Origin of the sequence: Paenibacillus lupini (assembly GCF_011761355.1) — a bacterium.
GTDB lineage: Bacteria > Bacillota > Bacilli > Paenibacillales > Paenibacillaceae > Pristimantibacillus > Pristimantibacillus lupini.
In genome coordinates this window covers 288189-345859 of the sequence record NZ_JAASRW010000008.1, presented here as the reverse complement: position 1 = coordinate 345859, position 57671 = coordinate 288189, and the positions used below count along the sequence as shown (strand labels likewise).

Below are 57671 nucleotides of genomic sequence, written 5' to 3'. Positions count from 1 at the left end.
GATGAGCTGCCACTCTTAAATGAAAGTGAGCAGTACGAGATTGGTCTGCAAGCAGGAGCGGAGCTTCGCAAAATCCATCAGATTCATGCACCGGATGTAATCGAGCCATGGTATGACCGTACGGTTGCGAAATATAAGCGATATCGGGATCGTTATGAACAAATTGGAGTCAAGCTGGCTTATGAGGACAAGCTGTTTTCTTTTATAGAAGCTAATCTGTTTCTTATGAAGAACCGCCCAAACATCCTGCAGCATGATGATTTCCACGTGGGTAATTTGATTGTGAAGGACGGAAGTCTATCCGGTGTTATTGATGTGAATCGGTTTGATTGGGGAGATCCCGTACATGAATTTTTGAAAGCAGGCTTCTTCAGCGTGGAGGTATGTATTCCGTTTACAGTTGGTCAAATCGATGGCTATTTCGAGAACGGAAAGCCTGATGATTCATTCTGGGCGTTGTATTCGCTTTATACCGCGATGACCATCCTGTCATCTATTGTATGGATTCTTCGCGTCAAGCCGGAGGAGCTGGATGACATGCTTAGCAGAACAAATAAGGTATGGGATGACCATGACGGCTTTGACCTGCTAGTGCCAAAGTGGTACAGCTCGTATCAACAATAAGAAGAAGAGCCTTCACTCGAGTGAGGGCTCTTTGCTTATAGCCTGGATTGAGGCATTTCCTTCAATCCAAATGTGACGAACGGTCCATAATTGGCAACATTCATCATAATCGAGGCCATTTGGGCAGGCGTTTGATCAAGATCACATTCAAGCCAATGCATAAGCATACCGAAATGTGCCGAGGTCATATACGCGACAACGTAGTCTCGCCGTACGTTCAAGTTGGTAGCATCAGGAATGCTGACCTTCTCATAAATATGATTAGCCATGAGCTTACGGAATTGTATCGCATACGAAAGGTCGCCGTTTGGCCCAAACATCACCTTCAGGAAGTCCGCGTGCTTGGCAAATTCCTCAAAGACTTGGATACCTAGTGGATATGGTTCCCTGCGGTCGGCATATTCTATTGCCTCACGAAAGTTCATCTTAATCACATACTTTTCGATGCTTTTGAACACATGATCCTTTAGCTGCTGCAGCATATCAGGAACATCCCGGTAGTGCAGGTAAAAGGTTCCTCGATTCAGGTTCGCGTGATTTGTAATATCTGTGACTGTAACATGATCGATGCCTTTTTCCCTGATTAGCACCATGAGCGATTCATAGATCTGCTGCTTCGTCTTTGCTTTTCTCCTGTCGATTTTCTCTGACATGGCTTTGACTCCTCTGCAATTTTGCTACATTTATGAACACTTGCTTGCTTATGTGATGATTAATGAACATGACGGTGAGTAATGATTATTGTGTATTCCCTCTATGTCTCATTATAATTAACAACGTGATCACTAATCAACACAATGTTCATTTATAGAGATAGGGAGATGGGGATGAAATGGCAATCTTTAAACAAAAAATGTTATGGATCGGAATTCTGATCGTTATTGTTGTACTTGGGGTATTTGGACTCGCGATGATGGGATCTGTGCTTGGCACAAAACCTCAACATGTACCCGTTGCACTGGTCGTACTCGATCAGCCGGTAGATCTGCCAACTGGTGATAAACTTGCTGTTGGTGAAATGCTGAAAGAGCAGCTAACGTCAAATAAACAGCTGCCGATCAGCTGGAAAATCGTTAGTTCCGAGGAAGAAGCTCGCAAAGGGCTCGACTCCCGTGACTATTATGGAGCGCTGGTGCTTCCCGCAGATTTGAGTGCTGGAGTGGCTTCGCTGATGGGCCCGTCCCCAACACCGGCTACTGTGAGTATTATCAGCAATGACGGGATGAATACACAGGCAGCGACCGTTGTGAAGCAAGGCCTTGGTCAAGTCATGAAGATGGTTTCTCTTGAGATGTCGAAGTCCGCATTGGAGCAGATGTCCCAGCGTACGGGCCAAATATCAGTAAGTGCAGCAACAGCGCTGCTCACTCCGATCCAGGTAAACGAAGAAACCGTCCATCCTGTCGGTATAAATAATGCGAGCGGTAATGCTCCTGGCTTGTTGACGCAAATTATGTGGATGGGCAGCTTAGTTAGTGCAATGATGCTGTTCCTTGCAAGCGGCGGCGCTAAGAAGGCGACTGGTCGTAAGTGGCCCGCGCATTTGCTGCAACCGATTATCGGTATCGTATTGGTTGGCGCTGCTTGCGGTTTCCTCGTATGGATGGCAAGCGGATGGTATGGCATGGAGCTGACGTCTGCTGTAGATACATGGTTGTTCTTATGGCTCGGAGGCTCAGCATTCTACTTGATGCAGTCCATGCTGCTCAACTGGATTGGTTTCCCGGCTATGGCGATTCTCGTGCTGCTCATGTTCTTCTCGATGCCAATCCTGAACATGCCGCAAGAATTCCTGTCGGATACAACACAAAACCTGCTGTATTCGTGGACTCCGCTTCGCTTCGTCGCTGGTGGACTGCGCGAAATTATGTACTTCGGCGGTTTCAAGGCCGTCAGTACGAATGCTGTAGTGCTTTGGAGCATTGCCGGCGGCTGCTTGGTGCTCCTCTTAGCTGCAGGTGTGAAAAAAGGCAAAGCCGCAGCGCAACATTCTGCTGCAGTGTAAGTCAAAGGTTAGGCTGTCCCTACGGGACAATGTCATTAGTTAAGTTAACTTAATGACATTGCCCAGTGGGACAGCCTTTTTTCTTTGCCTGCTTCATTTTTTCGTGTAATGGCGGGGCTTAGAGGTTACAATAAAACTTGGAATAAATAAGAAATGAGAAGGACTGAGTATATGGGGATGCAGCGAACAACGATATTAATCGCGGAGGATGACCCGGATATTGCAGAACTGATCGCACTCCATTTGGGCAAAGAGGGGTATCAGCTTCTGAAGGCTGCCGATGGCAGGGAAGCGGTCCGCCTCGTTCAAGGGAACAGCATTGATCTGGTTATTCTCGACATTATGATGCCGCATATGGACGGCTACGAAGTCATTCGTGTCATTCGGGAGCAGCAGTACCGGATGCCGATTATTTTCCTAAGTGCTAAGACATCCGACTTCGATAAAATCACAGGCCTCGTTATGGGAGCCGACGACTATATGACCAAGCCGTTTAATCCGATGGAGCTTCTGGCGAGAGTAAATGCCCAGCTGCGACGGTTCAAGCAGCTTAATCAACCGGCTTCACCCACCAATCAAGGGACGATTGTCGCAGGAGGGCTGACCATCGATCTCGAACAGCGCACCGTTACTTTGTACGATGAACGTATTGAGCTCACGCCAAAAGAATTTGATATCCTGTACCTGCTGGCGAGTCATGCCAAAAAGGTGTTCAGTGCGGAGCATATTTTTCAACAGGTATGGGGCGAGGCATATTATGAGAGCGGTGGCAACACGGTGATGGTACATATTCGGACGCTGCGCAAAAAGCTTGGTGAGGACGACAAGCAGAAGCAGTGGATCAAAACCGTCTGGGGGGTCGGTTATGCTTTCCAAGGCTAACAAGAAGCGAAGCTTCCGGACCCGGATGATTGAGCTGTTCGTCATGAGTCTGCTGATCTCTGGCGCAATAACTTTCCTGTTATACAGGCTGTTGCAGTCGTACTATAACTCGAGAGTCCGCTATGCGGATGATCCAATCGCTCAAGCTCGTGGCTGGATTTACGACATTGGTGATTTGAATTTTTTCCTTATCGTCTTTCTGCCTTTATCGTTCTTGCTCTTCTATCTCTTCACCAAGCCTTACGTGGCCTACTTTCAAGAAATATTGAGCGGTATTCATCGGCTGGCGAACGGCGATTTCAAGGGAGGCGTATCGATCTCCTCAAACGATGAGTTTGGCATCATTGCCAATGACTTGAATACGGCGGGAGAGATGCTTCAGAAGGCCGTTGAGCGAGGAGATTTTGCAGAAAACAGTAAGCATCAGCTCGTCTTGAATCTAGCGCATGATCTTCGTACACCACTCACGTCGGTATTGGGCTATCTAGACTTTATCCTTCGGGATGAGCAGCTGACCCCCGAGCAGATGAAGCATTTTGCCACAATTGCGTTTAATAAGTCGCAGCGCCTTGAACGGCTCATTGATGAGTTATTCGAGGTGACCCGAATGAATTATGGTAAGCTGACGCTGGACAAGCAGGCGATTGACTTATCTGGGCTGCTGCTGCAGCTAAACGAAGAGCTCTACCCACTATTCAATAAGAACCGATTAACGGCGAGGCTGGAGCTCCCTCCTCAACTGATGATGCAAGCAGACGGCGAGCTGATCGCACGGGTATTCGAGAATTTGCTGACGAACGCTGCCCGTTACGGTCAGGATGGCCAATTTGTTGATGTAAAAGGGCGGATCGAGAACAGTGAGGCTGTCGTTGAAGTGATCAATTACGGCGAGTTGATCAAGCCAGAGGATCTGCCGCATCTATTCGATATGTTCTACACCGGCGATCGCGCCAGATCTCCGGAAGGAAGCACGGGGCTTGGCTTATTTATTGTTAAAAATATCGTCGAGCAGCATCAAGGCAGGATCACCGTGGAGAGCAGTGCTATTCGTACCATTTTTACGGTTCGATTACCAATTTAAGAAAAACTTTAACTTTTTCCCCACTTCTTCTTAAAAAGTGAACGCTATTCTTAATTGCATGAACAAGCAAAGGGGAATGGAACATGAGGAAGTGGGTTTTTGCGTTTTTACTTGTTATTCTGCTCAGCTATGGCGTCTCACACTATGTTACAAAAGATGCCGATGACAGCAAGGTTGAAATAGATGATGCGTCCGAGCCGCCGCAGGACGGCCAAATGATTAGCGTCAGTAAAGAACAGGTTTATCAGGGAGATCTGCTTCTCGTTAATACCGACTATGCCCTGCATCCCGAAGGGATCCGCTCAGATATTGTCTCGCTCTCGAAGCGTCAAGATCTGGTGAAGGGTTATGGCTTGCTGGATCAATCCGTCCAGCTGTCAGAATCGGTAGTTAAGTCGTTTAGCAAGATGGTGGAAGGGGCAAAAGAAGACGGTGTCGAGCATTTTCTGATCAACAGCGGTTATCGAGATGCCGATAAGCAGGATCAGCTTTATCGCGATATGGGCCATGACTATGCCCTGCCGGCTTATCACAGCGAGCATAATCTTGGGGTGTCGCTTGATATTGGCTCAACGGAAGCAAAGATGGATGAAGCAGAAGAAGGCAAATGGCTGAAGAAGCATTCGGCCGAATATGGGTTCATTTTGCGCTATCCGAAAGGAAAAGAAGAGATAACAGGCATCCAGTATGAGCCGTGGCATTTCCGTTATGTTGGTGTGGCGCATAGTGCGATTATGCAGGAGCAGGATCTTACGCTGGAGCAATATTTGGACAAGCTTAAGCAGACAAAGGCGATATCCATCACCATCGACGGGCAAAAATATACGGTCACTTATTATCCGATTGTAGGCGACAGTGCGACAGTCAATGTGCCGCAAGGCAAGCGGTATGATATTTCCGGCAACAATTATGACGGTGTGATTGTGACGGTGTATGAATAAAGGGAAAAGCGCACAGTGGTGCGCTTTTTTTGTTGATCAACGTTAAATACACAAGCGAAGCAAGCCGGTCATCGTCTAAGACGGGCTGGCTTTATTTGTTCCAGTGAGCGGGATAGACGAAGGACGGTGGAAGCTTGGTACTGGAATTGCCTTTTGCAGACTGAAGCTGGACCTGAGTAAGGAATAAAGTGTCGCGTAAGTCCGCTCCACTTAGATCGGTATCGCGCATATCCACACCGATGAGATCCGCGTGGCGGAGGTCAGCATTCCGTAGATCGGCCGCGATGAGATAAGCCCCCCGTAAGTTAGCCCCTCGGAGGTCCGCATCTTGAAGCTTGGCACCAATCAGATCTGCGCCACGTCCGATCGTTTTTTTGTGTCGAATGTTGGTCTTAATCTGCGGCGCTTGTGCCCGAACAAGCTCGCTTGCCTGCAGCAGCAACGTATTCACCTTGGCGCGGTGAGCGGCGACATCCAGCTCCAGCAATGCTTCAACGCTTAAGTGGGTGAGACGTTCTGTCTCCTCGATTGCCTCTCGAAGCTCTGTATGAATGGACTCAGCCGCTTGCTTCTCAAGTGCATCGGTCAAATACCAGAGCAGCTCGTGAAGTTGCCATATGGCAGGGAAAATGCTAAACATCTGCTTTGCGGTTTGTGGATCACGCTGCCAGTTGCGCCCGCCGAAAGTAACCTGTGAAACCTTTTGCCCGGCACCAAAGCAGTCATATACGGTGCAACCACGAAAGCCATGTTGTCGCAGCTTATTGTGAATGCCGCATCGGAAATCCTCCAGCAGATTACGGCAAGGTTGCCCGCTGTGTTTATCGATCGCAAAATCCCCGGATGCGGCAAAAGGAAGTGCAACGCAGCATAAGCCAAAGCAGCGTTCACAATCCCCTTTTAGATCCTTACGGTCAAGGAGCATTGGACTCCCTCCTTTTACTCTCTTATTCTCTTTATTTTATAAGATGCAAAGTGAGGGGGATAGGGAAAAAACAATTATATTACTTTATATGGATGAATTGGTTTGGAGAATGAATAAAGCACTTTCGAAGCATATTTAGTAGAATAATGATGATCACATATAAGGGGCAGCAAGATGAACAGCATGAAGGCATTAGTATTTGAACAGTTTGGCGGGCCGGAGGTATTGGCCTATAAGGAAATTGCAGCACCATCGCTTGAGCCCGGAACGGTATTGGTAAGAATGAAGGCGATTGGGCTGAACTATGCGGATATTTATCGCAGACGGGGTAACTATCATTTGGCGGGTGAACCACCTTATCTATTGGGCTACGAGGGTGCTGGCGTTGTTGAAGAGGTTAGCCCGGAGGTTGAAGGGCTGAAGCCAGGTGACCGAATTGCTTTCTGCGATGTGCCTTTTGCAAATGCAGAGCTGGTGCAGGTGCCGATCGCGAAGGCCATTCCGCTTCCTGAGGATATCAGCTTTGAGATAGCCGCGGCAGTATTGCTTCAAGGAATGACGGCGCATTATTTGACACATGACAGCTACAAGGTGCAGAAGGGTGACGAGGTGCTCGTCCATGCTGCAGCCGGTGGCGTTGGACAGCTATTGCTGCAGCTCGCGAAGCGGCAAGGAGCACGTGTGCTTGGGCTTGTCTCATCAGAGGCGAAGCAGGGAGCTGCGCTGGCAGCTGGTGCAGATGAAGCATTCCTCTACAATAGCAATTGGGTAGAGGAGGCCAAGAGCTGGTCATCTGATGGTGACGGAGTAACGGTTGCTTATGATTCGGTAGGTTCTACCCTGATGGACAGCTTCTCAGCTGTGCGGACCAAGGGAACGGTCGTCTTTTATGGCATGGCGGGAGGAGATCCAGCTTTTGTAGATCCTCGGATGTTGATGGACTCGTCGAAGACGTTAACAGGCGGCGATCTGTGGAATCATGTAACAACTCGGGAGGATCGAATCCGCCGTGCTACGGATTTGTTTGACTGGCTGCTTGAGGGGAGTCTGAGGCTAGAAACGCCTAGAACGTTCTCCCTTCAGGATGGCGCGGAAGCACACCGTCTGCTGGAGAGCCGGCAAAGCACCGGTAAAATTATTCTTATTCCATAAGTATCGGCTAAGCCGGGACATTCTCAGTACGGGAGTGATCCTGGCTTTTTTATCGAATGTAGCTGCTGCAAGTAGGACATCTTATCGATAGAGGAAAATGAAGGAGCTACTGTCAATTTACTAAAGTTAACGTTGACGTTAACATTAATCTGGTGGTATCGTAAAAGTACAGAAAGTAAGGAAAGAGGCGATGAACATCTTTTATAAAATCGAGGACGTTGCAAAGATGGTTGGCTTAACGAAGCGAACACTTCGTTATTATGAGGAGATTGGGCTGATGACTCCTCCAGATAGAAGTGAGGGTGGATTTCGTCTGTATACCGAAGCTCACGTAGAGCGGCTTAAGAAGCTTATTAATGCACGGGACGTGCTTGGTTTCTCACTGCAGGAGCTGCAGCAGTACGTTTCGATGAGCGAGGAGTTCATTAATCAGCGTGACGAGATCAAACAAACAGAAGACCGGGAATTACGGCTGCAGAAAATCAATGAACTTGAGCAAACGGTTGATAGACAGCTGGAGCTGATTGATCTGAAGCTTGAGAAAATGAAAAATATGCGTTCGGAAATTCACCTCTTGAAAGGTAAAATTACCGAAGCCAAATCGAAATATAAACAGGAGTGATGATGAGCGTGGCAAATTCATCTCAATCAGATTCGTTAACAGAAGAGAAAGGCGGGTTTTTCAGCCAGCCCCACGCGGTATGGGCAGTTTTTTTCGCAGGTATCATCGCATTCATGGGGATTGGTCTTGTTGACCCGATCTTGAAAGCTATTGCCGAAGAGATGCATGCATCAGCTAGTGAAGTAAGCCTATTGTTCACCAGCTACAATGCGGTTATGGCGGTAGCCATGTTGATTACCGGTGTTGTGACCTCACGCATTGGCATCAAATGGACGCTTCTGCTTGGTGTCGTCATTATTGCGATTTTCTCGCTGCTAGGCGGGTTGTCGAATAACATATGGGCACTTGTTGGCTACCGTGCCGGCTGGGGTCTCGGTAATGCTTTCTTTGTTGCAACGGCCTTGACTGCTATCGTATCCTTGTCCAAAAGCGGCGTGACAAAAGCAATTATCCTTTATGAAGCCGCTATTGGTATTGGTATTTCAGTAGGTCCTCTGCTTGGCGGTGAGCTTGGTTCGATCTCATGGAGAGGCCCTTTTCTGGGGGTAGCCGGTCTGATGGTTATCGCATTCCTTGCGATTACCTTTATGATGCCCAAAGCAGCAGGTGCGCCAAGAGCAGCTGCAACTAATGCTAGAAAAACGTCTTTGCTTGATCCGTTTCGGGCATTAAGACATCGTCCACTTGTTGTCTTTGGTCTGACGGCTTGCTTCTATAACTTCGGCTTCTTTACGCTGATGGCTTATGCTCCGTTTGTAATGGGCTTAGGTATTCATGGGCTCGGCTATGTGTTCCTCGGCTGGGGGATTCTGCTTGCCGTTACTTCCGTATTTATGGCACCTTGGCTGCAGCGGAAATTCGGTACCGTAAGATCGATGGCGGTTATGTTGACGCTGTTTGGACTTACTTTGCTTGCGATGGCGATCTGGACCGATACGCAATGGGTTATTATCGCAAGTGTCATCTTTGCAGGCGCCTTGCTTGGGAACAACAACACGTTAATTACGACTGGTGTTATGAATGCCGCTCCGATTGAGCGTTCCACCGCTTCTGCTGCATACAGCTTCCTGCGCTTTATTGGCGGGGCGATCGCGCCTTACTTCGCCGGCAAGCTGGCAGAATGGTATAACCCTCATATTCCTTTCTATGTAGGTGCAGGCTTTGTTATCTTATCTGTGCTGTTCATCCTGGCGAATCATAAGCATGTGAAGCATGTCGATCAGGCAGGCGGCCATTAATTAATAAATCATAAGAGCTATTTCTGCTGGTCCAATCAGGTCAGTTAGGAATAGCTCTTTATTTATAGAAAAGAGAAGGGATTAACATGCTTTTGGCAAATAAATGATTCATGTTGATCAAGTTCATGGGAGGATGTGCAGCAACATGCGAAAACTGCCTGATCCGTTTACGTTCCAGGATGGCCGCCGTGTTCTAACGAAAGCTGACTGGGAAGAACGCTCGAAGGAACTGCAAGAGCTGTTTCATTATTATATGTATGGTGTTATGCCGGATACATCGGGTGAACAGGTATTCTATGTCAAAACAGAGCAGGGATTACAGGTTCATGTTAAGCAGGGAGATGCGCAGGCTGTCTTTACCGCTAGGCTTAGCTTGCCGCCTGAAGATTGTGCGTTGGAAGGACCCTATCCGGTCATCTTCTCGATTGGCTCATTAGAGGGCTGGCACCCGGAAGGTACTGCTTTGACGAATCACATCGAGCAGGCGAACAAACGCGGTTATGCAGTAGTTACATTGCTGCCAGCCGAGATCGCTTCTGACAACTCCGCAAGAACAGGAGCTTTCTTCACTCTGTATCCATACTCAGCGGAGAAGGCAGATCCAGGTATCTTTGTTGCTTTAGGCTGGGCGGCGGGAAAAGTTATGGATGCGCTTCAGCAGCATCTTTATCCTAATCTCGACGCGGAACGAACCATTATTACCGGCTTCTCCAGATGGGGCAAAGCCAGCCTTGTTATTGGGATGATGGACAAGCGATTCACGCTTGTGAATCCTCATGCTTCAGGAGCGGGAGGAATGGCCTCCTTCCGGCACTCGTTCGAAGGGAAAAACTACCCTTGGGGAACAGCCGGCAGAAGTGAGCCGCTTGAAGCGCTGCATAGTGAAGGAGAGGCACATTGGTTTAACACAGCCTTCCTTCAGTTCAAGGACCCAGCGGAACTGCCATTCGACCAGCATCAGCTGGCGGCTCTAATAGCGCCGAGGGCACTGCTTTTAACAGGCGGATACGAGGATGATTGGGTGAATCCCGAAGGGATGTATGTCTCTTACGCCGAGGCGGAGCGGGTATTTGATTTCCTTGGTGCAGCCGAGCAGATTGGTATCGCATACCGAGCTGGCGGACATAACCGAACGCAGGAGGATCTTGACCATCTGCTCGAGTTTTGTGACTGGCGCTTAAGAGGAGTTCAGCCGGTTAGCTGCGACTTCAAATCCAACCTGTACGAGCCCTGGCAGGGCTAATACAATGTTAAAAGAAGCCGTTCCAGAAGCTTAATGCTGTGGACGGCTTCTTTTTGAGCTTAACAACGTAACAATGTTATGTTATATTAAAGGCAAGGGAGGCGTTAATGTGGAAGAAGAATTAATATCCAAGAAGGAATTGCTGGAGCTTACTGGCATTTCTTATGGACAGCTTTACCGATGGAAACGTAAAAACCTGCTGCCTGAGGAGTGGTTTATCCGCAAATCAGCGTTCACTGGGCAAGAGACATTTTTCCCAAAGCAGAAAATATTAGACAGAATCGATAAAATTGTTCATATGAAGGATGATCTTTCCTTAGATGAGCTTGCAGATATGTTCTCACCCGCGTCAAAGGCGATTTCGATCCCAATGAAGCAATTAATAGAACGAAACATTGTTTCGACAAATGCAGCAAAAACAGCGGAAGTCTATATCGGACAATCGGAGCTGTATACGTTCGAGCAGACATTATGTGTCTACGTGCTTGATTACTGTCTACAGACAGGTGAGATCAGCCTCGAAGAGGGTAAGACGTTAATCCCGACCTTCCTCGAGCACTATAAGAAGTTCAAGGAACAGCAGTGTGATCTGATTCTGCTTCGGAAGATGGGAGTCTCGGTGTTCTTTCTTGTACCTGCCGGCGGTGAAATTCATTTCGAAAGCGGAGTAAAGATCATCCTCCGAGTGGATGTGCCGGGGCTGATCGAGCAATTAAAATTGAAGTTAATGGCGATATAACGGAGGTGTACAATTTAATGGAAAATAACAGGAAGCTGATCATTACAGGAATCGGCAAATCAAATGGCGGTGATGTTCATCTCGCAAAGATCGAAGGAATGGGCAAAATCGAAGGAGATGTCAACTGTACGGAGTTTCAAGTGGATGGCACAGGCGATCTGCAAGGCAGCTTGAAAGCCATGAAAGCTGCGATTAATGGAATCGTTACGGTACACGGCAGTCTGCATGCCAATAAGTTTAACCTTGAGGGTAAATTGAAGGTAGAAGGCAACATGATCAGTGAGAATATCCGGATGAACGGCATGGTAACCGTGAAGGGCAACTGTGAGTCAGAAACCTTTGAAGCCAATGGACGAATGCAAATGGAGATGCTGAACGCAGGGCAGATTAAGCTGAGCTTGCAAGGCGCAAGCCGAATAGAGGAGATTGGCGGCGAAGATATTCAGATCCGTGAGCAGTCTAGTAAGGGCTTCGGCAAGTGGCTGCAATCCGCTCTGGGTCCATTCAGCAACAAACTGAATGCAGGGGTTATTGAAGGCGATCAAATCTACCTTGAAAATACAATGGCTGACATGGTGCGCGGCGGGAAAGTGAAAATTGGTCCGGGCTGCACGATTGGCAATGTGGAATACAAGCAAAGTCTTGATGTGCATAGCAGCTCGAAGATCATTAAGCATGTTCAAGTCTAAGAGGATGGAGGCGATCTTATGAATCAGCTTATAAGTGAAAAGACAAGAAGAAATCTAACGATTACCGGGAGCTCAAGCGTCATGGGTGGTATCTATAACAATGTCAAGATTGTTGGAGAAGGTACGATCGAGGGCGATACAGACTGCAAGAAGTTGAAGTGTATGGGGACGATGGAGATTAACGGTACGTTAGCCGCTGCTGATCAGGTGAGTATTGTTGGAACATGTGACATCAAAGGCGGACTGAAAGGCGGCATGCTTAAGACATCTGGTACTGTTGCAGTCGGCGGGATTACACAGCTCAGGGAGCTGAACATTTCTGGCACGATAGAGTCAAAGAACGACATATATAGTGAGAAGATCCATTTAAGAGGAATGCTTCATACAGCAGGAGATTGTGAAGCGGAATCGTTCACGGCACGGGGAATTTTCGAAATCGGAGGCTTGCTTAATGCCGGAAAGCTTGATATTAAACTGTACCGCGATTGCAAAGCACATGAGATTGGCGGTGGACAGATTACCATTCGTAAAGCGAGCTTAATGCATCCGCTCAGTTTATTTTTCAAACCTTCTTCCAGCGCAAGGCTTTCAGTGTCAGTTTTGGAAGGAGATCATATCTATTTGGAAAACACAATTGCTGATATAGTAAGAGGGAACAAAGTTGTGATCGGACCTGGCTGCGAAATTGGATTTGTCGAATATAAGGAACACTTCGAACAAAAAAAAGACGCCGTCGTAAAAGATAAACGAAAAGTTTAGGCGATTTTGTGATGTTTTGGCAGATCGATTGACATAACATCGGCCTTGCGCTAAAATTTCGCTGTGCGATCGTTCAGTGAAACTAGAGTAGTTGCTAAGAGCAGCAATGCAACTAATTCATGCTTACGAAGTAAGAATTGTCGTCAAGCGTATGCTTACGAAGTAAGCAACAATTCTTTTAAGGAGGTGGCGACGATGTCTCGCAACATCCGAAAAGAGCAAGCGGCTGAAACGCGTGAGAAAATACTAGAAGCTGCAAAATCATTATTTGCAGAAAAAGGATACCATGGAACCCCAGTACGAGAAATCACGAGGAAGATCGGGATGGGAGACGGTATCCTTTATCATTATTTTCCGGGCGGCAAGCGTGAAATTATGTCGGTGTTGCTACGTGAAAGCTTCGAGCACCGTAGAAAAGAAATACAGCAGATTAACCGCGTCATCGAGGAGATGGATCTTAGAGACGCGATGATGACTATTAAGCGCCGGATTTATGAGCTGTTTACGGCGGATATGGATTTGACACGGATTTTGTTCCGTGAGAATGAACTGCTTGGCTTTGAAGAAGCTGAGCAATTGACGACGCTGCTCCGCGAGCAGAGCGCCATCTTCGAAGAATTTCTGAAAGACCGGCATGAGAGAGGCGAGATTCGTGATCTTGATTTCCGGATAGCATCCAGACAATTCTTGTCCACAAGCTTACATGCGATTATGAGCAAATCGGTTGGGATTCAGCTACTTAACGAACCGGATGTTTATAAATACATGGAAGAGAATGTGGATTTTACAATAGATCTATGGAAAAATCCTTAAGCCACACATAGACAGCTAAGGATTATTTTTCGCGATTTGAAATGAAAGGTGATGACAAGGGTGTCTCTAATAACTAGATTCTTAAATAGACGTTTCTACTATTTCCTTATTATTTTGCTGATTAAGAGTATCGTTGCTCGTGATGTTGTTTTCGATAATGGCTTCTCGTGGCTTACGCTTCTGACTGAGGTTCCATTCTTTATTGCTGTGTTCTGTTTGATCGAATTCTTTGCAGGTAAACGCAAGATGCTGTACTACATGATTGTTAACCTGTTATTTACGGCCTTATACTTCGCGATTCTGATGTATTACAAATATTATGGCATTATTGTTAATACGGATGCACTTAGCCAAGCCGGTAAAATGAAAGAAGTAGGGGAAAGCACCTACTCGCTCATGGATCCTTATTATTTGCTGATCTTCCTTGATATTATCGTCATTGCGGTGGTATTAATTCTGCCGAAATTCAAGAAAGCCCGCCAATCGGCTGATCTGCGTCCTGTGCGCAGCAAAGCATGGATGGCAGCATTCGCATTATCTATTGTTGTATGTCTTGTTAACGTTTGGCCTAACCGCGCAAGTATGAACGAGAACAAGCAAGCTGAAGAAATGGGTCTGCTTGATTACGAAGTGTACAACATCATTGATAAAATGCTGGAAAACGAACCGGTTACGCCGATGGATCAAATTACGCAGGCGAAGATTGATGAGCTCAAAGGCATTACAGCGCCTGCATCGCCGAATAACTTTGGTGCTGCCAAAGGCAAGAACGTCATTATTCTTCAAATGGAATCGTATCAAGATTTCCTAGTTGGCCTTAAAGTAGGCGGCGTGGAAATTACGCCAAACATGAACAAGCTGGTTCAAGAGGCAACACATTTCACGCACTTCTATGCAATGGCTGGGCAAGGTACAACTTCCGATGCCGAGTATGTGGTAAATACGTCCCTTTATGTTCCTAAGCATAAAGCAGCAACAGACGTGAACGTAGATAAAGTATTGCCAAGCTTACCTAAGCTGATGCAAGAGAACGGCTACTCGACAGCGACATTCCATACGAACGCCGTTGAGTTCTGGAACCGTACAGAACTGTACTCGTCGCTTGGCTGGGAAAAGTATTATGATCAACAGTTCTACGGTGATGAAGACCATGTAGCCTTCGGCGCTTCTGACGAAGTGCTGTATGCGAAGACGCTGCCTGAACTTGCGAAAATGGATCAGGCGGATAAGCCGTTCTATGCACAAGTCATTTCGATGAGCGCGCATCATCCGTACAACATTCCGACTTCGAAATACCGGATTGAGCTTCCTGCAGAGTTCAAGGATGACAGCTTGGTTACTCGTTATCTTAAAGCACAAAATTATGCTGACTTTGCACTTGGCCAATTCATTGACGGCTTGAAATCAAGCGGTCTGTGGGATGACAGCATCGTCCTCATGTACGGTGACCACCAAGGTCTGCCATTGTACTCGCTGGATGATGATGAAAAAGCATTGATGAAAGAAATGCTTGGTACAGACTACGGTCATACCGAAATGTTTAACATCCCACTTATTATGCACGTTCCAGGCGTAACTCAACCGTTGGTAAACGATAAAGTTGGCGGTCAAATTGACATCCTGCCAACCGTTGCGAATCTGGTTGGTGCATCGATGAAGAATCAGATCCACTTTGGTGAAGACCTTCTGAACCAAAGCTCGGAGCTCATTCCAATGCGTCACTTCCTGCCTAGCGGATCAGTGATTGATAACGAAAACCTTTATGTACCGGGTCTTGAATATGAAGACGGTACGAACCATAAAGTAGTTGATGGTACAGAGACAACAGAAGGCGGCGTAACCGAAGACGAGTACAACAGAGCACTTGAACTGTTGCATCTGTCCGACAGCTACGTACAGCAGCTTCCTCTTAAAAAATAAATAAATGGCATTAGATCTAGGGCTCCCTTTCCAGGAAGGGGAGCCCTTTTCTTGTCTTGACATCGATTGGAAGTGATTAATAATAAAATTATGAATATCTGCTGGTTCATAGCGGCTGGGGGAGTATAGCTGATGAAGTATGATGCAATTGTAGTAGGCGCAGGTCTTGCTGGACTAGTGGCAGCGGGAGAGATCGCGGATGCGGGGAAACAAGTGCTATTGCTTGACCAAGAACCAGAAGCATCGATCGGTGGACAGGCTTGGTGGTCCTTCGGAGGATTATTCCTAGTGAACTCGCCTGAGCAACGAAGGCTTGGTATTAAAGATTCGAGGGAGCTCGCTTGGCAGGATTGGCTTGGAGCAGCAGGCTTTGATCGAGATGAGGATGAGGATTACTGGGGCAGGCAATGGGCGGAGGCTTATGTCTCTTTTGCAGCAGGAGAGAAAAGAGAATGGCTGCGCGGGATGGGCATACGGTTCTTTCCGGTTGTTGGATGGGCGGAGCGTGGCGGATATTTGGCCGAAGGACATGGCAATTCGGTACCGCGGTTCCACATTGTATGGGGGACAGGCCCTGCTATTGTTGCACCGTTCGAGAAGCGTATTCGTGAGCATATGGCAAGCGGCAGGCTGATCTATAAGCCCCGGCATAGAGTAGACCGGCTGCTGAGCAGCGGCGATGCGATTATAGGCGTGGCTGGTATTGTCTTGGAACCAAGCACAGCTGCACGAGGTGAGGCCAGTTCAAGAGTGGCAATTGGAGATTTCGAATATGAAGCGAATGCTGTAGTCGTAACGAGCGGTGGCATCGGGGGCAACCATGAGCTTGTCCGTCAAAGCTGGCCAAGCCGTCTTGGAACACCTCCTGCCCGTATGCTGTCAGGTGTACCAGCGCATGTCGACGGAAGAATGCTTGGTATTACGGAGGAAGCGGGCGGACAGATCGTGAACCGGGACCGGATGTGGCATTATACCGAAGGGATTAAGAACTGGAATTCCGTATGGGACAACCATGGCATCCGGATATTACCGGGACCGTCTTCGATCTGGCTGGATGCACGTGGTCAGCGGTTCCCGGCTCCCAACTTCCCGGGCTTTGATACATTAGGTACGCTGGAGACTATACAGAAAACGGGCTATGACTACTCCTGGTTTATATTGACGCAGAAGATTATAGAGAAGGAGTTCGCGCTCTCCGGCTCGGAGCAGAATCCCGATTTGACGGGAAAGAGCGTCCGGCAGGTTCTCTCCCGGGCGCTGCCTGGTGCGTCCGGTCCCGTGCAGGCCTTCATGGATAAAGGCGAAGACTTCATTGTGGCTAATCATTTGGCGGAGCTTGTGGCGGGTATGAATCGGCTGACCGGCGAGAACTTGCTTGATTATGCTTCAATTGAGCGCCAGTTAATCGCTAGAGACCGGGAGATCGACAACAAATTTACGAAAGACCTGCAAATCACCGCTCTTCGCGGAGCCCGCAGCTACATTGGCGATAAACTGATTCGGGTAGCGCCTCCTCATAAGCTGCTTGATCCGAAGAACGGCCCGCTGATTGCAGTTCGGCTTAACATCGTCAGCCGCAAGACGCTTGGCGGATTGCAGACGGATCTGTCTGCTCGCGTCTTGAACGCGGCGGGCGACGCCATCCCGGGCCTTTATGCCGCAGGCGAGGCATCCGGTTTTGGCGGCGGCGGTATGCATGGTTACCGCGCGCTGGAAGGTACCTTCCTCGGCGGCTGCCTCTACAGCGGCCGAGTTGCCGGCCGCGCCATTGCACGCGAGCTGGGTTGAGTGACTGGAGCTCAGCTCAGCTCGAGGAGCGTTTGTTGGTTTACCAATTCCCTCGTAATTCGTTGGATTTCATCCAGCAAAATTGATTTTGAGATTGCCAGCTGCGGGTTATGTTGGATTCCATCCAATCCATTCCGCGCATCATGAGCATTCTCGGCCATTTGTGCTGAAATCTGCTGGATAGAATCCAATGCAGCAATGGTTACTTGGCTAGGATGCACCATTCTGTTGGATAAAGTACAGTCTAGCGTATGTGAATTTACGTGCATGAACACACCAAATAAGCTCCCAAGCAGATCCACTGCTTGAGGGCTTATTTCTTTTATTTCTTCTATTTCTTTAGCAGCAAAATTAAGAAGTATGGTGCGCCGATCAGGGACACGACGATCCCGGCTGGTAAGCCGCCGGCAATATCGACCTGACGGCCAATTGTATCAGCGAGTACGAGCAGCCATCCACCAAACAGGATGGAGATCGGGATGAACAATTGATTACGCGGGCCAACTAAGGCTTTCGCTATATGCGGCGCGAGCAGCCCGATGAAGGCGATACCGCCTGTCACGGACACGGCAGATGCCGCCAGGGCAACAGCCGAGAAGAGCAGCACAACACGTTCCTTCGTCAGTGAGATACCGACGCCAACCGCTATATGCTCATTCAAAGAGAGAATGTTGAGGCGGTTCGCCTTGTACAGCGTAAATGGAATAAAGATGATGAGCCATGGAAGCATGGCCCAAATAAACGGCCAATCTGTTCCCCAGATGCCGCCGGCAATCCATTTGGCGATGAAATCCACTTTCTCGCGGTCTGCTGAGGATATAAGGACGATCATAACGCCGCTAAGCGCCAATTGGAAGCCGATGCCCGTCAGCACCATACTAACCGGCTGGATGCCCACATGTCTTTTCCAGGAGAACAGAGTAATTAGGCATGCGGTTGCCAAGGCGCCGATAAAGGCGACAACCGGCAGGGCATAGACGAAAGGACCAGCCTCCGTCGGAAAGAACAGGAAGAAGACTGTAATTGCCACGCCTGCCCCCGAGTTAATACCGATAATACCGGGATCAGCCAGATCATTGCGTGATACGCCTTGCAGAATCGAGCCGGATAGAGCAAGCGCCATACCAGCCAGTAGAGTAATGATGACACGCGGCATCCGTATGTCAAACAGAATGAAGTTTTCCTTTTTCGAACCGTCCCCAAACAGAACAGGTAATAACCTTTTAAAGGTCAAGGTTGAATAACCAAGGCTAAGACTAGTAATGATGGTCGCGATAATAAGCAGCAGCAGGATGCCAAGGATAATACGTTGTTTTCGAACCAAATAAGATAACATCATTTGAGTGCTTTGCCTCCTCTTCTAACGATAATGAGGAAGAAAGGCAGACCTACAACCGCAATAATCGCTGCAACCGGCGTTTCATACGGCGCATTGATCGTCCGGCCGATCAAATCCGCGAGCAGCATGAAGGAAGCACCTACAATAGCGGACATCGGAACGGAATAACGATAGTCTTGACCGACAATAGCGCGGACCATATGCGGAATCATGAGGCCTAGGAAGGCCAGATTGCCGACAAGTGCAACAGATGCGCCAGCAAGCAGAATTGTAACAGTGAATAGGATTCCTTTAATTAGACCGGTTTTTTGCCCAAGGCTGGTTGCCACATCTTCACTCAGGCTAAGTACGGTCAGCTGCTTCGACATCGCGATTGCAATAAGAATACCAACCACGATAACTGGAACAATCATTTGAAGCTGTCCCCAGGAGGTTCCGATCAACCCCCCGGATGTCCACATGTTAACATCTTTGGATACTTTAAAGGTAAGGCCGACGCCTTCTGCAACGGCGTATAGAAATGTAGAAACAGCTGCTCCCGCCAAAACGATACGAATAGGGGAGAAGCCGCCTCGTTTTGCTGCACCAATTCCGATAACGAGAATCGAACCAAGGGCAGCTCCGATAAAGCATGCGATCATAATGCCGAAGTAATTAATGCTAGGGAATAACGCAACCGTTACTGCAAGGGCGGCATTTGCTCCGGCAGATAAACCGAGAAGCCCCGGATCTGCCAGCGCATTCCGAGTCACACCTTGCATAATGGCGCCGGATACGGCCAGTGCCGCACCAACAAAGATTGCCGCGATTTCACGTGGCAGCCTGATTTCGCGCAAAAGCGTCACTTTCTCACTTGTATCGTGAGGTGACGTCAGCGCGAGCCATGTTTCATGGACCGTGGTGTCGGCAGCACCGAACACCATGGCCAGGAAGAAGATTGCGATAAAGAGTACGATCCCTACTAGCAGCTTGATAACAAAAGGGATAGGTCGTCTCGTTTCTTGTATCATGAGATTATTGACCCAGGAACTGCTCTTTAAAGAAGTTCAGTTGATAATCAAGCGTATAGGCATCATTGAAGTAGAAGCCTCTAGCATCTGCTGTGATGACATGATTATTTTTTACAGCCGGGATGTTCTTGTAAGTTTCGGTTTCAGTAATGGAGCCAGCTGTATCTTTGCTTTGGCTGAAGACGATATAGTCGCCGGCGTATTCAGGAAGCACTTCTAGTGACAACGCATACCAGCCGTCTTTCAAGGTCATGTCTTTTACTTTCTGCGGCATCTTCAGGCCCATCGCCTGGTACAGAATTTCGGTGCCGCGGCCCCAAGCATCTCCGAACATATACAATTCCTTGTCGAAGTTCTCGATGACGGTAACCGTAGAGTCCTCACCGATTTTAGCTTTAATATCTTTGCCGATTTGGGCAGCACGTGCTTTGAAGTCTTCCACCCAAGCCGTCGCTTCTTTTTCCTTGTTAACGGCTTTGCCGACCTCAATATGCTGCTGCAGGTAATCAACCTTATTGTAAGTGAAAATAACAGTTGGAGCGATTTCCTTTAGTTTATCGATGTTCTTTGTTGTTTCTGTGCCAATAATCAGATCCGGCTCCAGCTCGAGAATTTTCTCGAGATCTTCTTCGGATACTTCGGTTACATCCTTCAACTGCTCAGTAAAGTTAGGATTGTCTTTCGCCCAGTTGGTGACGCCAATAGGAGTGATGCCAAGGGAGATCAAGCTGCCTGTATAAGAAGAAAGATCAACAATACGCTGCGGATTAGCAGGTACTTCCATTGGGCCGCTTTCCGATTGGAACGTGATGTTGCCTGTTGCTTCAGCAGCTGTGTCTGCGGATGGCGAAGCATTGGCTGCCCCGGCATTGTTTGTTGCGGCAGTGTTCTCAGTTCCTGCGTTATTGCTTGTGTTACTGTTGTTTCCGCATGCGCTCAGAATGATAACGAAGAGCATCATGAGAGAGATAAGTGCTTTTTTCATGGTGGTGTAAATCTCCTTTTCTATAAGTGAAATAATTGCATGCTGAGGATCATATAGCTAAGAGTGTGTGATAATGATTATCACTATTAGTGCCATTTACTAAATTATAGTGATTTAGTCGGATTGTCAATGCTTATTGAAAAATGTTCTCAAAAGCCGTATACTATTGATAATGATAATCAATGACAGTGCTTTTCCGAGGAGGAACGTTCATGCTGCAAGAGGAATTGTTTGATGTAACGGTAATTGGGGGCGGACCTGCGGGGCTGTATTCTACTTTCTATAGCGGGCTTAGAGAAATGAAGACGAAGCTTATCGAGTTCCAGCCTTTTCTAGGCGGAAAGGTCCATGTTTACCCTGAGAAAATGATCTGGGACATCGGCGGTTTAACTCCTACTCCAGGAGCACAGTTAATTGATCAGATTGTGAAGCAAGGGCTGACGTTTGATCCAGAGGTTGTATTGAATGAGAAGATCGAATCCATTACACGTAATGAAGATAATATTTTCGTGCTGCAAGGCTCCTCGGGACGTATTCATTATTCGAAGACGGTCATCATCGCAGTTGGCGGTGGTATTCTGAATCCGAAGAAGATCGCAATTGAGGGCGCAGAGAAATTTGAGGTAACAAACCTTCATTATACGGTGAAATCATTGAAGAGATTTAAAGATAAGAACGTGATCATTTCCGGTGGAGGCAACTCGGCTGTTGACTGGGCGATGGAGCTGCTTCCGTTCGCGAAGAAAATCTACATTACATATCGCAAAGAGGCCTTGTCCGGGCATGAAGCGAATGTAACAACCCTAATGAACAGTCCGAAAGTGGAATGCTTGTTCCATACTGAAATTACAAAACTGCTCGCGAGCGCAGGCGATGAGCTGGTGGAACGCGTCGAGCTGACCCATAGCGAGTCAGGTGAAGTATCACATCTGGATATTGATGATGTCGTTATTAATCACGGTTATGAACGGGATTCCTCCTTACTCGAGAACAGCAAGCTTAACATTGAGATGGTTGATGACTGGTATGTAAAAGGTACTCCGAGCGGCGAGTCCTCCGTACCGGGTCTATATGCTGCAGGCGATATTTTGATGCATGATGGCAAACTTCATTTGATCGCGGGAGCTTTCCAAGATGCAGCTAATGCGGTGAACAGAGCGAAATCTTATATTCAACCGGATGCTAATGCATACGGAATGGTCTCATCCCATAACGAAGTATTTAAAGAACGGAACCGCGAGCTTGTGAAGCAAATGATGGCTTAACATATAGAAGGAAGACGAGGCAGAGAGAATTTGCCTCGTCTTTTTTTGTTGCTAGGCCTATGCCATAATGATTGTAGTGCCTGTTAATAAGGGAGAGATGCGAGAATGGAAACAAAGCAGCCGAAAGAGAAAATAAGAGCGATTATTACGGGAGCTACAGGTATGGTCGGGGAAGGTGTTCTGATGGAATGCCTGCAGCATCCGGATGTTGAACAGGTACTTGCTATTACTCGTCGGCCAATTGGTGTTACGCACCCGAAGCTGAAGGAAATCATACATAAGGATTTTTATGACTTAACCCCGATTCAGAATGAGCTTAAAGGATACAATGCCTGCTATTTCTGCCTTGGCGTCTCGTCGGTTGGTATGTCGGAGGCAGACTACACTCGTGTGACCTATGATCTGACGATGCATGTTGCACGCTTGCTATCGAGCTTGAACGAGGACATGGTGTTCTGCTATGTAACCGGCGCCAGCACAGACAGCACAGAGCAGGGCAAAGTAATGTGGGCTAGGGTGAAAGGAAGAACGGAGAATCACCTTCTGCAGCTGCCGTTCCGCCGTGCTTTCATGTTCCGACCAAGCTATATGCACCCAACGAAGGGGCAAGTGAGGGTTCCGAAATGGGCCTATGCGCTGACGTGGCTGTATCCGATCTTAAGACCTTTGTTCCCTAATCATCTTATTACGCTTCGGCAGGTTGGTCTTGCCATGATCCAAACCTTTTACACAAGTTATGAACGCCATATTCTCGATCCAAAAGATATTATTGCTCTTGCGAAGGAAGGCAGCTAACGACCATCACATCCATGTTGCGGCCGTTCTGCAATATCTTCTTTACGATGGACGGTCGGAACATTCTCGCGAGCCAGCTCCTTTTCTCCTGACCAATAATGAACTGCGTACTATGTAGCGCATTGGCATGGGTGAGCAGAAAAGCCGAAAGATATTGTGTCTGTCTCATCTCTTTAACAACAAACATTCCGCCTAGCTGCTCCGTTAATTGAAGGAGCTCCTTCATACGACGGTCTATTGCGTGTCCGCCGCCATTATGAACGACCATGACATGCCATTCGGCCTTAAGCCGGTGGGCGATACGGAAGCCTCTGCGAATCAGCCGATCGGCTTGTGCAAGGTCTGTTATGGCTACAAATATGACCTCCTGCCTCCGCCACGGACCACGCAGCGATCCTGTCCGTTCCCAAGCCTCAAGCCTTTCATCCACATCATCCGCAATTTCGCGCAAGGCCAGTTCACGCAGAGCAATTAGATTGCCAAGCTGAAAAAAGGCACCAAGCGCCTGTTCGACCTTGCCCATGGCATAGATTCTGCCTTCCCGCATTCGTTCCTGCAACGCTCTAGGCGATACATCAATAAGCTCTACTTCATCGGCGATGCGCAGCATGCTGTCGGGTACCGTCTCTCTGACCCGAACCCCTGTTATTTGCTCGACAGCGTCATTTAAGCTTTCGAGATGCTGGACATTAACGGTGGAAATAACCGAGATGCCGGCATCCAGAATGAAACGGACATCTTCATATCTCTTCTTGTTTACACTGCCCGGCACATTCGTATGGGCAAGTTCATCGATAAGGACCACCTCAGGAAATCGCTTAAGAATAGCAGGGACGTCCATCTCCTCCAGCAGCATATCCTTATAGGCTATTTGTGCTCTTGGAATAGAGGGCAGCTCCGCCACCTGCTCCATTGTGTCCTTGCGGCCATGTGTCTCAAGAAGACCAATCACGACATCAATGCCTTTGCGGAGGAGGACATTACCCTCACGGAGCATGGTGTACGTTTTTCCCACTCCGGGTGCTGCACCAATATATACTTTGAAGGTACCGCGTTTCATACGCTCGGTCGTTTGCTTTTTCTCGGCAATGCTGAGTCTTTTATAAGTAGAGCGGGACTCCGTGCGATGCCTCGCAGGAAGAATACGTTCTCCTTCCTGATCTGTCCGATCAGCGACAAAGAAGAGATCGATTGGTTTGGCTTGCTGCAAGATCCCATTAGCGATGGAGCCATGAAGCAGCTCCTGCAGCCAGGTATGCTTGGAGTGGCCCAGTACAATGCGGGTTACACCATGGGCCATCGCATACTCGGTAATATGCTGGGACAGCAGGCGCCGATGAAGGCGGGGGACAACCAGCTCCTCGAAGGATGCCCCAATCTTTTGCGTGAGCTTCATGATCGAACGCTTAAATGCAGCAGCTTCTTTTGATAAAGAGGTATTATCCGATATGAACGATACGACGAGCAGTTCCCCGCTCAGCCGCTTCGCTACTTGCTGACCGCGCCGGATATGGATAGAGCCGTTCCAATGATACTGTACCGTCACAAGTATTCGCTCGGATGCGCCGGAGGGGCCAATAAGACCTTGATTCCTCCGATGATGCTCCAATGATCCGTTGACATCCTCGGCCATCAGGCGCAGAGCGAGTTCGCGCAGCTTATCAAGATTTCCCCTCCGAAGCAGGTGAGGAGACTGGGTGTTACGTAGATGACCTTCGTTTAATCGTGTCAAAATGGTCTCAGGCGAAACGTCGATAAGCCGCACTTCATCCGCAAACTCTAAAATATCATCCGGCACGGTACACTCGGCCTCAATCCCTGTTAACTGATAAGCAAGATCGCAAACGCCGTCCAGTTCATACACATTGATCGTCGTCATGACGCTTATTCCGCATTTGAGCAGATGCTTGATATCATCGAGCCGGGAAGGAAACTCTGCCTCTTGGCGGTTGCGATGGGCAAGCCCATCAACGAGCAAGACTTCGGGATTACGCGTCTTTATGGCTCTTAAGTCAAGATCCTTCCACTCGACTCCTTCCTTAAACCAGTGAATGCTGGGAATACGTTCGATTTCGCTGAGCTGCTCCATCGTCTCGGGCCTTTGCCTCGTCGAGACAGCACAGGCTACGACATCAATGCCTTGCTTCTGAAGCTGCTGGCCATCGCGCAGCATATGGTAGGTTTTACCGGTACCGCTAACCGCACCAATATAGATTTTAAGCCGTCCGTGATGGAGCTTGGCTATGGCTTGCAGAAGCTCTTCGGGTGTTTTTCGACGGTAGCCGTTGTCCATGACGGGTGTTCCTCCTTCCCCTTAGCGTGTGAATGCCCCGCCTGCCAAGTGCAAGCGGGGCGGTTTGCTTTATTTTTTAAGCTGGCTTAGTTCGATATTGAGCTCCAGTACATTGATACGCGGTTCACCAAATACACCAAGGTCACGTCCTTCAGTATGCTTTTGGACAAGCTGTTCCAACGTATCGGTCGATAAACCGGTCAGCTTGCTGATCCGCGGAATTTGAACCTCAGCTGAGCTTGGCGTGATATGCGGGTCGAGGCCGGAACCAGAGTTGGTAATCAGAGCTATCGGAAGCTTGCTGATTGGAACATCTGGATTGGCTGCCTTCCATGCGGCAATCGATTCCTGCGTCCGCTTCAGCATATCTGGATTAGAAGGCGCATAGTTGTTGGATCCGGAAGCTTCTGCTTTATAGTCAATGCTCGAAACACGCCCTTGGAAGTAGGCAGGGTCGGTGAAGCTTTGCCCGATTAGGGACGAGCCGATAATCTGGCCTTCTGCGTTCTTAATCAAGCTTCCGTTCGCCTGATGCGGGAAGAACAGCTGCGCTAAACCAGTAGATACGAGCGGATAAATAATACCGCACAATATAATAAACGCGATACTTGCCCTGATCGCAATCATCAGGATCGAGCCGCCGCCTGATGCGGATGATGAAGCAGATTGATTCATAAGATCCCTTCCTTTCGAATATTGCATTAGATCCAAATATGAACGATGAGGTCGAGCAGCTTAATCCCAATGAATGGTGCAATGACGCCGCCAAGCCCGTAGATAAGCAGGTTCTTGCTTAACAACTTGGATGCATTCATCGGTTTGTAAGCAACCCCTCGCATCGCAAGCGGGATGAGGAGCGGGATAATGACGGCGTTGAAGATAAGCGCCGAGAGGATCGCCGAGGAAGGCGAGCCAAGTTTCATAATGTTCAGGACATCCATCTGCGGGATCGCAATCATGAACATCGCAGGGATGATGGCAAAATATTTGGCGATATCATTCGCAATACTGAATGTGGTCAAAGCGCCGCGGGTCATTAGCAGCTGCTTGCCGATAGCCACAACCTCGATAATCTTCGACGGGTCGGAATCCAGATCGATCATATTCGCAGCTTCCTTCGCTGCGATTGTACCGCTGTTCATCGCAAGCCCAACATCGGCCTGTGCAAGAGCAGGGGCGTCATTCGTGCCGTCGCCCGTCATCGCAACAAGACTGCCTGCTGCCTGCTCTCTTTTAATCAGCGCGATTTTATCCTCTGGGCGGCTCTCCGCTACAAAGTCATCCACGCCTGCTTCACGGGCAATCGTTGCTGCCGTCAGCGGATTATCGCCAGTACACATGATGGTCTTGATGCCCATCCGGCGAAGCTCAGCAAATCTCTCCTGCATGCCTGGTTTAACGGTATCTTTCAAATAAATAATACCTAGAATCCGGTTATCGACGGAAACAGCAAGTGGTGTCCCGCCGAGGACGGCAACGGACTCACCGGTAGAATCGAGATCAGTTGGGATCGTACCCCCTTGAGATAATACCCATTTCTTAACGGCATCAACGGCGCCTTTTCGTACTTTTCTTCCATCTGGCAAATCGGTACCGCTCATACGAGTTTCTGCTGTAAAAGGAATGAAGGAAGCCTGCTCAATCTGCTCTGCTCCGTAGGAGAGCTGCTTGGTCTTCATCAGCTCTAATACGGAGCGTCCTTCCGGCGTCTCGTCTTTGGCTGAGCTGAGTGCTGCCCACTCGCCAAGCTCTTGGATGGTTGAGCCCTTAACAGGAAGGAAATCGCTGGCCATCCGGTTCCCGAATGTAATCGTACCGGTTTTATCCAGAATCATGGTGTTAATATCGCCGGCTGCTTCAACGGCTTTGCCTGACATCGCCAATACATTAAACTGCGTTACGCGGTCCATACCGGCGATCCCGATGGCTGACAGCAGACCGCCAATCGTGGTCGGAATAAGACAGACGAGCAGGGCGATCAGCACGGGCACATCCAGCTCTACACCAACATATTTGGCGATAGGAGCCAGGGTAACGACAACGATCAGGAAGATAAGCGTCAGGCTTGTAAGCAGGGTGTTCAGAGCCAGTTCGTTTGGCGTCTTTTGCCGCTTGGCGCCTTCAACAAGTGAGATCATACGGTCGATAAACGATTCGCCGGGATCACTCATAATACGGACCTTGATCTGGTCGCTGACGACACGTGTACCGCCGGTAACGGAGCTGAAGTCACCGCCAGCTTCCTTAATAACAGGGGCAGATTCACCGGTAATGGCGGATTCATCAACAGAAGCAAGGCCCTCAATAACTTCGCCATCGCCCGGAATCATCTCGCCTTGTGAGACGATAACCATATCGCCTTTCCGAAGCTCGGTAGATACGACTTGTTTTACACTATTGCCGACCATTTTGTTAGCCGTAATGTCCTGTTTGCTCTTCTTAAGCGAATCGGCCTGCGCTTTACCGCGCCCTTCGGCTAATGCTTCTGCGAAATTCGCGAAGAGTACCGTGAATAGCAGAATAAGAAACACCGTCAGATTAAAGCCTACCCGATCTTCTGTACCGAAATAGCCGGGCAGCAATGTCATAAGCAGTACGACAAGTGTACCGACCTCAACGACGAACATGACGGGGTTTTTCATCATTGTTAGTGGATTTAATTTAATAAAGCTGTCCCTGACCGCTCGGCTTAAAATAGCGGAGTCCAGCATAGATTTACGTTTCGTAGTCACCTTTTACTCACCTCATCCTTATCCGTTAGCGAAGCGTCAGATACTCTGCGATTGGTCCAAGAACAACGGCAGGCAGGAACGTCAGCGCTCCAATAATTAATACGGTTCCTACAAGAATCCCTGTAAACAGCACGTTATCTGTCCGGAATGTACCTGATGTCTCTGGCACAGGCTGCTTACGGACCAGCGAACCGGCTACGGCAAGCATGGCAATCATCGAGATATATCGTCCAAACAGCATGACCAGTCCGGTTGTAATATTCCAGAAAGGTGTATTATCGGCTAATCCCTCAAAGCCGGAGCCATTATTTGCTGCTGATGAGGTGTACTCATATAGCACCTGCGAGATGCCGTGGAAGCCTGCGTTGCTAATCGAACCTTGGCCTAGATCGGTAAGGAAGGCGATAGCGGTCGGCACCAGGATAATAAAGGGATGGGCGAGAATGGCGATCGCGATGAGCTTCATCTCACGCGGCTCGATTTTCCGTCCAAGAAACTCCGGCGTACGTCCAACCATAAGTCCGGCGATAAATACTCCGAGTATGGCGTACATCAGCATGTTAATGAGACCAACACCCTTACCGCCAAATACTACGTTAAGCATCATCTCGGCAAGCGGTACGAGTCCGCCAATTGGTGTCAGCGTATCGTGCATGTTGTTTACCGTACCGGTGGTCGCTGCTGTTGTGACGGCTGTAAACAGAGCGGATTGTGCGATACCAAAGCGTACCTCTTTGCCTTCCATACTGCCTTGTGAGGCATCCACACCAAGATTGTTCAATGCTGGATTGCCATGCAGCTCAGCGGTATAGACCGTTGCCAGAAAGACAAGGAACAGGGTCATCATCGCGGAAAATATAACCCAGCCCTGCTTACGGTTTTTCGCAAATCGTCCAAATACATAAGGCAACGATGCAGGAAGCGCCCACATCGATAAAATTTCGATGACATTCGTCAGTGGGTTTGGATTCTCGAATGGATGAGCCGAGTTGACTCCGAAGAAACCGCCGCCGTTGGTACCTAAATGCTTGATTGATTCTAGGGATGCCACAGGTCCGATCGCGATATTTTGCGTGGCTCCTTCTAGTGTTGTTGCGGTTATGTTCGGATCAAACGTCTGTGGCACATGCAAAGCCACCAGTACCAGCGTGACAAGCACAGCCAGCGGCAGGAAGATCCGGGTATGTGACTTCACGAAGTCTTCGAAGAAGTTACCGATTGTTGTGCCTTTGCTCGTCAGGCCACGGATAAATGCAATCGCAACCGAGAAGCCTGTAGCCGCTGATGTGAACATCATCATCATAATGACGGCCATCTGCGAGAAGTAAGAAAGCCCGGTCTCCCCGCTGTAATGCTGCAAGTTCGTATTCGTGATGAAGCTGATGACGGTATTAAAGGACAAGGTCTGTTCCATACCGCCGATGTTATTCGGATTGCCAGGGAGCCCGCCTTGAAAGCGCAGGATCAAATAGCTGATGGCAACCAGTACGATATTAGTTAGAAGAAAGCTAAGAGCGTATTTTTTCCAGGTCATGCCTGCCCGGGATTTCAAACCGATCACACTGTAAATGATTCGTTCAGACCACCCGAATACTCGGTCGGTTCGGTTCGGCTCATTCGAGTAGACGTGATAAACGTACGAGCCAAGTGGCTTGACGAGCAGAACAAGCACGCCAATCACAATAAGAAGCTGTAAAATATCCATATTGACCTCCCGCGATCGTTTAAGGGATTAAAATTTTTCTGGATTAATGAGGGCGTACACTAAATAGAGAAAGATAAGTACGGCCAGACAGAGTGTGAATATCATCGTTTCTCCTCCTCCTGAATGGAGCGGTCACACCATTGCATAAATCCGGCGAAGAGTACGAATACAGCTGCCAGAAGCAGCACCATATAGATATCCTGCATAGATCTATTCTCCTTAAAAGAATTGGCACACAAATGGCCTATCTTAGCCAATTGAGCAATTCTTGCTTCGTAAGCATGGATTTTTTACCCGTTTTGGCTGTCTGTCATGAAATCATTTGATATGAGAAAAGAAGTCTCGCCACTGCTGGAATGAACCACATAATTCGCACCCATTCCTTTATAGATCAGTCTGGGGTTTGTGCTGTCGGTAACGACACAGATCGATTTCGACGTCCAGCTTCGGCAGATCTGAATGTAGCGGCAGCAAAGGTTCAAGCTTCTCTCGAATAAGAAAATCCGACCAATCGGAAGCTCTGGTACCCGCCAGGTGGCTTCATCATTCGTGCTTATGACAATGATCGTACTAACATGCAGCTCGAGCATTCGCTCGTATTCGGCTTTATTGTTTACCATTGTTGCAAATGGAATTCTCCGATGTTGCAACTGCTTAATAAAGTCCTCGCCCTGTACATTTGGTGCAGATACGAGAATATAATCGTTCATCCTATTTCTCTCCTCTTTTGTTAGAGGAATCAACGACAAAAAAGCCACGGAAGAGGGACTCTTCACGTGGCTTATAAGCGCAGCAAAAAATAAACCGCACCTATGTTCACGATCATCGTTGCCTCTCTTGTTACGCTTACGAGGTTAGCTGACGGATTCGGGCGTAAGAGTCGCCCTACGCCATACGACTCGCTTGAGTCGTTTTGGCGATTCACCCCGTGGATGCTAGCTGCTTGAGCATGCCATCCGAATGGTTCCCCCGTTCCCCTGTGAAGGGGATTAAGCGATAAAGACATTTTCGAATACAATAGAAAAAGACCGCAGAGGAAAGTCCCCCGCGGCCCCATAAGGTCACAAGAACACATCATCCTCTCTACCTGGAAAAAGCCTCCGCAGCTTTAAGCTTGCTGTGCTGTGGCTGACATTTTCTTCGCTTACGAGGTTAGCTGACGGATTCGGACGGTGAGAGTCGCCCTACCAGGTCCAGCTGCAAGCAGCCTTTCCCGGATTCACCCCTGATAAGCAAGACACACCAGCTCTCACACCGATGCAATAGCGCTTATCGTTTGGTTCCCCCGTTTCCCTTGACGGAAACTCAGCGAATAAAGCATACATTTCATTTGCTGAATCGTATATTACGCCTGACTAAGGCTAATGTAAACGAACCCTGAGGGCGGCATATTGTCTAATTCTCACAATGAGATTGGTTAGAGCGTTTACATCGTAGACGAACTCTAGAATGCTCTTTATCGGTCTCTGTATCTCTCGATTGCGATAAATGTGCACCTAAACTTTGCTTGAAAATGAATGAAGAAGGGAGAAAAGGGTGGTTCCAGCATTCCTCTCATGTTCCGACTGTTGAAATGGACTGTCTAGTGCGGTGTCCGATGTTAAGGTCCCATAGGGACTCTAACTAGTGCGATGAGTGGTCAAACAGTGAGGTTAAGGTGCCTCAAGGACCTTAATGCAGCGGATGGAGCGTCGAATGGGGGGAAATAGCCGGATTGTGCATAGATAAGGTCCCTAAGGGGCCTTAACTGATGTTCGATACCTGAATAAAGTAGGCTTAAGATCCCTGAGGGACCTTATCGCAGCGAATGAGGCGATAAACGGAGGGGAACTAGCCGGTTGCGGCAGCAATAAGACCCCCGCAGGGTCTTATCCGAGCAGTGGAGCAGCGAACTGGAACCCATAAGACCCTGCCAGGGTCTTATGAATAAGAAAAATCAGCAGAAAGAAATGAAACTGGACTATTATGAAGTGAATAAGACCCTCACAGGGTCTTATAGGTCAGTTCTACTGGAGAAAGAATAGCAATAAGACCCTCCGGAGGTCTTATCCGAATAGTGCTGATGCGGGCTTTTGTCAATTGGCGGGAATCGCCCCTTGTTTTCGTCCGACAATTTTGGGACAATAGAAGTCAGTATGCGGTTTAGGCTGCGTTTGTGAAAAGAGGATAAATAATGAGTACACCTTCCATATATGGATTTACATTAGAGCAATTAATCGCATGGCTGGGCGAGCGCGGACACAAGAAGTTCCGTGCGACTCAAGTGTGGGAATACCTTTACCGGAAGCGGGTTACAAGCTTTGCAGCTATGACAGAAGTTAATCTTGACTGCGTGAAGCTGCTGGAGGAGAACTTTACCATTCAGACGCTGGTTGAGCATACGAAGCAGGAGTCCAAGGATGGAACCGTGAAGCTGCTGCTGAAGCTCGTAGACGGCAATCTGATTGAGACGGTCTTGATGCGCCATAAGTTCGGCTTGTCTGTCTGCGTGACAACGCAAGTTGGCTGCAACATCGGCTGCAGCTTCTGCGCAAGCGGCCTGATTAAGAAGAGCCGCGATCTGACCAGTGGCGAGATTGTCGAGCAGATTATGAAGATTCAGCTTCATCTCGATGAAGCTAATCAAGGTGAGAAAGTCAGCCATATCGTTGTGATGGGCATCGGCGAGCCGTTCGATAACTTCATCCATCTGAATGACTTCCTTACAACCGTGAAGGATCATAAGGGTCTTGCGATTGGTCCGCGTCACATCACCGTATCCACCAGCGGGCTTGCTGATAAAATCAGAGAGTTCGCCGACAAGGATCAAGGTGTCAACCTGGCTGTATCGCTGCATGCTCCTAATAATGAGCTGCGGACTCGCATTATGAAGATTAACCGTGCGATTCCAATCGAGAAGCTGATGGACGCTATCGACTATTATCTCGAACGCACGAATCGCCGGATTACGTTGGAGTATATCCTCCTAAGGGACGTTAACGACCAGCAGGAGCATGCGCTTGAGCTTGCCGAGCTGGTGGGTGACCGCCGCCGTTCACTTGTGAACGTGAACCTGATTCCTTACAATCCGGTTGACGAACACAGTCAATACCAGCGCAGTGAGAACGACTCCATCAAAGGTTTCTACGACACACTCAAGAAGCAAGGGGTCAGCGTCAGTGTCCGTCTGGAGCATGGCGCCGACATCGATGCGGCCTGCGGCCAGCTGCGCAGTAAGCAGATGAACAAGGAAAAAGTCGGATAACCCAGCTAAAAGAAGCCATGATCAGAGGATCATGGCTTTTTGCTTGGGAACCGTACGGACTTTATGACCAATGCAGGCTGCTATGTAGAACTGCGCCGCATAATAGGTCGTCATAATGATCACATCGGAGCTCGCAACCTCCGAGATGAACTTATTCCAGGCTAGTACGGAGTCAGAGGCCATAAACAGCAGTGCGCCAGCTATCGCCCATTTGTTGCCGGACATAATGGCCGACCAGCCCATTAAGGAAATCGCCGTTACATAGACAAGGACAGGTCCTTTCAGGCTGCCGTCACCTGATTTAGTGAGCGCATCAAGTAACTCATATCCCATATAAATGGCATATGCTCCAATAGGTACAATGGTGGAAAGCCGCCATAGGGAGAATTGCCATTGGCCGAAGAATCCGCTTAAATAAAAAAAATGTCCGATCAAGAAGGCGGACAGCCCAACAATGAAATTGTCGAGAGTGACATCGCCGATGACGCAGAAAATTAGACCGATGAGCAGGATGTGCTGAAACCGCTTACCATTCTCGGCAGGCTGCAAGTAGGCGTAAATGATGATAAGGAGCATCGGTATACTTTTGAAAATTAGCTTGACGGCATGCGGTTCTGAAGGAATGATAAAAATGTAAAGCAAGCTCATAAGCAAAATGAGTGCTGGCATTATTTTATTCAATTGTCATCGCTCCTTTTGTCCTACTATAGCACAGATAAATTCCTTTTATTAGTACATAGTCTTCTATCGAAAAGGCGGGGTTTAGGATGAATGGATTACAAGTATTTGAAAAGCAGCAGGCCTATTATCGTACGGGTGCAACCCGGAGCTTGGAGTTTCGTCAAGGGCAGTTGGCTAAGCTGCGCAAGGTGATCGAGGAGCGGGAGGCTGCGATCATGCAGGCTCTTCGCGAAGATCTGAACCGAAGTGAAAAGGAAGCTTTTTTGCTCGAGATAGGGCTTGTGTATAAGGAAATCTCCTTCATGCAAAAGCATCTTAAGCGGTGGATGAAGCCCGCCAAAGTAAAGACGGCCTTCACTCACATTGGCAGTAAAGGATATATCGTGCCGGAACCACTAGGTACAGCACTTATTATTGCTCCATGGAACTATCCGTTCCAGCTGGCGATAGCACCGCTTGTTGGGGCAATCGCTGCAGGTAATACGTCTGTGCTCAAGCCATCGGAGCTGTCACCGGCAGTGTCTGAGGTGATGTCTTCCCTTATTCAAGATACGTTTGATCCAGCTTATATTACCGTCATGGAGGGCGGAGTTGAAGTAAGCAAGGAGCTGCTTGATCTGCCGTTTGATAAAATCTTCTTCACAGGCAGTGTGAATGTAGGTAAGCAAGTGATGGCGGCAGCTGCTAAGCATTTGACGCCAGTTACGCTGGAGCTTGGGGGTAAAAGCCCGGCTATCGTTCACCATGATGCTAACCTCAAGCTGGCGGCCAAGCGGGTTGCCTTTGGCAAATTTATTAATGCGGGACAGACCTGCATTGCTCCCGATTATGTGCTGGTGCACCGCAGCGTGAAAGAACCATTCATAGAGCTCCTGCACAAGTCGGTTACGAAGTTTTACGGCAAAGATCCGCTGGAGCATCCGGATTACGGGAGAATCATATCGGGGCGTCATTTTCAGAGGTTATGTGATTTTCTTCAAAATGGTGAGATTACTATAGGCGGGCGTGCAGATGAAATGTCCCAGCGTATCGAACCAACTGTCCTGACTGCTGTGGACTGGAGTATGCCGGTCATGCAGGAAGAGATTTTTGGCCCCATCCTGCCGGTGCTTATCTATGATGAGCTGCAAGAGGCTATTGATCTGATTAATGCGAGACCAAAGCCGCTTGCTCTGTATCTGTTCAGTGATAATCAAGCGATTCAGAAGCGGGTGACCGAGGCAGTACCGTTTGGCGGCGGGTGTATTAACGATACGCTTATGCATTTGGCGACCCCTTACTTGCCATTTGGCGGGGTAGGCGAGAGCGGCACAGGGGCCTATCATGGCGAGGAGAGCTTCCGTACGTTCTCCCATATGAAAAGCGTGCTGAAGCAAACAACAAAGTTTGATTTCGCGTTCCGATATCCATCGGCAAAAGGCGGCTTGGCGATCATTCGGAGACTGATGAAATAAGGGTTGGAATAGCGGTGAATACATGAAAACGCTATATCTATTTTTTACCAAAATTTCGATTGACTTCTAACGGTTTGCTCAGTAACATGGGGAGGCAAAACCATTACTTAACAGCACTCGTCCGTACATCCTTGACGTAATGGAGCAGTCAATTGAGGAGGTAATGAACGGATGGAACAACAGCTTACATCTACTCAGCCGGAGCAGGAATTTCAATTAAAAAGCATTTTGCTTCCGCTGGTTGCGATTATTCTAGGCTGCTTTATGGTTATTCTTGATACAACCGCGATGAATGTGGCACTGTCGAAGCTCGTGGAGGATTTCCATACACAGCTTCCTACTCTTCAATGGACGGTAACGGGCTATATGCTTGCGCAGGCAGCTGTTATCCCTCTGGCGGGCTGGCTATCTGACCGATTTGGTGCGAAGACGATTTTCTTGACCTCGGTCGTACTCTTTACGCTAGGTTCACTGCTATGTGCGCTTCCGAATGACCCGCAGATGCTAATCATGTTCCGTGTCATACAAGGGCTTGGCGGCGGCTTTGTGCTTCCAGTAGCGATGGCTTATGTCTACCGTCTGAGCCCGCCGAATAAGGTGGGGCAGGTGATGGGGCTGCTTGGAGTACCGATTCTGCTGGCCCCGGCGATTGGACCCGTTCTCTCCGGTTGGCTGGTCGAATACCATTCTTGGCGCTGGATATTCCTCATTAATCTGCCGGTTGGTATCATCAGCGTAATGTTTGGTCTATGGAAGCTGCCGAAGCTGGATACCAAGAAACTTGCCGGCTTCGATATACCAGGCATGATCCTAGGTCCGCTTGCTTTCGCAGCGCTGTCCTATGGCCTTAATCAAGGTGCTGAAAGCTGGACTTCGGATAAAACGATCGGCGGACTTATCGTTGGTGGTGCTGCACTTATCGCTTTTATCTTTGTTGAGCTCCGTGTGAAGCATCCGCTGCTTGATCTCCGTGTATTCCGTTCTGTCGACTTCTCGTTTGGGATTGTAGTACAGTGGATCGTTCAATTCTCACTGTTTGGCGCGATCTTCCTCTTGCCGCAGTTCCTGCAGCAAGGACGTGGATACGGTGCATTTGATACGGGACTAACCTTATTTCCACAAGCGCTGGCATCGGCTTGTATGATGCCGATTGGCGGTTATTTGTTTGATCGAATCGGGGTTCGCTGGCTCGTTGTAATCGGGTTGAGCCTGGTATCGGGTGCGATCTTCCAATATTCTAACCTCGATATTCATACAGGCAGGGAAGATCTGCTACTGCCGCTTATTATGGCAGGCGCAGGCATGGGGCTTATGATGATGCCTCTGAACTCCCATCTCATTAATAAGACGCCGCGTGAGCTTGTAAGCAGGGTAACCTCACTTACCAGTGCAATGCAGCAGGTGATCAGCTCCCTTGCTGTTGCCTTGCTGGTAACGATTCTGACGAAACGGATCGGGACACTGATGACTGAGGCGAATGTATCTCCGGATGTACTGGCCAATCAAGCTTCCGGTAATGCAGCGGAGGCTAATCCGGAGCAGATGCAGCAGCTGCTGGCCCTTGCCGTTGACGCTTTCGATTATACGTTTGGCATCATGGTGTTTGTCGCAATTACCGGTGCACTGCTTGGCCTTCTACTCCGTAAGGGCAAGAAGAACGCAGGCGAAAGCACGTCAGCAGAGAAGCCGGAGTCAGCACTCGAAGGGCTGCATATGGGGTAGACTTATAAGCGCTCGGCTTTTATAGCCGGGTGCTTTTTTTTATCTGAAATAGTATGAAATAGCTGGAAACGTTCACAATATAACGAGTTCAAGCTACTCATTTCATGCCTGAAGGAGAAAACAATCAACATGATGAAACAGAATAAGCGTTGGAAAACGACCGTCATTGCTGCTGCGATGGCGCTGAGTCTAAGTCTTGCGCCGGCAAATGGCTGGGCTGCAAGTCAGGCGGGCCAGGCAAGTGAGCATGGAGCTCATCGAATATGCCTGAATCCTGCAGCCGAGAAGCTGAAGGCTGATCTAAGGCTGCTATGGATTGATCATGCGGTATGGACACGTAATACCATGATCAGTATGCTTGCAGGGCTCGAGGACACCAAGCCGGTGCTGAATCGACTGTTGAGAAATCAGCAGGATATTGGTAATGCCATTAAGCCTTACTATGGTGAAGAAGCCGGCAATAAGCTGGCGGAGCTGCTTAAGGAGCACATCGTACTTGCCGGCAAGATCATCGAAGCAGCTAAAAACAACAATAAGAAAGACTTCGAGAAGTTCAATAAAGAATGGAACCGAAACGCTGACGATATCGCGAAGTTTCTAAGCGGCGCTAATCCCAACTGGGCCTATACCGATTTGAAACAGATGATGGATAAGCATCTGGATCTGCTGGCTGGCAACCTGACCGCAAGGCTTGCGAAGGATTGGGAGAAGGATATTGCTGCTTATGACGCAGGACAGGCGCATCTGATGATGTTGTCCGATACACTTGCTGAAGGCATCGTGAAGCAATTTCCTGATAAATTTGTCGGTCCGGCAGCAGGCAGCGCAGCGCCACGAGCAAATCAATAATAATAGGAAGAGGTTGTCCCATTAGCCGGGGGCAGCCTCTTTTTGCGTATAAACAGACTTGTTTGTCGGGTGTTGATCTCTCACTTCTCGGGTTTTGCCGCTGCCTATCTCATTAGATAATAGAAACAGATCAGGCATACAGATTGGAGATGAAAGAACGACATGAATTTTGGCGTTTGTTATTATCCGGAGCATTGGCCGGAAGAACGCTGGCCGCTGGATGCGAAGATGATGCGGGAGGCCGGCATTAATGTCGTACGGATCGGGGAGTTTTCCTGGTCCAAGCTTGAACGAAGAGCTGGAGAGTACAGCTTTGAATGGCTGGACAAGAGTCTGTCGATTCTGGCTGCAGAAGGGATTCGGGTTGTGCTGGGGACACCAACGGCTACACCGCCAAAATGGATCATGGACCGTCATCCCGATATTTATATGCAGGATAATAAAGGGGTTGTCCGCGGCTTTGGCCATCGAAGACACTATTGCTACAACAACCCGAACTATCATGTCCATGTTCAGTCGATCGTTACGGCAATGGCAGAGCGCTACGCTCACCATGAGAATGTGATTGCATGGCAGATCGATAATGAGTTTGGCTGTACCGATACCACACGTTGTTATTGCAGCAACTGCCGCACCGCTTTCCAACAATGGCTGGAGAGCAAATATGGCGATATCGATAACTTGAACGAGCAGTGGGGGACCGTATTCTGGAGCCAGATTTACAATGCTTTCACTGAAATCGAGCTGCCTGCTTATACGGTGTTTCCGCTTCACAATCCGGGAATGGAGCTCGACTTCCGTAGGTTTTCATCCGATTCGGCTGTGCAGTTCCAGAAGCTTCAGTTAAACATTCTGCATGCAGTCGCTCCGAGCCAGCCGGTCACGCACAACATGATGGGCATGTTTAATGAAATCGATGACTTTGATTTGTCGAAGGAACTGGATTTCGCATCTCTGGATACTTACCCGAATCTGATGTTTGCTGATAAGCCTGACCCTCGGGATACCGCACTTAACCTAGATGTTACCCGTGGCTTCAAGCAAGCGAATTTCTGGGTGATGGAGCATCAGAGTGGCCCGCCGGGCGGTAATATTTTATTCCCAACACCAAAGCCAGGCGAGCTTCGCAAATGGACTTATCAATCTGTTGCTCATGGGGCAGATGCCATCCTTTACTTCCGCTGGCGGACCTGTCTATTCGGAGCCGAGCAATTCTGGCACGGCCTGCTGCCGCATGACGGCAATCCTGGCCGGCGTTATGAGGAAGCGGCACGTACAGGTGAGGAGCTGCAGCGGCTGCTACCTCTCATTGAAGGCTTAAGCAGCCAGGCAGAGGTGGCGATTATCAGGTCCTACGAGAACGAGTGGACGATGGAGATTCAGCCGCAGACGTATGAGCATCGCTATAGCCGGCAGCTTATGGCTTATTATAAGCACTTCTATGACAATCGGATTCCGGTTGATGTCGTATCGGATGAATGTGATTTTGAAGCTTATAAGCTGGTCGTTCTGCCGCACTATATGATGGCGAAACCGGGAGTTTCCGAAAGGCTAGAGCGTTATACGGCCGCAGGCGGTACGGTAGTGCTTGATATCCGCGCTGGGACGAAGCTGTGGAACAACCGAATGGATGATGCCCCATTACCGGGAGCATTCCGCGAGCTGCTTGGCATCCGCATCACCGACTACGGTACGCTTCGTCAAGGCGAATCCCGACGGATTACAACGAGGGATGAAGAGAATGCCGGAAGCGGAACGATCTGGTACGACGTTATCAATGCCGAGAAGGCCGAACCAATCGCTTGGTATGGTGAGGATTACATGGCAGGAACACCAGCAGCCACTCGTCATTCCTTTGGGCAAGGCAACGCTTATTATTTCGGCATCGGAGCTGATCCTGATGGGATGCGCAGCCTTATGGGCCAAGTATGCAAATCCGCTGATATCCGTCCGATTACCGAGGTAACGGCGCCGGATGAGGTGGAGCTGGCACGAAGATCGGGCAGCACGCAGCGATTTATCTTTGCGATTAATCATGCGGGAGAGGAACGGACGATTGAGTTGGCAGCTCCAATGCTGGAGCTGATCTCGGACCGCATGCTGGAAGGCACTGCCGTTATTCCTGCCTATGGCGTGTACGTATTTACTTCGCTTAGCTAGTTCGATGAACGACCAACCTGCTGTCAAGAAAGGAGACTAACATGGCCAAACCCGCCAATACACTAACGAATCAGGAGATTGTCCAAACGGCCGGGAAGAAGGCGGGCAAAAGCCTCGTCATACGAAGACAGTATCAGCTGCTTTTGATGTCAACGCCTTTCGTGCTTCTCGTTATGCTATTTTCCTTTGGCCCGCTATGGGGCTGGATCATGGCTTTCCAACATTACAAAGTAGCGTTGGGGCTGTGGCATTCTCCGTGGACCGGCTTCGATAACTTCGAGCTGCTCTTCAAGGATCCCCAGTTCTTCAACGCATTGCGCAATACCGTTGTCATGGGGGTTCTGAATCTAGTCACGGGCTTTGTCGGAGCAATATTTCTGGCGTTACTGCTGAATGAAGTGCGATTTGTTTTCTTCAAACGGGTTATTCAGACGCTGACGTACATCCCGCATTTCGTGTCCTGGGTTGTTATCGCCAACATATTCGCTACGCTGCTTTCCCCGGACGGCGGTGTCGTGAACGCCGTTCTGCTGAAGCTGGGCATCATCCATGATCCATTATATTTTCTCGGTCATGAGAAATGGTTCTGGTGGATTCATACGGCAGCAAACTTCTGGAAGGAGCTTGGCTGGAATACGATCATCTACCTCGCGGTGCTCGTAGGCCTTAATCCGGAGCACTATGAAGCAGCTGAGGTCGATGGGGCAACGCGGTGGCAGAAGATGCGTTTCATCTCGATTCCGGGCATTATGCCCACAGCCGTGCTGCTGCTCATTCTGAATGTCGGATGGATTGTGCAAAGCGGATATGAATCGCAGTTCCTGCTTGGCAATCCGGTTGTCATTAACCGATCTGAGGTGCTCGATCTATACGCCCTGACTTATTCAACCAGTATCGGTGACTATTCGTACGGCGTGGCAGTCAGTATGTTCAAGTCAATTGTGAGTCTTGTACTCGTTCTGCTGGTCAATTACACGGCAAAGAAAACATCCGGCAGCCGTTTGTTCTAAGCGAAGCCGGCTTGCCAAGGAGGTGAGAGAACATGTTAGTCAGGCGGTCCAAAGGAGATGTCATCTTTAGTGCATTCAATTACATCCTGCTGCTGGTGCTTGGAATCGGAACGTTGTTCCCGTTCCTCAATCTAGCTGCCATCTCCTTGAACGATGCGGGCGATACGCTGAAAGGCACAATCTATATCTGGCCCCGCGTCTTCACCTTGGAGAACTACAGCACGATCTTCGCAAATCATGGTCTGGCGGCAGCAGCGATCCGTTCGGTCGTCCGGACAGTTGTAGGTACGGCGCTTGGCGTCATTTGTACCGCGATGCTAGCTTATGCGCTGAGCAGGAAGGAATTTTTCCTCCGTAAGACGTACAACATCATTCTGATCATTACGATGTATGTGAACGGCGGTCTGATTCCACTTTATCTGTTGATTAAAAACATTGGACTTATGAATCATGCAGCTGTGTATATCCTGCCGCTGCTGATCGGCGTATTCAACGTCATCATCATGAGAAGTTACTTCGAGCAGCTGCCGGAAGGTATTGTAGAGTCTGCCAGAATTGACGGCGCATCGGATTTTCAGATTTTGTTCCGCATCGTGCTGCAAATCAGCTTGCCTGTGTTATCGACGATTACGCTGTACATCGCTGTTCAGCATTGGAACTCCTGGTTCGATAACTATCTGTACGCCAGCCGCAATGAGAACCTGAACCTGCTGCAATACGAGCTGCAGAAAATTCTGATCAGCTCCGTAAATCAAGTCATGAGCGCCAATACCCACATCGATGCTACGGACGCCAGAAGGACAAACCCGGAGACGATCCGGGCGGCGATGACGATCATCGTCACGCTTCCGATTCTGCTCGTTTATCCGTTCCTGCAAAAGTATTTTGTAAAAGGCATGACCGTCGCTGCCATGAAGGAATAGGCAGCAAAGATTAGTGTTGTCGGATCATTGAATCCGGTGATATTATCATGACAAGATGAGAGGGTGTCCATATGTCTAAGACATGGAAAAAAGGGTTAACACTGATGGCTGCTTCAGTCATGCTCACAGGGGTAATGGCCGGCTGTTCCTCCAATAAAAATGGAGAAAGTAATACGACAGCTTCGAATAACGGAGGCAATACGCAGGCGACTAACGCTAAAAATGATGACGCTTCCACAACGGAGCCTACGAAGGCACCACTGGAGCCGATCACGTACTCTATGAATACGACAGATGAGAAACTGACTTGGGATACACCGATCCAGAAAGTTTTTACCGAGAAAACAGGTGTGTCCTTGAAATACGATCTGATCGTTGGTGATGAAACACAGAAGGAAGATCTGTGGCTCGCTTCCGGCGACTACCCGGACATTATGGCCATGGGGCCGCAGGAAATACAAAAGTATAAAGACGGCGGTGCCCTTATCCCCCTGAATGATCTGATTGATCAATACGGCCCTAACATTAAAGAGAAGTTTGGCGAATACTTTAATCTCCTCAAGGATGCTGACGGCAAGATCTGGTCGATCTACGGTGTGAACAAAAGCCGTGAAGCGAAAGCTGATGCTGCCGCCAGCTTTATCGTCCAGTACGATGTGCTGAAGGAAGCAGGCTATCCTGAGATTAAGACACTTGATCAGTTGTACGACATCCTAAAAGCTTACAAAGATAAGCATCCTCAGATTGATGGTAAAGATACAATCGGTTTCTCTGGTGCGATGACGGGGTGGCAGGTCAACATTGAATATAACAATCCGATTATTAGTGCATCAGGGCTGCCTGACCATGGCAACTTCCGAATCGACACGAATGGCAATGTAGAATATAACCCGGTATCCGAAGATGCCAAAAAGTATTATGGCTTCCTTAATAAGCTTTATCAAAACGGGCTATATGACAAAGAAGCCTTCTCTCAGGATGATCTGTCGAAGAAGCTGGCGCAAGGTCGTGTATTAGCCGCTTATGCACCAAAATGGATGGTTGGCGATATTGAAACACAGTTCCGCCAAGATGGGCATCCAGAGCGCCAATACGCGTATCTGCCGCTCCATTTCACAGAGGATACTGTTGATACATCCAATTCGGTTGTACCAACATTCGCAGGCAGCTTGCAGTGGGCTGTGACGACAACGGCGAAAAACCCGGAACGTTTCATCCAGTTCGTGGACTACCTGTTCTCGGATGAAGGACAAATTTTATCACAATGGGGCATTGAAGGTACGCATTATGAAGTGAAGGACGGCAAGCGTACGCTGCTGCCGGCTGAACTGGAAGCTCGGAGAACGGATCCTGACCATGCGAATAAAGAAGGCTTTAAAGGCAACGGAACGGGAAGTGGTTACTGGTTCAACGTTGGTGATGGGGCCAAGCTGAGTGATGGCGACTATGCGACTCCGCTGACGAAAGACTATCAAATGAGTATCTATGACGACATGACTAAGGATGTGTTGTCACATTACGGCAAGCAGATTTGGGCGGATTTCCTGCAGCCAGCTGAAGTCGTGCCAGGTTACCTGTGGCAGCTTTCGCCGCCGGAGAATATCAGTCTGCAAGCTAAGAAAATCGAAGAAGCCTGGAAAAAATACTTGCCGAAGCTCATTATGTCGAAGAATCAAGCAGACTTTGACAACAGCTGGGATGGTATGAAGTCTACCATGGAAAAAGCAGGGCTAAAAGAAGTGAATGGTGCCTATACACAATTATGGGCTGATTTTAACACCAAGTTCAAGGCTTCTATTAACGAGTAAAAGGAAAACCCAATTACATGTGCGTACGCCTTGAACTCACGTGCAAGGCGTACGCTCGTTTGTTCATAAACCTTTTTTTAATGGCGGGGGATAAGACGCATGAAAATCCGGACGAAACTCATTCTAGCTAACCTGTTCATCGTCTTATTTCTACTCGGCTCCGTTACGTTTGTGCTGACTAAGCGAAGCAGTGATCTTGTGCATGAACATATCGTGGAGAACGCCGTTTTATCCCTCTCTCAGATCAGTCAGAACCTCGATAACCGGCTTGCCTCCTATGAGGATGTCGCCAATACCTTATTCCTGAACCCATCGCTTAACTTGATTCTCGATCAGCGTTACGCCGATCAACTTGAAGCTTATGAAGTATACTCTGAGCAGTTCCAGCCGTTTCTATCCGCAATCCAATCGACCCGCGATGTGATGAAGGTTGACGTGTTCACGGACAATCCATCCTTCTTTTTCTCTAATGTGCAGCTCATTGACAATGATATCCGTTCTTCCGACTGGTACAAGGAAGTGATGACGAATAACACGGGAGGTTACTGGACGCAGCCTTATCTGACTTTTCCGAAAAAAGAACCCGTCATCAGCTTCCGCAAACGGCTCAACAATGTGAATCGGGACTCGCCAAGCGTTGTGTCGCTTGAGGTTCGGCTTAAGAATCTCGCACAGCTTGTTGATCTGGAGAGCAAGAACAAACGCGTCATCTTCGCGTTATCTGACGGAACGGTGCTGATCGACAGTGATAAGGAAAATGCAGTCGAGAATATCAGCCAGCTGTCATTCGGCAGCCAGGTGATGAACGGTACAAATGGCAGCTTCGATCAGATGATGAACAAGGAGTCTTATCAAATCCTGTATCAGACGCTGGATTCCCGCAATATTGTCAAAGGTATGAAGGTTATCGCCTTTATTCCGACGCAGGAGTTATCCGCGAAGCTGCAGCAGCTTCGTTCGATGGCCGTGCTGCTTTTTGCAATGGCGCTTGTTGCTTCCGTCCTGCTGATCTCGATTATGTCTGTCAGTCTGACCCGGCGTTTGTCGGAGCTGGCAGTGAAGATGAAGCGGCTGAACCGTGATAAGTTCGACAGCTTTGTTGAGGTCAAGGGCAGTGATGAAGTTGCGCAGCTTGGCGAGATGTTTAATCTGATGGTCCGAAGATTGCGAGAACTGATCGGCGAGGTGTATCAATCAGAGCTCGATCGCAGGGAGAATGCGCTTCGGACGAAGGAAGTGGAGCTGTACGCCCTGCAGACTCAGATCAACCCGCATTTTCTATTCAATACGCTTAATATGATCCGAGGTAAGCTGCTCATTGCGGGTGACCGGGAGAATGCGAAGGTCATTGGCCTGCTTGCGAAGTCATTCCGCATGATGCTGAAGAAGGGCGGCCCAACAATTCGGCTGTCGGAGGAGCTTGATTTCATATCTAGCTATCTGCAAATTCAGCAATACCGGTTCGGTGACAAATTTACTTATGAGATTGATGTGCCGGAAGAAGAGATGGATGTCCTTGTACCGAAGCTGTGTATTCAGCCAATCGTTGAAAATGCGATATCCCATGGGATTGAGTTAAGTCCAAATCCTTCCCATATTCGGATCAGTGGGCAGCGGAGCGGGAATCTTCTGCTGCTGACCATCAGGGATAACGGTCTTGGCATCTCTCTCGAGCGGCTGGCAGAAATTCAGCAGCGGTTGAATAGTGATGAGAGTCTTACAGGTGACGCACATATCGGTCTTCAAAATGTGCAGCACCGGCTGCGGCATCTGTTCGGAGAAAGACACGGGCTTGAAATTACCAGCGAGGCTGGGGCCTGGACAATCGTAACCATGAGCATACCAAGAGACGGACAGGGGGAGACGCCGGATGTACAACGTGTTGATCGTGGATGATGAGCCGGTGGCGAGGCAATCGCTGCGTTATCTGATTGATTGGGAGGAGCTTGGTTTTACGGTTAAAGGGGAAGCGCAGGATGGACAGCAGGCGCTAGAAATGCTGCGCAGTCAGCGCTATGCCCTTGTGCTTACCGATATTCGGATGCCTGTCTTGAATGGTCTCGAGATGGCGGCAGCCATGCAGGAGTTCACCGATACGCCGGTCGTGATCTTAAGCGGTTATGATGATTTCGCCTATGCCCGGGAGGGACTTCGTCTAGGCGTGAAGGAGTATTTGCTGAAGCCGGTCGATGAGGAAGATCTTATTGCCTTATTGCAAAAGCTTGCTGCAGAGCTGCGTGAGCAGCAGCTTCTAGAGAAGCGGCAGCGGCTTGGGCTGTCGGCTGGACGGGATCAGCTTCTTCGCCGATTGGCGCATGGCCAGGTAGCTGCCCGAGAGCTGGAGGAGCAGCTTCTGCTGATGGAGCTCCCTTCTCATCATGAGAGATATGCCTGTTTGCTGCTAGAACTTGATTTCCTTGCTGACGGTGAAATGCCGGATCGGGATACCGAGCTTATGCGTTTTGCAATCCGCAATATTGCAGAGGAATTAGCAGATGGGCGGGGTTATATTTTCGAAGAATCAGAGGAACGAATCGGCGTACTGTTAGGCGGCAACGCCAAGGAAATGGACTTAGAAGAGTGCCGGCTTTGGGCAGAGTCTTTGCGTTCCTCGACGATGAAGTATGCCAAAGCCTCTGTTACGATTGGCATTGGCCGAAGTGTGGGATCAATCATGGAGATTAAGCGTTCCTGGAGTGAGGCGGAGGAGGCGCTCGACAGGAAGTTTTTGTCGGGAGCAGGAACGGTTCTGCTGCCTCATGGGAAAGCCGAGTCAGATGGTGAACCCGACATGCTCAGAACTTTGGAGTCGGAAGTGCTGGAGATGGTACGCAGCAGCCGGCGTGCAGACACACTACGGGCATTAGCCAGACTGTGGGAATGCTTCAAGACGGAGCAAATATCGGAAGGCCGGGCAAAGCTGTCGGTATTGGAGTTGTTTATTCAGCTGTTCCGTCTCGTGAAGGAGCAGGGCGCCAGCCATGACCGGTTGTTTGATCCCGCATTAGGGGATTACGAGCGGATTATGCGGATCAAGACGATGGATGAGCTGCTGCGTTTTATGGAGAACAAGTGTGGAGATGTACTTGATGCCTTACAGCGGACGAAGGAGATCAGACCGAATAAAATCGTCCTGGAAGTGAAGCAGATCGTACAGGAGCAGTACGCTGGCAATGTAAGCCTGCGAAGTGTGGCCGCCATGATCTATATGAACCCGAATTACCTTGGCAAGCTGTTCAAAGCCAATACGGAGCAGTCTTTTAACGACTATGTGCTGCAGGTCCGAATGGAGAAGGCGAAGGAGCTGCTTCTTCATACGGATAAGAAAGTATATGAAATCGCGCTGGAAGTTGGGTTCAGCGAGCTCGACTGGTTTTATAAACGGTTCAAAACGTATACGGGCGTAAGTACAAGCGATTACCGGAATGCCCGCTGACGGGAAACGGAGGAGAAGATGGACGAGAATAGAGCGTGGACGGCAAAGTGGATTTGGGCAGGACCTGATCAGGCGGTGAATGGTAATGGGACTATGGAGACCGTGCTTTTTCGGCGGAGCTTTCAAGTTGCGGCAGACGGGGACACACAGCTTAAGATCCATGTATCCGCGGACAGCCGCTACCGGCTGTATGTAAATGGACAATCCATTGCATACGGGCCGTGCAAGGGAGATCTTAATGTTCATTATTATGATTCGGTAGATGTAACACCGTTTCTTCGTCCGGGTACAAATGTGCTGGCGGCACATGTCGTTCATTATAAAGGGGATAAAGGGCCGGCATCAGTATGGCGTAAGGACCGTGGTGTGTTTTTGCTGGAGGGCAGCCTGAAGGATCGCAGCGGTGCGGAGTTAGAGCGGCTGGATAGCGGTCTCACGGGCTGGGATTGTCACCGGATTCCGGCACAGTCGGCGATGCTGGCACCGGAAACCGCAACGCTCTTTATTGGTGGCGGAGAAATTATAGATGGCGCTGACTGGCCTTATGGTTGGAGAGAAAGTACCTTTACTGATACAGACTGGCCGGCTGCAGTGGCTGTGGCGGAGACGCATGACAAAATGTACGGTGGCTTGAGCAGCTGGCTGCTTACTCCACGTCCTATTCCTTTCATGAGAGAGGAAACTCTGGCATTTAAGAGGATCGTCCAAGGGGAATGTGGTGACAGGGTCTACGCAAGCGAGCCAATGAAAGATGGGGGACTGCTTGGGATTGAGGTGCCTGCAGGCGGCCGTTTGGTTCTTGAGCTTGATGCAGGCGAGCTGGTAGCTGGTTTCCCTCAGCTTGTACTTAGTGGCGGAGCAGGCGGTACAGTATATTTGTTGTATTCAGAATGTTATGAATATGAGCCATTCCCTAACGGGCAGCGCAACAAGGGTGTACGTGATGAGCCGGAAGGTAAGAAATTATATGGATTTGAGGATACGTATCGGATAGCGGGATATGGAAGACGCGCTGGCGAGCATGAAAGGTATGAACCTTTTCACCGGAGAGCGTTCCGATTCATCCGTCTTACTGTAGAGGCGGCTGATGAGCCTGTTGTTGTTGAGGGCTTAACCTACCTGAGAACGGGGTATCCGCTGGATGTTGAAGCAGCCTTCCAGAGCTCGGACCCGTCACTCGCGCCTTTATGGAAGATCAGCTTGAATACACTTCGCAACTGCATGCATGAAACGTATGAAGATACCCCTTTTTATGAGCAAATGCAATATGAAATGGACAGCAGGCTGCAGGCGTTGTTTACCTATTATGTAAGCGGGGATGACCGTCTGGCACGCAAGGCAATCTACGATTTCCACAGCTCGCTGCTGCCGACAGGCATGCTGCAAAGTCGATACCCGTCTGTGAATCGTCAGATTATCCCTGGTTTTGCTCTCTTCTGGATCATGATGGTTCATGATCATTATTGGTATACCGGTGATTTGGAGCATGCTGCGCAGTACAGATCTTCGATGGATGCCGTACTTGCTTGGTTTGATGCACGGATAGAGCCGGAGTCTGGGCTGGTCGGCATTATGCCGGAAGCTTATTGGTCCTTCGTGGATTGGACAGAGGAATGGCGTGCTAACGCTGGTGCGCCGCCTTCAGGCAGGTCAGGGCCTAATACAATTTATAATTTGATGGTTGTAGATGCACTGCTTAAAGCAGCAGAGATAAATGAAGCAACAGGGCGGCGGGATACAGGACTGGAATACCGTCAGCGTGCTGAAGCTTTGCAGCAGGCAGTCCGGAAGCATTGCTGGTCGGCGGAGCAAGGTTTATTCGCGGATAGTCCAGGTGTGGATGCATTTAGTCAGCATGCTCAGATATGGGCGGTACTGACTGATACGGTTACTGGTGAGGAAGCGAAGGAGCTGACTGTACGGACACTGGAGACAAAGGGACTTGCCAAAGTATCGTTTGCGATGGCCTTTTATTTGTTCCGTGTGCTGGCGAAGACAGGGCTGTATGCCAGATCGTTACCTTTATGGGATGACTGGAAAGCACAGGTTGATCTGCACTTGACCTCTTGGGTGGAGGATCCGGTCTCGGTTCGAAGCGATTGTCATGCTTGGGGAGCCCTGCCACTGTACGAATTCCCTACGGAGCTGCTTGGTGTCCAGCCGTTAACTCCTGGCTTTGCGAGTATATCGGTTGCACCTAGAATTAGCGGCTTGCAGGAGGTATCGGGCTGTGCAATGACGCCGCATGGAGCGGTTCATATTGCTTGGAGTATGCAAGAAGGCCGATTTAGCTTACGGGTTGAACGGCCGGATGCGATTCCTGTTCAGATCAAGCTGCCTAATGGTGAAATGCTTTATTGTACGGAAGCCGGACCGGTTGTATGTGAATGTGAGACTACGAAAAATGAACATGTAGAGGAGCTTGCGCCATGAAGCTTGGAATCGCTTATTATCCAGAGCATGAACAATCGGAGCAATGGGATATCGATTATAGCAAACTAGCAGCGGCGGGCATCCGTTCCGTTCGAATCGCTGAATTTGCCTGGGCGGTGCTCGAGCCCCGTGACGGCCAATTTGAATGGGAATGGCTTGATGCCTCAATTGAAAGAGCCGCTTCACACGGTATTAACGTTGTTCTGTGTACGCCAACAGCATGTCCGCCAGTCTGGCTGGTAGAGAAGCATCCTGATGTCCTCCCCGTTAATAAACAGGGACGTGTCATTGGTTTTGGCGCCCGCCAGCACCGGTCTTATTCATCGGACAATTATGTGAAATATTCCTTGCGGATCGTAGAAGCAATGGCTGAGCGTTATGGCAATCATCCGAATGTTGTTGCTTGGCAGCTGGATAATGAATTTGGCGGTGAAACCAAATACGACTTCAGTGATCCAGCAAGGATTGCCTTCCATCGTTGGCTGGAAGAGCGTTACGGCTCGATTGAGAAGCTGAATGAAAGATGGGGAACAACCTTCTGGTCGCAGCGTTATGAGCGATTCGATCAGGTTCCACTGCCTGCTCCAATTGGTGCAGACGTAAACATGTGGCAGCACCCGAGCCTGGAGCTGGATTTTGCCCGGTTCTCCTCGGACAGTATGGTTCGTTTTGCAAGTCTTCAAGCGGCCGCCCTTCGTCCCTTTATTGGGTCCAGACCTATTACAACTAATGCTTTCATGTTCTGTTGGGGAGATAATCTGAACTGGCCGGACCTGTTCGCAGATCTGGATGTTGTGGGTATGGATATTTACAGCAATAAGCCGCATGAGATTGCTTTTTATGCGGATGCCTGCCGCGGCGTGCTGGGCAAGCCTTTCTGGATGATGGAATATGGTACCGGAACTACTGAGCTGGAGCGGGATATGAATGTGGTCAGTGAGCGGGGCTGCAGCCGGTTCTATCTGTTCAAGATGAAGCCATTCCCATGGGGGCAGGAACAAGGCGGCGGACAGCCGGAGCTTGTGACGTTAACCGGAGAGCCTTCCCGGAATTATCATGTCGTACAGTCGTATACGGCGAAACATGCCCATGAACCGGAACTAACGGAGACAAGGCGGGCAGCAGTTGGTGTGTATTATCATTTCGACAGCTCATGGAGCTATCAACTTTCCGTAGCTGACCGAATCGCTTATCCGGATTACATCGTTCATAACGTCTATCGCCATCTATTTGAAGCGGGTCTTCGTACGGAAGTTGTTTACTCAGGCGAGCAGCTGGATGGGCTGGAAACGTTGATTATTCCTCTTCACCAAATCTATGATGCTACTTTGGAGGAGCGTCTTATCGCTTTCGTGCAGGCAGGCGGCAGGCTGATCGTTACCTCCGATTTGTTCCGCAAGAATGCGGATAATGTCTATCTTCGGGAAGTGCCTCGCCTATTCGCTGAGCTGCTCGACTGGCAGGAAAATAACTTTGCAGGTGACGTAATTACCGAAGGCACTGTCATGATTCGGAAGCATAAGAGCGGGAAAGGCGAGACATGGCTTGTTCATCGCAACTCAACTGCGGAGCAGTGGAAGGACGTATTAGCTGGCATTATGGAATACGCTTAATAAATAACACCCGACAGCGGGTTTCAACCTGCTGTCGGGTGTTTTATTTTATGCGCTGCCCCTTAACGATACCGTTGCGTTTTAAAAAAGTCCAAAAAAGCACCATAGGAGGGGTTTTCGTTAATCTTAACGATGTCGCACATCGTTTAGGGTCCGGAAAAGAGAGGGTTAGCAGGTCATAACGATACGGTGCATCGTTAAGCTGTTCTGCCGATAGCGAATGTCACCAAACGAGCAACCGCTATCGACAGAACAGTTAAGAGGTAACTTATCATTTTTCATTGTATGATAAATGGACAAGTAAAAAGGGAAAGCAAGTGAACAGAGAGGATGGGGCGAAACACATGTTACAGCCATATACGATGAGAGTTATCGAGACGATTAAACAAATCCCGGAAGGCAAAGTAATGACTTACGGTCAAATCGCAGCTCTCGCTGGCAGCAGCAGAGGGGCGAGGCAGGTCGTTCGGATTTTACATTCATTAAGCAGCATCCATCAGTTGCCTTGGCATCGGGTCGTTAATGCAAAAGGAGAGATTGCGATACAAGAGGATGAATCTCGTATGATTCAGCAGCATCTACTGGAGGCTGAAGGGGTAGAGGTGGGGCGAAGCGGTCGAATTGATCTTGCTCGTTTCCGCTATGAGCCGGATGTTGCACCGGAATTATAGGACTCCTCATATGTTAACCTATGTGATAAAATCAGGTTAACATATACATAGGAAGGAGCAATCGAATGCAGAGCATATCATTAAGAGGACATCATTTGTTTTGTCTGCTTGGTTATCGGGGCAAAGGTTATTCAGATAGCTTCTGTACCAATATGACAACTGTATACGAGACGCTGCGCCAGCAGCCGCAAACGATGATTGAGATCATCGAAGGTCCGGATGTGATCTGTGCTGCGTTCCCGACGGATCAGCCGTCCCACTGTCAGAATCCAAGCGTGTACCGCAAAGACAGCGAGATATTAGGTGTGCTTGGACTTACGATCGGAAGCCGTCTTCGCTGGGAAGAGCTTTGCAGCCTCGTGGCTGAAGCAATCGAGCCAAGTGACATCCATCGGCTGTGCTATGACTGTCCCTGGGAGCTGTATGGTCTCTGTCAAGAAGGGGTAGCGAATATGCGAGAGGCGAAAGCGCTCAGAGCATTGCCTTAAAACGGAGCCTCCAACCAGAACAGAACAAAGCGGCAGCTTAAGGCTGCCGCTTTGCAAGCTTCTCCTGTGCCATCCGGATCATTTCGCGTATCATAGGTCCGCCGATCCTGCCGCCTACATGCCCGGCATCCTCCGTCTTCATCTGCCCGTTGTCGCCGCGATTCATCCGAATACCCAGCTCGCCGGCCACCTCGTATTTCACATCATCGGGTCTGTTCTCATCCACAGTGTAACCTTCTTGCCGCATAACATTCGCTTTTAATGTCTGCATAGCCGCACCAGCCTCGGGTACTAGAAGCCGTCTATTCCGTCTTCCCATTTTATTACACCGCCTCAACTATAATTTTATTGCTGGCTTTTATTTTCCCCGGTAAGCCCTGCAATTATGAAGGCGAAGAATTAAATATACTGGCTTAGGATGGCATTAACCTTGGCACGGTTGGAGATAAAAGTATGGCGCTTCAGGAGCCGCTGGTTCAGTGTGTTCTTGCTATGCACGACGACCATGTAATTGCGTTTACCGCCAGTTGTTAGAATTTCATGTTTCTGTTTGATGACTCCGCTGTGTCCATCCACTGTTTTGTAACGAAACCCGCTAAAATAACGCTCTGATTTATAAATCCACGTATAGAACGGCGGGGAAGACTTACTAACTGTAGCGATCCGATGCTTTACGCTGTCGTAAATATACCCAGCCTGGTTAATGAGCGCCCGAGTACCTTGTTTGGGTTTATATTGGTGAAGCTGGTCAATTAAGGTGTAGTGGTACGTATCATCGCAATCCAGGCGGACGAGATAGAGAAACTCATCGCTGCCAACGGTTTTGCGCAGCTTATCTTCATATTTTTTTTCTGCTACAAACCGGATATGACCAGGAAGCTTCGGATACTTTGCTAATTCAGCTCGGATCAATGCTTCTGTCCTTTCGGTATAAAAAATGTACGCATGAAAATTTTGATTGCTTTGTTTCAGCAGGCTTTGAAGGGTATATTTCATAAAAATCGACATTCTGTATTTGATCCAATGAGGGGTCAGCCCTACCCGATATACACCGCCTCTGTTCGAACGGTTGTTAAACTCGATTTCCACAACAATTGATTTTGTCATCTCGTCCACCCTCCCTTACGTCTGAGATAATATATTCCAAAGGGACAGATTGGTATGGGACAGCATCTCTATAGAGGAACTTTAATCATGCTTAAAGTTGGCAGTATAGATTGATCCCCCAAAAAGCAAAGCTAAGGTCGTACACAATAACCTTAAAGGGGAGTTACTGACTAATGAAAAAGGCTTACGCAATGCTTGTTGCTGCAACCCTCATGTTGTCCGCTGCATCGGTTCCTGCTTTTGCTGCAGAACATTCCAGTAAGGAAGAAGCAGCCATGGACAACGGCCGCACGAACACGAATAGCAACACCTTTGGTACAAACAGCTATGGCAACTATGGAACGAACAGCAGCACAACAACAAACCGTACAAACGGGTACAATGCAACATCAAACCAAATGAACAGCTACGGTACAAACGGCACAGGTACAGGTGTAAATGCTAATAACTACCGTACATTGGCTAACGATAATGACAACGATATGGATTGGGGCTGGCTGGGACTACTCGGCTTGGCTGGGTTATTTGGCTTAAGAAGCCGTGACCGTGAACGCACCTAATATTCTGCTGTAATGAAACCCCCTGTTTCTGACAGGGGGTTATTTATTGGAACCACTGAAATGGAATGTTTCGAATGCGTCTGAGCATATTAAATCCGTTGCATCTAATAAAGAATGAAAAGAGGTATTTATAATGGGGATTTTAAGTGGTAATCCGAAAGATGAACCGATGCACTACGGCGAGGTTTATGCAGTATGGCAAGCCTCTACAGTCGCTAAAGGTGCTGTTTCCTGCTATCAGGCTTATTTGAACCATGCTGGTGACAAAGATCTTAAAAAGGTTCTGGATGCCCTTATTGATCAAGCAAAGCTGGAAATAAAAGAACTTGATACGCTGCTCACAGATAACGGTATTACTCCAGCACCTGTTATGCCAGAGAGACCTCCGGTCAAACTTGAAGATATCCCTGTTGGAGCAAGATTTGCTGATAATGAAATTGCGGCTGCAATAGCAGCTGATGCGTCAGCAGGACTGGTGGCTTGCAGCCAAGCGATGGGCCAATCCATAAGAGAAGATGTTGGTGCACTATTTGGGAAATATCATCTTACTAAAGCAGCCTTAGGTGTACGTATATTAGAAATGGTTAAAGAAAAAGGGTGGCTTATTCCTCCACCGCTTCAATTGAAACGTCCGGAGCCTGTAAAAGCATAAATTCGTTTGAGCCCTGCTCCTTGAGCAGGGTTTTTAATTTGCTTGACAGATATTTCAGTTGAATATAGACTGGTGAAAATTTCAGAAGTGTCTCATACTGTTGCCAAAGGGGGGAATCGAGATGTGGGAGAGGCTGAGGCCTGAAGAATTAGCTCTACATATGCTTAAGACTCCGTCTTTTATTGCAAATGAAGTAAAAATGAACCTGCTGCACCGGATTTGTGAGATGAGCCAATCGGTGTGCTTCAGACATATGGATGGTTCCGCCATATTCGCAGGTTCTCCAGGCCATAATGCTTGGTTATGGGTCGATGATTCGTTGGCCGAAGAAATAAGGCGCCCTATGCTTCAAGATCTGATAAGACAGCTCGCGAGCCATACGCTGCGCGGTATTACGGCTGAACCAAGGCATGCCAAGCTGTTCGCTGAGCTGTACGCCTCCCGTTATCGAGTGCGTCCGGAGAACAAGATGGGGATGGAAGCTTATTATTGTCCGGTTGTGATGTATCCGGCAGATGTTGAGGGAAGTCTGCGACAGGCAGTGACTTCGGATGTACCACTTGTAGCTGAATTTATGGCAGGCTTTGCTGAAAGCGCATACGGAATAAAGGTTCATCCAGCCAGCCAAATACCTGCAGCGAACAACGCAATTGCTTCGGGTAATTTATATTTATGGATTATAGAGGGGATCCCTGTGTCGATGGCGCAGATCGCCCATCGCTCTCCGCGTCATGCACGCATTAACTATGTGTATACGCCTCTTGAATTGCGTAAGCGGGGTTATGCCAGTGCGACAGTAGCGGCATGCTGTGACTTAATCGTACAGGAGAATCGAGTGCCTATGCTGTATGCCGATCTGACTAACCCTGATTCCAATAAGGTTTACAAAAGCATTGGTTTTGTGGAATGCGGTAAAGTGGCGGATGTGAAGTTTGTCTCGTAATAGAGATCGATAAAGTCAGAAAAACCTCTCCAGCTGGAGAGGTTTTTTCGTCTTCGCTTGTTTATTTATTTCCCCGGTAGCTTTCCGGAGGTCCCAAGTAGCTTGGCTTTACACCACCGGTGTCGATGATGATTTTTTGCAGGACGACGATCGGATCGACCATCCATATTTTGAGCGTATGATAACCAGCTTCAGGCACGATATGCTTCGATTCTGCTGTACGGATATTGAGAATCACACTCTGTTCCCAATCCTGTTCCGAGTAGCTGCCGTCTTTGGTTAACCCGATAGCACTAACGACTTGAACTGGACCGTCATCAAAGGATACACCAAGGCGTAAGCCCTGACCTGGAATAAAGTCGATTGTTGGAGCGATCAAGGCAGCTACTTTCAGCTCACCCGGTGTTACCAGATATACTTCATACTCGAGACAAGGCGAATTATCGATTGTAGGCTCCGGTGTGGACGATGCCGTTACAGGGAAGACACCCATCGATGACAAGGTCCGTCCGTAATTCGGGATAACGTGCCAGCTTGCCTCGGCTGTTTCCTTATTTGCGCTGTAGTGCTCCGCTTCAATCGAGATATAGCCATCCGTTTCGATAAAACCAGTTAAAGCTTCACGGGAAGGAGCTGCCGGTTTACATGCGCAGATCATGACAGTGAAGGCTTTTCTGTTCAGCATATCGATCAGAGTAATCGTACCGCAAATTTTATCGGACTCAGGTACCTTTGGCCAGTCGATATCGATCCATAGCCGCTCTTGAGCGTTCACGCTGCCTTCTGTCATGCTTAGCATAATCCAAGGCTCGTCCGCTGTGGCGGAGAAGGTGAACGCCTCGGAGCCACGGTTGAACAAATCGATATAACGGGTTTCCCGCATATAATTGCTGAACAATAGAGGAGGCAGCTGCGGATCCCGCGGCCAAGCCAGCTCCGAGCCTTCAATAGCCACGCCCATGCCGGAGTTTTCTTTGGTGAGGGTAATCGTTCCTGTCTCAGGCAGGATATGCTCCTCTGGCTGCTGCCAATAGGTGTAGCCGATGTGAAGCTGATCCATCATATGGTTCCATTTGCCGCCTGCCAGCTCATGGTTATAGGTGTAAGTCAGCTTGGCATCAGCCTCAAACAGCTGTTTGACAAGACGCGCCTCTGTATTAGCTGAAGCCCGGCCTTGCGCTGCATACAACTTACTTCTCTCCACGCGGATATACATTTCCAGCACCTGAGCGGAAGCTTTCGCTGGATAGAGGGCCAATTGGAAGAAGGAATCCTTAAGCGACTCATCCAGCTCTTCGTAGATGCGCTCCGCCAGTGCAACTGTCTCATGTACTTCAGCCAGGACGTTATCCGCCTCTTTGTAATGAACGGAACTAAACAGTGGTACGGCATTCAAGAGCTCTGGCTTTAGCCTGCCGTTCCACTTGGAATAACGGTTAATAATGAGTGCTGTCTCTTTCGCGTAGGCAGTACCAAATTGCTGCTCCGCCCACCTTACGCTGAACTCTTCGATATTATCTTTATTGAAATCATTGATATTCCACCCAAGCCGCAGGAAAAACTCCAGCTGGCATTCCACCGGCTTCAGGTCGCCGACATTAACGACCCAAATGAGGTCTGCGCCATATTCATAAGCCTTGTGCATTTGTTCCCAAATTTTCTGAAGCGGCACGGAATTAACCCATTTGTAGGAACGAGGACCGCCGACATAGTCGAGGTGATAATAGATACCTGCACCGCCGGAGCGGACGCGTTCCTCAGCGGTTGGCACCCGCCGCAGATTGCCATGGTTATCATCTGACCACAAGAGCGTGATATCATCCGGCACACGCATGCCATTCTCGTAATAGTCCTGCACTTCTTTATAGAGAGCCCACAACTGCGGGACATCGGAGGCTTCTCGTTTTGTCTGTTCGCTAATAATATGACGTTGATCTTGTACGATCCGCTGGAGCAGCTCGATTTTCTCCTGGAAGGTTAATTGGCCGCCCATGGCTTCATCGCCATCTCCACGCATACCAAGTGAAATAATATTCTCGTAGCTGGCGCTTCTGCGAATACCTTCTTCCCAGAACTTGTACAGCACTTCTTCATTGATGGAGTAATCCCAAGGCCCCTCTTTGTGTTTCTTCCAGTCACCATGCGGACGCTGCATCGGCTCGTGATGCGAGGTGCTGATCACAATGCCGTACATATCGGCTACAGCAGGGTTCAGTTCATCATCCTCATAAAAGGTATTATCCCACATGGCCGGCCATAAATAGTTTGCTTTCAGACGCAGCAAGAGCTCGAACACATGCTCATAGAAGTTATGTTTAAAGTCGCCAAAGTTCTCTCGTACCCATGCCATAAGCGAAGGGCCTTCATCATTT

50 protein-coding genes and 2 riboswitches (2 of these 52 cut by a window edge) are annotated in these 57671 nt (G+C 48.9%); of the genes, 34 read left to right on the top strand and 16 right to left on the bottom strand.

All coding sequences use genetic code 11. From position 1 onward, the window contains the following. Positions 1 to 624, top strand: the 3' portion of a protein-coding gene (locus tag FHS17_RS24985) for an aminoglycoside phosphotransferase family protein (RefSeq protein WP_167281168.1). The gene continues 297 nt to the left of window position 1, outside the view; the window shows 624 of its 921 coding nt (coding positions 298-921); its start codon lies beyond the left edge, outside the window; the stop codon is at positions 622 to 624. Positions 625 to 659: 35 nt separating this feature from the next. On the opposite strand, the gene FHS17_RS24980 is transcribed toward FHS17_RS24985, so the two are convergent. After that, on the bottom strand, positions 660 to 1277 hold the full coding sequence (locus tag FHS17_RS24980) for a TetR/AcrR family transcriptional regulator (RefSeq protein WP_167281167.1): 618 nt from the start codon (positions 1275 to 1277) through the stop codon (positions 660 to 662). A 179-nt stretch (positions 1278 to 1456) separates the two neighbouring features. Between FHS17_RS24980 and FHS17_RS24975 the strand changes: the two genes are divergently transcribed. The 4 genes from FHS17_RS24975 (at position 1457) to FHS17_RS24960 (ending at position 5533) form a co-directional block, all read left to right on the top strand. Continuing rightward, positions 1457 to 2629 carry a YhgE/Pip domain-containing protein gene (locus FHS17_RS24975; protein ID WP_167281166.1) on the top strand — a complete coding sequence of 391 codons (1173 nt, stop codon included), beginning with the start codon at positions 1457 to 1459 and terminating at the stop codon, positions 2627 to 2629. A 177-nt stretch (positions 2630 to 2806) separates the two neighbouring features. Next, entirely contained in the window at positions 2807 to 3511 is a 705-nt protein-coding gene (locus tag FHS17_RS24970; protein ID WP_167281210.1) for a response regulator transcription factor, read from the top strand. Further along, positions 3495 to 4592, top strand: a complete 1098-nt coding sequence (locus FHS17_RS24965) for a sensor histidine kinase (protein WP_167281165.1) — start codon at positions 3495 to 3497, stop codon at positions 4590 to 4592. Before FHS17_RS24970 ends, FHS17_RS24965 begins: the two co-directional genes overlap by 17 nt. Positions 4593 to 4675: 83 nt before the next feature. After that, the gene (locus tag FHS17_RS24960) at positions 4676 to 5533 is read left to right on the top strand and encodes a M15 family metallopeptidase (protein ID WP_167281164.1); all 858 of its coding nucleotides are present in this window, start codon (positions 4676 to 4678) and stop codon (positions 5531 to 5533) included. Positions 5534 to 5624: 91 nt separating this feature from the next. On the opposite strand, the gene FHS17_RS24955 is transcribed toward FHS17_RS24960, so the two are convergent. Further along, positions 5625 to 6458 carry a pentapeptide repeat-containing protein gene (locus tag FHS17_RS24955; RefSeq protein WP_167281163.1) on the bottom strand — a complete coding sequence of 278 codons (834 nt, stop codon included), beginning with the start codon at positions 6456 to 6458 and terminating at the stop codon, positions 5625 to 5627. Between the two features lie 183 nt (positions 6459 to 6641). Between FHS17_RS24955 and FHS17_RS24950 the strand changes: the two genes are divergently transcribed. The 10 genes from FHS17_RS24950 to FHS17_RS24905 all read left to right on the top strand — a co-directional run bounded on the left by FHS17_RS24950 (position 6642) and on the right by FHS17_RS24905 (position 17421). Further along, positions 6642 to 7610: a quinone oxidoreductase family protein gene (locus FHS17_RS24950; RefSeq protein ID WP_167281209.1), complete on the top strand. Its 969-nt coding sequence runs from the start codon at positions 6642 to 6644 to the stop codon at positions 7608 to 7610. A 190-nt stretch (positions 7611 to 7800) separates the two neighbouring features. Beyond that, positions 7801 to 8232 carry a MerR family transcriptional regulator gene (locus FHS17_RS24945; protein ID WP_167281162.1) on the top strand — a complete coding sequence of 144 codons (432 nt, stop codon included), beginning with the start codon at positions 7801 to 7803 and terminating at the stop codon, positions 8230 to 8232. 2 nt (positions 8233 to 8234) lie between these two features. Next, positions 8235 to 9470 (top strand): MFS transporter, encoded by a 1236-nt coding sequence (locus tag FHS17_RS24940; RefSeq protein ID WP_167281208.1) that lies wholly within the window; start codon positions 8235 to 8237, stop codon positions 9468 to 9470. A 145-nt stretch (positions 9471 to 9615) separates the two neighbouring features. Next, entirely contained in the window at positions 9616 to 10713 is a 1098-nt protein-coding gene (locus FHS17_RS24935) for a glucuronyl esterase domain-containing protein (RefSeq protein ID WP_167281161.1), read from the top strand. A gap of 109 nt (positions 10714 to 10822) precedes the next feature. Continuing rightward, positions 10823 to 11452: a DUF4004 family protein gene (locus tag FHS17_RS24930; RefSeq protein ID WP_167281160.1), complete on the top strand. Its 630-nt coding sequence runs from the start codon at positions 10823 to 10825 to the stop codon at positions 11450 to 11452. Positions 11453 to 11469: 17 nt separating this feature from the next. Then, positions 11470 to 12141 (top strand): polymer-forming cytoskeletal protein, encoded by a 672-nt coding sequence (locus tag FHS17_RS24925; RefSeq protein ID WP_167281159.1) that lies wholly within the window; start codon positions 11470 to 11472, stop codon positions 12139 to 12141. Positions 12142 to 12159: 18 nt separating this feature from the next. Then, positions 12160 to 12900 (top strand): hypothetical protein, encoded by a 741-nt coding sequence (locus FHS17_RS24920; protein WP_167281158.1) that lies wholly within the window; start codon positions 12160 to 12162, stop codon positions 12898 to 12900. Between the two features lie 195 nt (positions 12901 to 13095). After that, positions 13096 to 13713: a TetR/AcrR family transcriptional regulator gene (locus FHS17_RS24915; protein ID WP_167281157.1), complete on the top strand. Its 618-nt coding sequence runs from the start codon at positions 13096 to 13098 to the stop codon at positions 13711 to 13713. 60 nt (positions 13714 to 13773) lie between these two features. Then, positions 13774 to 15633: an LTA synthase family protein gene (locus tag FHS17_RS24910; protein ID WP_167281156.1), complete on the top strand. Its 1860-nt coding sequence runs from the start codon at positions 13774 to 13776 to the stop codon at positions 15631 to 15633. A 132-nt stretch (positions 15634 to 15765) separates the two neighbouring features. Beyond that, positions 15766 to 17421 (top strand): FAD-binding dehydrogenase, encoded by a 1656-nt coding sequence (locus tag FHS17_RS24905; RefSeq protein WP_167281155.1) that lies wholly within the window; start codon positions 15766 to 15768, stop codon positions 17419 to 17421. Positions 17422 to 17432: 11 nt separating this feature from the next. Here FHS17_RS24905 and FHS17_RS24900 read toward each other — a convergent pair whose 3' ends face one another. Genes FHS17_RS24900 through FHS17_RS24885 form a run of 4 tightly spaced genes read right to left on the bottom strand, consistent with a single transcriptional unit; the run spans position 17433 to position 20755 of the window. Continuing rightward, positions 17433 to 17696 (bottom strand): hypothetical protein, encoded by a 264-nt coding sequence (locus tag FHS17_RS24900; RefSeq protein WP_167281154.1) that lies wholly within the window; start codon positions 17694 to 17696, stop codon positions 17433 to 17435. Positions 17697 to 17752: 56 nt separating this feature from the next. After that, complete coding sequence (locus FHS17_RS24895) at positions 17753 to 18760, bottom strand: FecCD family ABC transporter permease (RefSeq protein ID WP_167281153.1); 1008 nt, start codon at positions 18758 to 18760, stop codon at positions 17753 to 17755. Next, positions 18757 to 19770 carry a FecCD family ABC transporter permease gene (locus FHS17_RS24890; protein WP_167281152.1) on the bottom strand — a complete coding sequence of 338 codons (1014 nt, stop codon included), beginning with the start codon at positions 19768 to 19770 and terminating at the stop codon, positions 18757 to 18759. The genes FHS17_RS24895 and FHS17_RS24890 overlap by 4 nt, the downstream gene beginning before the upstream one ends. A 4-nt stretch (positions 19771 to 19774) precedes the next feature. Then, positions 19775 to 20755, bottom strand: coding sequence for an iron-hydroxamate ABC transporter substrate-binding protein (locus FHS17_RS24885; RefSeq protein WP_167281151.1), 981 nt, complete (start codon positions 20753 to 20755; stop codon positions 19775 to 19777). A gap of 212 nt (positions 20756 to 20967) precedes the next feature. On the opposite strand from FHS17_RS24885, the gene FHS17_RS24880 reads away from it, so the two are divergent. Together FHS17_RS24880 and FHS17_RS24875 are read left to right on the top strand one after the other, a co-directional pair. Further along, the gene (locus tag FHS17_RS24880; protein ID WP_167281150.1) at positions 20968 to 22020 is read left to right on the top strand and encodes an NAD(P)/FAD-dependent oxidoreductase; all 1053 of its coding nucleotides are present in this window, start codon (positions 20968 to 20970) and stop codon (positions 22018 to 22020) included. 105 nt (positions 22021 to 22125) lie between these two features. Beyond that, on the top strand, positions 22126 to 22815 hold the full coding sequence (locus FHS17_RS24875; protein WP_167281149.1) for an NAD-dependent epimerase/dehydratase family protein: 690 nt from the start codon (positions 22126 to 22128) through the stop codon (positions 22813 to 22815). Here FHS17_RS24875 and FHS17_RS24870 read toward each other — a convergent pair. From FHS17_RS24870 to FHS17_RS24845, 6 genes are all read right to left on the bottom strand, one after another. Then, positions 22787 to 25108, bottom strand: a complete 2322-nt coding sequence (locus FHS17_RS24870) for a histidine kinase (protein WP_167281148.1) — start codon at positions 25106 to 25108, stop codon at positions 22787 to 22789. The two genes, FHS17_RS24875 and FHS17_RS24870, sit on opposite strands and share 29 nt — an antisense overlap. A gap of 69 nt (positions 25109 to 25177) precedes the next feature. Beyond that, complete coding sequence (gene kdpC, locus FHS17_RS24865) at positions 25178 to 25783, bottom strand: potassium-transporting ATPase subunit KdpC (protein ID WP_167281147.1); 606 nt, start codon at positions 25781 to 25783, stop codon at positions 25178 to 25180. Between the two features lie 26 nt (positions 25784 to 25809). Next, positions 25810 to 27840 (bottom strand): potassium-transporting ATPase subunit KdpB, encoded by a 2031-nt coding sequence (gene kdpB / locus FHS17_RS24860; RefSeq protein WP_167281146.1) that lies wholly within the window; start codon positions 27838 to 27840, stop codon positions 25810 to 25812. A 25-nt stretch (positions 27841 to 27865) separates the two neighbouring features. Further along, a complete protein-coding gene (gene kdpA, locus FHS17_RS24855; protein ID WP_167281145.1) occupies positions 27866 to 29545 on the bottom strand; it encodes a potassium-transporting ATPase subunit KdpA in 1680 nt (559 codons plus the stop codon). A gap of 27 nt (positions 29546 to 29572) precedes the next feature. Next, on the bottom strand, positions 29573 to 29650 hold the full coding sequence (gene kdpF, locus FHS17_RS31280) for a K(+)-transporting ATPase subunit F (RefSeq protein ID WP_167281207.1): 78 nt from the start codon (positions 29648 to 29650) through the stop codon (positions 29573 to 29575). A 185-nt stretch (positions 29651 to 29835) separates the two neighbouring features. After that, positions 29836 to 30255, bottom strand: coding sequence for a hypothetical protein (locus tag FHS17_RS24845; RefSeq protein WP_167281144.1), 420 nt, complete (start codon positions 30253 to 30255; stop codon positions 29836 to 29838). A 117-nt stretch (positions 30256 to 30372) separates the two neighbouring features. Then, a riboswitch (cyclic di-AMP (ydaO/yuaA leader) is annotated at positions 30373 to 30551 on the bottom strand. Positions 30552 to 30672: 121 nt separating this feature from the next. Next, positions 30673 to 30866: riboswitch (cyclic di-AMP (ydaO/yuaA leader) on the bottom strand. Between the two features lie 852 nt (positions 30867 to 31718). Between FHS17_RS24845 and rlmN the strand changes: the two genes are divergently transcribed. Beyond that, positions 31719 to 32789: a dual-specificity RNA methyltransferase RlmN gene (gene rlmN, locus FHS17_RS24840; RefSeq protein WP_167281143.1), complete on the top strand. Its 1071-nt coding sequence runs from the start codon at positions 31719 to 31721 to the stop codon at positions 32787 to 32789. A gap of 21 nt (positions 32790 to 32810) precedes the next feature. On the opposite strand, the gene FHS17_RS24835 is transcribed toward rlmN, so the two are convergent. Next, positions 32811 to 33470 carry a lysoplasmalogenase gene (locus tag FHS17_RS24835; protein WP_243865525.1) on the bottom strand — a complete coding sequence of 220 codons (660 nt, stop codon included), beginning with the start codon at positions 33468 to 33470 and terminating at the stop codon, positions 32811 to 32813. Positions 33471 to 33556: 86 nt separating this feature from the next. On the opposite strand from FHS17_RS24835, the gene FHS17_RS24830 reads away from it, so the two are divergent. The 13 genes from FHS17_RS24830 (at position 33557) to FHS17_RS24770 (ending at position 52037) form a co-directional block, all read left to right on the top strand. Then, positions 33557 to 34924 carry an aldehyde dehydrogenase gene (locus FHS17_RS24830; protein ID WP_167281142.1) on the top strand — a complete coding sequence of 456 codons (1368 nt, stop codon included), beginning with the start codon at positions 33557 to 33559 and terminating at the stop codon, positions 34922 to 34924. A 171-nt stretch (positions 34925 to 35095) separates the two neighbouring features. Continuing rightward, a complete protein-coding gene (locus tag FHS17_RS24825) occupies positions 35096 to 36646 on the top strand; it encodes a DHA2 family efflux MFS transporter permease subunit (protein ID WP_167281141.1) in 1551 nt (516 codons plus the stop codon). Between the two features lie 129 nt (positions 36647 to 36775). Next, positions 36776 to 37495, top strand: coding sequence for a glycosyltransferase (locus tag FHS17_RS24820; RefSeq protein ID WP_243865524.1), 720 nt, complete (start codon positions 36776 to 36778; stop codon positions 37493 to 37495). Between the two features lie 162 nt (positions 37496 to 37657). Beyond that, positions 37658 to 39655 (top strand): beta-galactosidase, encoded by a 1998-nt coding sequence (locus FHS17_RS24815; protein WP_167281140.1) that lies wholly within the window; start codon positions 37658 to 37660, stop codon positions 39653 to 39655. Positions 39656 to 39696: 41 nt separating this feature from the next. Further along, complete coding sequence (locus tag FHS17_RS24810) at positions 39697 to 40665, top strand: ABC transporter permease (RefSeq protein ID WP_167281139.1); 969 nt, start codon at positions 39697 to 39699, stop codon at positions 40663 to 40665. Positions 40666 to 40697: 32 nt separating this feature from the next. Continuing rightward, on the top strand, positions 40698 to 41588 hold the full coding sequence (locus tag FHS17_RS24805) for a carbohydrate ABC transporter permease (protein ID WP_167281138.1): 891 nt from the start codon (positions 40698 to 40700) through the stop codon (positions 41586 to 41588). Between the two features lie 71 nt (positions 41589 to 41659). Next, positions 41660 to 43396, top strand: coding sequence for an extracellular solute-binding protein (locus tag FHS17_RS24800; protein ID WP_167281137.1), 1737 nt, complete (start codon positions 41660 to 41662; stop codon positions 43394 to 43396). Between the two features lie 99 nt (positions 43397 to 43495). Further along, positions 43496 to 45292 carry a sensor histidine kinase gene (locus FHS17_RS24795; RefSeq protein WP_167281136.1) on the top strand — a complete coding sequence of 599 codons (1797 nt, stop codon included), beginning with the start codon at positions 43496 to 43498 and terminating at the stop codon, positions 45290 to 45292. Beyond that, positions 45267 to 46832: a response regulator transcription factor gene (locus tag FHS17_RS24790; protein ID WP_167281135.1), complete on the top strand. Its 1566-nt coding sequence runs from the start codon at positions 45267 to 45269 to the stop codon at positions 46830 to 46832. Before FHS17_RS24795 ends, FHS17_RS24790 begins: the two co-directional genes overlap by 26 nt. An 18-nt stretch (positions 46833 to 46850) precedes the next feature. Continuing rightward, positions 46851 to 49265, top strand: coding sequence for an alpha-L-rhamnosidase-related protein (locus FHS17_RS24785; RefSeq protein WP_167281134.1), 2415 nt, complete (start codon positions 46851 to 46853; stop codon positions 49263 to 49265). Then, complete coding sequence (locus FHS17_RS24780) at positions 49262 to 50878, top strand: beta-galactosidase (RefSeq protein ID WP_167281133.1); 1617 nt, start codon at positions 49262 to 49264, stop codon at positions 50876 to 50878. The genes FHS17_RS24785 and FHS17_RS24780 overlap by 4 nt, the downstream gene beginning before the upstream one ends. 344 nt (positions 50879 to 51222) lie before the next feature. Next, on the top strand, positions 51223 to 51549 hold the full coding sequence (locus FHS17_RS24775) for an MGMT family protein (protein ID WP_167281132.1): 327 nt from the start codon (positions 51223 to 51225) through the stop codon (positions 51547 to 51549). 65 nt (positions 51550 to 51614) lie between these two features. Then, entirely contained in the window at positions 51615 to 52037 is a 423-nt protein-coding gene (locus FHS17_RS24770) for a DUF1284 domain-containing protein (RefSeq protein ID WP_167281131.1), read from the top strand. Positions 52038 to 52074: 37 nt separating this feature from the next. Here the strand turns inward: FHS17_RS24770 and FHS17_RS24765 are convergent, their stop codons facing one another. Together FHS17_RS24765 and FHS17_RS24760 are read right to left on the bottom strand one after the other, a co-directional pair. Beyond that, a complete protein-coding gene (locus FHS17_RS24765) occupies positions 52075 to 52356 on the bottom strand; it encodes an alpha/beta-type small acid-soluble spore protein (RefSeq protein ID WP_167281130.1) in 282 nt (93 codons plus the stop codon). 80 nt (positions 52357 to 52436) lie between these two features. After that, on the bottom strand, positions 52437 to 53144 hold the full coding sequence (locus FHS17_RS24760) for a glycosyltransferase (protein WP_167281129.1): 708 nt from the start codon (positions 53142 to 53144) through the stop codon (positions 52437 to 52439). A 173-nt stretch (positions 53145 to 53317) separates the two neighbouring features. Here FHS17_RS24760 and FHS17_RS30325 point away from each other — a divergent pair, with 173 nt between their 5' ends. The 3 genes from FHS17_RS30325 (at position 53318) to FHS17_RS24745 (ending at position 55299) form a co-directional block, all read left to right on the top strand. After that, positions 53318 to 53704, top strand: a complete 387-nt coding sequence (locus FHS17_RS30325) for a WGxxGxxG family protein (protein ID WP_243865523.1) — start codon at positions 53318 to 53320, stop codon at positions 53702 to 53704. Positions 53705 to 53837: 133 nt separating this feature from the next. After that, positions 53838 to 54356: a DUF3231 family protein gene (locus tag FHS17_RS24750; protein ID WP_167281128.1), complete on the top strand. Its 519-nt coding sequence runs from the start codon at positions 53838 to 53840 to the stop codon at positions 54354 to 54356. Positions 54357 to 54477: 121 nt separating this feature from the next. Beyond that, positions 54478 to 55299 (top strand): GNAT family N-acetyltransferase, encoded by an 822-nt coding sequence (locus FHS17_RS24745; RefSeq protein WP_167281127.1) that lies wholly within the window; start codon positions 54478 to 54480, stop codon positions 55297 to 55299. 61 nt (positions 55300 to 55360) lie between these two features. Here FHS17_RS24745 and FHS17_RS24740 read toward each other — a convergent pair whose 3' ends face one another. After that, on the bottom strand, positions 55361 to 57671 hold the 3' portion of the coding sequence (locus FHS17_RS24740) for a glycosyl hydrolase 115 family protein (protein ID WP_167281126.1). It continues 536 nt past the right edge of the window; 2311 of the gene's 2847 nt are visible here — the last part of the coding sequence; the start codon falls outside the window, past its right edge — the gene reads right to left on this strand; its stop codon occupies positions 55361 to 55363.

Excerpts from the sequence above, each read along its gene's own strand:
- kdpC (WP_167281147.1), bottom strand. The coding sequence starts at position 25,783 with ATGAATCAATCTGCTTCATCATCCGCATCAGGCGGCGGCTCGATCCTG.
- FHS17_RS24880 (WP_167281150.1), top strand. The coding sequence starts at position 20,968 with ATGCTGCAAGAGGAATTGTTTGATGTAACGGTAATTGGGGGCGGACCT.
- FHS17_RS24750 (WP_167281128.1), top strand. The coding sequence starts at position 53,838 with ATGGGGATTTTAAGTGGTAATCCGAAAGATGAACCGATGCACTACGGC.
- kdpF (WP_167281207.1), bottom strand. The coding sequence starts at position 29,650 with ATGATATTCACACTCTGTCTGGCCGTACTTATCTTTCTCTATTTAGTG.
- FHS17_RS24960 (WP_167281164.1), top strand. The coding sequence starts at position 4,676 with ATGAGGAAGTGGGTTTTTGCGTTTTTACTTGTTATTCTGCTCAGCTAT.
- FHS17_RS24945 (WP_167281162.1), top strand. The coding sequence starts at position 7,801 with ATGAACATCTTTTATAAAATCGAGGACGTTGCAAAGATGGTTGGCTTA.
- FHS17_RS24935 (WP_167281161.1), top strand. The coding sequence starts at position 9,616 with ATGCGAAAACTGCCTGATCCGTTTACGTTCCAGGATGGCCGCCGTGTT.
- FHS17_RS24790 (WP_167281135.1), top strand. The coding sequence starts at position 45,267 with ATGTACAACGTGTTGATCGTGGATGATGAGCCGGTGGCGAGGCAATCG.
- rlmN (WP_167281143.1), top strand. The coding sequence starts at position 31,719 with ATGAGTACACCTTCCATATATGGATTTACATTAGAGCAATTAATCGCA.
- FHS17_RS24770 (WP_167281131.1), top strand. The coding sequence starts at position 51,615 with ATGCAGAGCATATCATTAAGAGGACATCATTTGTTTTGTCTGCTTGGT.
- FHS17_RS24915 (WP_167281157.1), top strand. The coding sequence starts at position 13,096 with ATGTCTCGCAACATCCGAAAAGAGCAAGCGGCTGAAACGCGTGAGAAA.
- FHS17_RS24810 (WP_167281139.1), top strand. The coding sequence starts at position 39,697 with ATGGCCAAACCCGCCAATACACTAACGAATCAGGAGATTGTCCAAACG.
- FHS17_RS24875 (WP_167281149.1), top strand. The coding sequence starts at position 22,126 with ATGGAAACAAAGCAGCCGAAAGAGAAAATAAGAGCGATTATTACGGGA.
- FHS17_RS24745 (WP_167281127.1), top strand. The coding sequence starts at position 54,478 with ATGTGGGAGAGGCTGAGGCCTGAAGAATTAGCTCTACATATGCTTAAG.
- FHS17_RS24980 (WP_167281167.1), bottom strand. The coding sequence starts at position 1,277 with ATGTCAGAGAAAATCGACAGGAGAAAAGCAAAGACGAAGCAGCAGATC.
- FHS17_RS24970 (WP_167281210.1), top strand. The coding sequence starts at position 2,807 with ATGCAGCGAACAACGATATTAATCGCGGAGGATGACCCGGATATTGCA.
- FHS17_RS24895 (WP_167281153.1), bottom strand. The coding sequence starts at position 18,760 with ATGATGTTATCTTATTTGGTTCGAAAACAACGTATTATCCTTGGCATC.
- FHS17_RS24800 (WP_167281137.1), top strand. The coding sequence starts at position 41,660 with ATGTCTAAGACATGGAAAAAAGGGTTAACACTGATGGCTGCTTCAGTC.
- FHS17_RS24805 (WP_167281138.1), top strand. The coding sequence starts at position 40,698 with ATGTTAGTCAGGCGGTCCAAAGGAGATGTCATCTTTAGTGCATTCAAT.
- FHS17_RS24785 (WP_167281134.1), top strand. The coding sequence starts at position 46,851 with ATGGACGAGAATAGAGCGTGGACGGCAAAGTGGATTTGGGCAGGACCT.
- FHS17_RS24795 (WP_167281136.1), top strand. The coding sequence starts at position 43,496 with ATGAAAATCCGGACGAAACTCATTCTAGCTAACCTGTTCATCGTCTTA.
- FHS17_RS24870 (WP_167281148.1), bottom strand. The coding sequence starts at position 25,108 with ATGGACAACGGCTACCGTCGAAAAACACCCGAAGAGCTTCTGCAAGCC.
- FHS17_RS24925 (WP_167281159.1), top strand. The coding sequence starts at position 11,470 with ATGGAAAATAACAGGAAGCTGATCATTACAGGAATCGGCAAATCAAAT.
- FHS17_RS24940 (WP_167281208.1), top strand. The coding sequence starts at position 8,235 with ATGAGCGTGGCAAATTCATCTCAATCAGATTCGTTAACAGAAGAGAAA.
- FHS17_RS24920 (WP_167281158.1), top strand. The coding sequence starts at position 12,160 with ATGAATCAGCTTATAAGTGAAAAGACAAGAAGAAATCTAACGATTACC.
- FHS17_RS24765 (WP_167281130.1), bottom strand. The coding sequence starts at position 52,356 with ATGGGAAGACGGAATAGACGGCTTCTAGTACCCGAGGCTGGTGCGGCT.
- FHS17_RS24815 (WP_167281140.1), top strand. The coding sequence starts at position 37,658 with ATGAATTTTGGCGTTTGTTATTATCCGGAGCATTGGCCGGAAGAACGC.
- FHS17_RS24885 (WP_167281151.1), bottom strand. The coding sequence starts at position 20,755 with ATGAAAAAAGCACTTATCTCTCTCATGATGCTCTTCGTTATCATTCTG.
- FHS17_RS24905 (WP_167281155.1), top strand. The coding sequence starts at position 15,766 with ATGAAGTATGATGCAATTGTAGTAGGCGCAGGTCTTGCTGGACTAGTG.
- FHS17_RS24890 (WP_167281152.1), bottom strand. The coding sequence starts at position 19,770 with ATGATACAAGAAACGAGACGACCTATCCCTTTTGTTATCAAGCTGCTA.
- FHS17_RS24830 (WP_167281142.1), top strand. The coding sequence starts at position 33,557 with ATGAATGGATTACAAGTATTTGAAAAGCAGCAGGCCTATTATCGTACG.
- FHS17_RS24780 (WP_167281133.1), top strand. The coding sequence starts at position 49,262 with ATGAAGCTTGGAATCGCTTATTATCCAGAGCATGAACAATCGGAGCAA.
- FHS17_RS24955 (WP_167281163.1), bottom strand. The coding sequence starts at position 6,458 with ATGCTCCTTGACCGTAAGGATCTAAAAGGGGATTGTGAACGCTGCTTT.
- FHS17_RS24845 (WP_167281144.1), bottom strand. The coding sequence starts at position 30,255 with ATGAACGATTATATTCTCGTATCTGCACCAAATGTACAGGGCGAGGAC.
- FHS17_RS24965 (WP_167281165.1), top strand. The coding sequence starts at position 3,495 with ATGCTTTCCAAGGCTAACAAGAAGCGAAGCTTCCGGACCCGGATGATT.
- FHS17_RS30325 (WP_243865523.1), top strand. The coding sequence starts at position 53,318 with ATGAAAAAGGCTTACGCAATGCTTGTTGCTGCAACCCTCATGTTGTCC.
- FHS17_RS24825 (WP_167281141.1), top strand. The coding sequence starts at position 35,096 with ATGGAACAACAGCTTACATCTACTCAGCCGGAGCAGGAATTTCAATTA.
- kdpA (WP_167281145.1), bottom strand. The coding sequence starts at position 29,545 with ATGGATATTTTACAGCTTCTTATTGTGATTGGCGTGCTTGTTCTGCTC.
- FHS17_RS24760 (WP_167281129.1), bottom strand. The coding sequence starts at position 53,144 with ATGACAAAATCAATTGTTGTGGAAATCGAGTTTAACAACCGTTCGAAC.
- FHS17_RS24820 (WP_243865524.1), top strand. The coding sequence starts at position 36,776 with ATGATGAAACAGAATAAGCGTTGGAAAACGACCGTCATTGCTGCTGCG.
- FHS17_RS24950 (WP_167281209.1), top strand. The coding sequence starts at position 6,642 with ATGAAGGCATTAGTATTTGAACAGTTTGGCGGGCCGGAGGTATTGGCC.
- FHS17_RS24775 (WP_167281132.1), top strand. The coding sequence starts at position 51,223 with ATGTTACAGCCATATACGATGAGAGTTATCGAGACGATTAAACAAATC.
- FHS17_RS24975 (WP_167281166.1), top strand. The coding sequence starts at position 1,457 with ATGGCAATCTTTAAACAAAAAATGTTATGGATCGGAATTCTGATCGTT.